The sequence below is a fragment of the Polaromonas sp. P1_A2 genome (assembly GCF_056406895.1).
Genome location: NZ_JBFTZI010000002.1, coordinates 168874 through 224323 on the forward strand (window position 1 = coordinate 168874; position 55450 = coordinate 224323).

Consider the following 55450-nt stretch of genomic DNA (forward strand, 5'->3'; position numbering starts at 1 on the left):
CCTGGTCGGTGCTCAAGCCCATGTTCCCGGACGCGGACATTCCGGTGATCCAGCTCAGCATGGACTACGGCCGCGCGCCCGAGGACCACTATGCGCTGGCCAAGCAGCTCAAGGCCTTGCGCGAGCGCGGGGTGCTGGTCGTCGCCAGCGGCAACATCGTGCACAACCTGCGCCAGATGCAGCGCGGCGCGACCGGCAGCCAAGCCTATGACTGGGCTCTGGAATTCGACCAGATCACGGGCGGCTATCTGCAGCAGGGCAACCTTGATGCGCTGCAGAACTTCCAGAAGCTGGGCCAGGTCGCCAAAATGGCGCACCCCACTTATGAACACTACCTGCCCTTGCTGTATGCGGCCGGCGCCGCCGACGGCAAGGAGGCCATGCGCTTTTTCAATACCAGCTTCCAGGCCGGTTCGATTTCGATGCGCTCCGCGGTCTGGGGCTGATCAGCCCGGATCAAGCCTGGATTTGCAGCCAGGGCCAGCGCTCCTGGTAGGCGCCGGCTTTTTTCTCAAACAGCGGCCGGTGCGGGCACAGCGGATTCGGGCTGAGCCGGCCCTGGTAGAGCGCGTCCAGGCTGTTCGGCGCGTAAAGCGTCAGGCCTGAAGCGCCGGCTTGCAAGCCCACGCAGGTGCTGGTGACCAGGAAACGGTCTATGCCGTCCCGGGAACTGCGCAGGGCAGGGTAGGGAAAGCCGAAGTAGTCCTGGTACCAGGTGTGGACGCGGGCCTGGTTTTTGGCTTCCACCGTGATGCCCAGGCCGGCAAAAGCGGACTGGACCCGCGCATGGACCCGGGCCTCGGCCGCCTCCGAAAGGTCGGCGGGGTCGAAGTAGAACAGGTCATAGTCCTTGATATGGGCTTCGGGCGGATTACCCGAACGCACATTCCAGACCGTCTGGAACAGGCAGCCCGCGACCAGCCAGGCATCCGGCAGGCCCAGGGTGGGCAATTGCTGCAGGATGCGCTGGTTGTGGCGGTTTTGCAGGGCGTCCCGGATGAAGCCATCCGGGCTGACGCGGCTAGAAGTCGCCAGGGAAATCAGACGACCTTGGCGATGGACGCGCAGACGTAGTCGATGTTCTTGCTGTTGAGTGCGGCCACGCACATGCGGCCGGTGTCGGTGCCGTAGACGCCGAACTCATTGCGCAGGCGCACCATCTGGTCCTTGCTGAGGCCGGAATAGCTGAACATGCCGATCTGGGCGGTGATGAAGCTCATGTCCTGCTTGACGCCGGCGGCCTTCAGGCCGTCCACGAGCTTTTGGCGCATGGCCTTGATGCGCACGCGCATTTCCGCCAGTTCCTGCTCCCACTGGGCGCGCAGCGCCGGCGTGTTGAGCACCGTGGCCACCACCATGCCGCCGTGGATCTGCGGGTTGCTGTAGTTGGTGCGAATGACCAGCTTGAGCTGCGACAGCACGCGGTCGGCTTCTTCCTTGGACTCGCAGAGCACCGACAGGGCACCCACGCGCTCGCCATAGAGGCTGAAGCTCTTGGAAAACGAGGTCGACACGAAAAAGCTGAGGCCGGCAGCCACAAATTTGCCGATGACGGCGCCGTCTTCGGCAATGCCGTGGCCGAAGCCCTGGTAAGCCATGTCGAGGAAGGGTGTGAGCTTGCGCGCCTTGACGGCGGCGATCACCTGGTCCCACTGGGCCGCGGTGATGTCGTAGCCGGTCGGGTTGTGGCAGCAGGCATGCAGCACGACGATGGTGCCTTCGGCTGCCGCGTTCAGGGCGGCGAGCATGCCGTCGAAGTTGACGCCGCGCTTGGCGGCATCGTAGTAAGGATAGCTTTCAACGGCAAAACCGGCCTGGCTGAACAGCGCGCGGTGGTTTTCCCAGCTCGGGTCGGAAATCAGCACCTTGGCATTGGGGCTGAGCTTTTTGAGGAAGTCGGCTCCCACCTTGAGGCCGCCCGTGCCGCCTATGCCTTGCACGGTGGCGACGCGGCCGCTCTTGACCGGTTCGCTGTCGGCGCCGAAGACCAGGCCTTTGACGGCCGCATCGTAGGCGGCGATGCCGTCAATCGGCAGGTAGCCGCGGGCCTTGGGCGATTCCATCATTTGCTTTTCGGCCGCCTGCACGCATTGCAGCAGGGGGAGCTTGCCGTTGTCGTCGTAGTACACGCCCACGCCCAGGTTGACCTTGTTGGGATTGGTGTCGGCATTGAACTGCTCATTCAGGCCCAGGATGGGGTCACGCGGGGCCATTTCGACAGCGGTAAACAAAGACATGAAATATCCTCAGAAAAAGTGAAAAAAGGCGAAAGCGACGGTACGGGGATTTAGGTCACAAGCTGACCGGAAAAAAGGCTACAAGAGGTATCAACACGGCGGTCGGAGGGCGATGGGGGATTGCAATTCCCATTTTCGGCCGAATGTCGTATTCTGTTTGGTTGCCCCGAATTTTAACGGGGCTTGATCGAGGTTTTATGCCAGAAGCTATTGAAGTCATAACCGAGGTGGCGGATCCGGCCCCGCGCGAGGGCCAGTTTGTCCGTTTCCCGGATTCGCCGTTCGAACTGTTCCAGCCCTATCCGCCGGCGGGCGACCAGCCGGTGGCGATCGAGCAACTGGTCGAGGGCGTCAGGGACGGCGAGGTGTTCCAGACCCTGCTGGGCGTGACCGGCTCCGGGAAGACTTTCACCATGGCCAATGTGATCGCCCGCCTGGGCCGCCCGGCCATCGTGTTCGCCCCCAACAAGACCCTGGCGGCACAGCTGTACAGCGAATTCCGCGAGTTTTTCCCCAAGAACGCGGTCGAGTATTTCGTCAGCTATTACGACTACTACCAACCCGAGGCCTATGTGCCGCAGCGCGACCTTTTCATTGAAAAGGACTCGGCCATCAACGAGCACATCGAGCAGATGCGGCTGTCGGCCACCAAGAGCGTGCTGGAGCGGCGCGACACCATCATCGTCGGCACGGTCAGCGCGATTTACGGCATAGGTGCGCCCGAGGATTACACGCAGATGCGTTTTATCGCCCGCATAGGCGACAAGATGGGCCAGCGCGACGTGATCGCGCGGCTGATCCGCATGCAGTACACGCGCAACGAGCAGGATTTCGCGCGCGGCACCTTCCGGGTGCGCGGCGACGTGATCGACGTCTTTCCGGCCGAGCATTCCGAGCTGGCCATACGCATAGAGCTGTTCGACGACGAGATCGAGTCGCTGCAGCTGTTCGACCCGCTGACCGGCCGCATTCGCCAGAAAATCCCGCGTTTTGTGGTCTACCCCAAGAGCCACTACGTCACGCCGCGCGACAAGGTCATGACGGCGGTGGAGACCATCAAGCTGGAGCTGTCCGAGCGGGTGGCCCAGTTCGTCGCCGACGGCAAGCTGGTGGAGGCCCAGCGCATCGAGCAGCGCACCCGCTTCGATCTGGAGATGCTCAGCGAAATCGGCCACTGCAAGGGCATCGAAAACTACACCCGCCACCTGAGCGGCTCGCCGGCGGGCTCGCCCCCCTCGACGCTGTGCGACTACCTGCCCAAGGACGCACTGATGTTCCTGGATGAAAGCCACGTCATGATCGGCCAGCTCAACGCCATGTACAACGGCGACCGGGCGCGCAAGACCACGCTGGTGGAGTACGGCTTTCGCCTGCCCAGCGCGCTGGACAACCGGCCGCTCAAGTTCGAGGAGTTCGAGTCCAAGATGCGGCAGGCCATCTTCGTGTCGGCCACGCCGGCGGCCTATGAGCAGGAGCATGCCGGCCAGGTGGTGGAGCAGGTGGTCCGGCCCACAGGCCTGGTCGACCCGCAGGTCGAGGTGCGGCCGGCCACCCACCAGGTCGACGACGTGCTGCAGGAAATCCGCATTCGGGTCGAGAAGAACGAACGGGTGCTGATCACCACGCTGACCAAGCGCATGGCCGAACAGCTGACCGACTACCTGAGCGACAACGGCGTCAAGGTGCGTTACCTGCACAGCGATGTGGACACGGTCGAGCGCGTGGAAATCCTGCGCGACCTGCGGCTGGGCGCTTTTGACGTGCTGGTGGGCATTAACTTGCTGCGCGAGGGCCTGGACATTCCCGAGGTCTCGCTGGTGGCCATCCTGGACGCCGACAAAGAGGGCTTTTTGCGCGCCGAGCGCAGCCTGATCCAGACCATAGGCCGGGCGGCCCGCAACCTCAATGGCCGCGCCATCCTGTATGCCGACCGCATCACCGACTCCATGAAAAAGGCCATGGGCGAGACCGAGCGGCGGCGCAACAAGCAGATCGCCTTCAACCTCGAGCACGGCATCACGCCGCGCAGCGTGGTCAAGCGCATCCGCGACCTGATCGACGGCGTCTACAGTGAGAAATCCGGCAAGGAAGCCGAAAAGCTCGAGATGCAAAAGGCGCTGGTCGAGGACATGAGCGAAAAAGACATTGCCCGCGAAATCAAGCGCCTGGAAAAGCAGATGATCGAACACGCCAAGAACCTGGAGTTCGAAAAAGCCGCCCGGGTGCGGGACCAGCTGCACAGCCTCAAGGAACAGGCCTTTGGCGCTCCCGGCGTCGACAATGTGCTGCCTTTGCCCGCTGCGGGCCAAGCCCGGGCTTGAGACGCTCCCCAATCCCCAAATGCACCATATCGGTGCATTTGACGGGTGAGGCTACGGGTTAGTCCTCATGTTTTTGGGGCGCCCAGCGGGAAAACCCCTGTCTGTGTTAAACTTGACGAAAACAGTCAAGAACAATACCAGAACAACAAAAAGCCCCCGCGATACCGGTTGACTGACCTGGGCGGCTGGAGGAAGAGTTCCCTGTAAGCCACAAGTTTGCAGGGTGAAAACGACAGTCAAGCCATTTAAAGGAGCTTGTTATGCGCCTCACAACCAAAGGCCGCTTTGCGGTCACAGCGATGATTGATTTGGGACTGCGCCAGAACAACGGCCCGGTCACCTTGGCCGCTATCAGCCAGCGCCAGCAGATTTCCTTGTCCTATCTCGAACAGCTGTTCGGCAAGCTGCGCCGCCATGAGCTGGTGGAGTCCACCCGTGGTCCCGGCGGCGGTTATACCCTGGGCCGCAAGGCTTCGGAGATCACCGTGGCCGACATCATTGTCTCGGTGGACGAGCCGATCGACGCGACCCAGTGCGGCGGCAAGGAAAACTGCCTGGGCGAGGGCGGGCGCTGCATGACGCACGAACTGTGGGCATCGCTGAACAGCCGCATGGTGGAGTTCCTGGATTCCGTGACCCTGCAAAAGTTGGTGGAAGACCAGCTTGCCAAGGGCGTGGTGATCGAAAACACCCCGCAGGTCAAGAAGGCCATCTTCACGGCGCCGGCCGTCAAGCCGGTACGCGTGAATGCGCCCAATTCGGTCTTCGCACTGGGCAACGCGTTCTCCAAATCCTGATGGAGCCGGGCCGGCATTTGCCCGGCCCCATCCCTTTGCGAACTGATTGCATGACCCTGGATCGCGCTGCCAGCCAGCCCGTGAATAAAAAGAGCTAGCCACATGGACACCCCACACTTTCCCATCTACATGGACTACAGCGCCACGAACCCCTGCGACCCGCGGGTGGTGGACGCCATGATCCCCTGGTTGCGCGAACATTTCGGCAACCCCGCTTCGCGCAGCCACGCCTGGGGCTGGGAGGCGGAAGCCGCGGTCGAGAAGGCGCGCGGGCAGATTGCCGACCTGATTGGCGCCGACCCGCGCGAGATCGTCTGGACCAGCGGCGCGACCGAGTCCAACAACCTGGCGCTCAAGGGGGCGGCCCATTTCTACAAGACCAAGGGCAAGCACATCATCACGGTCAAGACCGAGCACAAGGCCGTGCTGGACACCTGCCGCGAACTGGAGCGCCAGGGTTTTGAGGTGACTTATATGGACGTGCAGGCCGATGGCCTGCTGGACCTGGAAGCGCTCAGAGCCGCCATCCGCCCTGACACCATCCTGGTCAGCGTCATGTTCGTCAACAACGAAATCGGCGTGATCCAGGACATCCCGGCCATTGGCGCCCTGTGCCGTGAAAAAGGCATCATCTTCCATGTGGACGCCGCCCAGGCGACCGGCCGCATTGACATCGACCTGGCCACCTTGCCGGTCGACCTGATGAGCTTGACCTCGCACAAGACCTACGGTCCCAAGGGCATAGGCGCCCTGTACGTGCGCCGCAAGCCGCGCGTGCGGCTGGAAGCGCAGATGCACGGCGGCGGCCATGAGCGCGGCATGCGCTCGGGCACGCTGCCCACGCACCAGTGCGTGGGCATGGGTGAGGCCTACCGCATCGCCAAGGCCGAGATGCACGAAGAGAACAAGCGCATACGTGCCCTGCATGAGCGCATGCTCAACGGCCTCAAGGACGTCGAAGAGGTGTTCCTCAACGGCCACGCCGACAAGCGCGTGCCGCACAACCTGAACATGAGCTTCAATTTCGTCGAGGGCGAGTCGCTGATCATGGGCATCAAGGGCCTGGCGGTTTCCAGCGGTTCGGCATGCACCTCGGCCAGCCTGGAACCCAGCTATGTGCTGCGCGCCCTGGGCCGCAGCGACGAACTGGCGCATAGCAGCCTTCGCATGACGATTGGCCGCTGGAGCACCGAAGAAGAAATTGACTACGCGGTCGCCACCATCAAGGAAAACGTGGCGAAACTGCGCGAACTGTCTCCCCTGTGGGAGATGTTCAAGGATGGTGTCGACTTGTCCACCATCCAGTGGGCTGCACACTGAGCAGCGCGCCCGACAGCTTAAAGAGGTAAACAAAATGGCATACAGCGAAAAAGTGGTAGACCACTACGAAAACCCCCGCAACGTCGGCTCCTTTGAAAAGGGCGACGAATCGGTAGGCACCGGCATGGTCGGCGCGCCGGCTTGCGGCGACGTGATGAAGCTGCAGATCAAGGTCAACCCGGTGACGGGCGTGATCGAAGATGCGCGTTTCAAGACTTATGGCTGCGGTTCCGCGATCGCTTCCAGCTCGCTCGTGACCGAATGGGTCAAGGGCAAGACGCTGGACGAAGCGGCCAGCATCAAGAACAGCGCGATTGCCGAAGAACTGGCCTTGCCGCCGGTCAAGATTCACTGCTCCATCCTGGCGGAAGACGCCATCAAGGCCGCCGTGAACGATTACAAGCAAAAGCACGCGCATTGACCAAAACCGCCTTACCCGTCACCTGTTTCATTTCCGAGTGATTTAAATGTCCGTAACCCTCACTGATGCAGCCGCAAGGCACGTGACCCGCTACATGACCAAGCGCGGCAAAGGTGTTGGCGTGCGCCTGGGCGTCAAGACCACCGGCTGCTCCGGCCTGGCCTACAAGCTGGAGTACGCCGACGAGATCGCGCCGGAAGACATCGTGTTTGAAGACAACGGCGTCAAGGTGCTGGTCGACCCGAAAAGTATGGCTTACATCGACGGCACCAAGCTGGACTTTGTGCGTGAAGGCTTGAACGAAGGTTTCAAGTTCATCAACCCCAACGAGCGTGACCGTTGCGGCTGCGGCGAAAGTTTCCGGGTTTGACGGGCCGGCGGTCTTACGCGTGCCGCTCCCCTAACCAAGCCGCCTCCACTGATGGTGCTGGCGGCTTTTTCTCGGCATGAACCTTCAATCCACTGATTTCGAGCTTTTCGGCGTGCCCCAGCGTTTCGCGCAGGACCGCGCCGCGCTGGACGCGCGCTGGAAGGACCTGCAACGCGAGGCGCATCCCGACAAGTTCGCGGCCCAGGGCCCGGCGGCGCAGCGTGTGGCCATGCAGTGGTCGGTGCGCATCAATGAGGCCTACCAGCGCCTGAAGGACCCGCTGAAGCGGGCGAGCTATTTGTGCGAGCTCAATGGCGCACCCATCGATGCCGAGAAAAACACCGCCATGCCGCACGATTTCCTGGTGCAGCAGATGCAGTGGCGTGAAGCGCTGGATGAGGCCGAGACCGCCGAGGATTTTGAGGAAATCGCCTCGCAAGCCATGTCGAGCGGGCGCGAGAAGCTGGCAAAAATAGCGCAATCGCTGGACGTGGACAGGGACTTTCCCGCAGCCGCCCGGCAGGTCAGAAGCCTTATGTTTATTGAGCGCTTTGCCAGCGAGGTCGATGCGCGCATCGACCTGCTGGGACAATAAAGCATTACAGAAAAAGTACGACAAGCACGCATGGCACTCCTGCAAATTTCCGAACCCGGCCAGACGCCCGACCCGCACCAGCGGCGCATCGCGATCGGCATCGACCTGGGCACCACGCACTCGCTGGTCGCCAGCGTGCGCAACGGCGTGTCCGAATGCCTGCCGGACGAGCAGGGAAGGGTGCTGCTGCCCAGCGTGGTGCGCTATCTGGAGGGCGACAAGCGCCAGATCGGTTATGAGGCCCTGGCGGCGCAGGTCGAAGACCCGCGCAACACCATTTCTTCGGTCAAACGCCTGATGGGCCGCGGCATTGACGACATCGGCAGCCGCACCCAGCTGCCTTACGAGCTCAACGACAAGCCGGGCATGGTCACGCTGCAGACCGTCGCCGGCGAAAAAAGCCCGGTCGAGATCAGTGCCGAGATCCTGGCCACGCTGCGCTACCGCGCTGAAGATACCTTCAACGACGACATCTACGGCGCCGTGATCACCGTGCCGGCCTACTTCGACGACGCCCAGCGCCAGGCCACCAAGGACGCCGCGCAACTGGCGGGCCTGAATGTGCTTCGCCTGCTCAACGAACCCACGGCGGCCGCGATTGCCTACGGCCTGGACAACGCCAGCGAAGGCGTTTACGCCGTCTACGACCTGGGCGGCGGCACTTTCGACATTTCCATCCTGCGCCTGACGCAAGGCGTTTTTGAGGTGGTGGCGACCGGCGGTGATTCGGCGCTGGGCGGCGACGACTACGACCGCGCGCTGGTCGACTGGGTGCTGGCCAAGGCGGGCCTGGCGGCCGACACACTCGCGCCGACGGACAAAGCGGCCCTGCTGCGCACCGCGCGAAACTGCAAGGAAGCCCTGTCGGCCGCCGACCTCGTGCCTTTTTCGGTGCAGCTGGCCAAAGCCCTCGTCAATTTCGAGATGAAGGCCGAAGACTTCGAAACCGCGACAGCCCACCTGACCCAGCGCACGCTGGCAGCCGTTCGCAAGGCGCTGCGCGATGCCAAGCTGGCCAAGGAAGACATTCAGGGCGCGGTGCTGGTGGGGGGCTCCACGCGCATGCCGCAGGTGCGCAAGGCGGTGGCCAGTTTCTTCGGCCGTGAGCCGCTGGTCAACCTCAACCCCGACGAAGTGGTCGCGCTGGGCGCGGCCATTTCCGCCAACCAGCTGGCCGGCAACAACACCGGTGATGAGTTGCTGCTGCTGGATGTGATTCCGCTGTCGCTGGGCATAGAGACCATGGGCGGGCTGGTCGAGCGCATCGTGCCGCGCAACCAGACCATTCCCACGGCCATGGCGCAGGACTTCACCACCTACCAGGACGGCCAGACCGCCCTGGCCCTGCATGTGGTGCAGGGCGAGCGCGACCTGGTGGCCGACTGCCGCAGCCTGGCCCGCTTCGAATTGCGCGGCATTCCGCCCATGGTGGCCGGTGCCGCGCGCATCCGCGTGACTTTTACGGTCGATGCCGACGGCCTGCTCAGCGTCAACGCGAAAGAGCAGGTCAGTGGCGTCGAAGCGCGCATTGACGTGAAGCCTTCTTACGGCCTGTCCGACGAAGACATCGCGCGCATGCTGCAGGATAGCTTTTCCACCGCCCAGCAGGACATGAATGCCCGCGCCCTGGCCGAGGCCAAGGTCGATGCGGATCGCATGATCTTGGCCACGCAAAGCGCGCTGGCCGCGGACGCCGATCTGCTGAGTCCCGATGAGCGCGCACAGATCGACAGCCTGATCGCCGGCCTGGCCGACACGCGCGCGCACGGCGGCGCGGCCGCGATAGAGGCGGCCACCCAAGCCCTTGCCAAAGGCACGGAGGCCTTCGCCGCCCAGCGCATGAACCGGGGCATCAAACAGGCCCTGGCCGGTAAAAACATCGAGGCGGTTTGAGCCGACTGACTGAGACAACCATGCCCATCATCAAAATACTGCCTCACCCCGAATACTGCCCGCAGGGCGCCGAAATCAGCGCGCCGGCCGGCACCTCGATCTGCGAAGCCTTGCTCGACAACAAGATCAACATCGAGCACGCCTGCGACCTGAGTTGCGCCTGCACCACCTGCCACGTTGTCGTGCGCGAGGGCTTCAACTCGCTCAACGAGCTCGACGAAAGCGAGGAGGACCTGCTGGACCGTGCTTGGGGGCTGGAACCCAATTCGCGCCTGAGCTGCCAGGCCGTGCTGGCCCAGACCGACGTGACGGTGGAAATACCCAAATACTCCATCAACCACGCCAAGGAAAACCACTGAGTTTTCGGGAAAAACCGGGCGAAGGCGGCCCTGCGCGGAGGCGATAATCGAGCCATGCGCCAAATCGTTCTTGACACCGAGACCACCGGTCTTTCCGCCGAAAACGGCGACCGCATCATCGAAATCGGCTGTGTGGAGCTGGTGGCCCGCAAGCTCACCGGCAACAACCGCCACTTCTACCTGAACCCCGAACGCGACAGCCATGAGGACGCGCTCAAGGTCCACGGCATCAGCAACGAGTTCCTGAAAGACAAGCCCAAGTTCGCCGCCGTGGCCGACGAACTGCTGGAATACCTGCGGGACGCCGAGATCATCATCCACAACGCGCCCTTTGACGTGAGCTTCCTCAACAAGGAGCTTGAACTCATGGGCCGCCCGCCCATCAAGCACTGCGTGGCCAAGGTCACCGACAGCCTGATGATGGCCAAGGAGCTGTTCCCGGGCAAGCGCAACTCGCTGGACGCGCTGTGCGACCGGCTGGAGGTCGACAATTCAGGCCGTACCCTGCACGGCGCCTTGCTGGATGCGGAACTGCTGGCCGACGTCTATATCAACCTGACCCGCGGGCAGAACGCGCTGGTCATGGACGTTGGCGACACGGCCCAGGAGGGCGACAACAACGTACCGCAGATAGACCTGAGCGTGTTTGAACTGCCCTTGCTGGCGGCCAATGAGCAGGAAGCCGCCGAACATGAGAAATTGCTGGCCGGGATCGACAAGGCCAGCAAGGGGAAAACAGTCTGGCGCGCCCTGGCGGCCTGAACGGAAACGCAATTCCGGGCATGGGCCGGAAAATCGGCCCAAAACACCATATAATCATAGGCTGACCGATAGGGCGGTTAGCTCAGGGGTAGAGCACTGCATTCACACTGCAGGGGTCGCAAGTTCGAAACTTGCACCGCCCACCAGAATTTGACGAAGAAAAAGGCCAAGTCTTGCGACTTGGCCTTTTTTCATTGGGGCGCTGTTTTTCCTGGGCTCAGAGCACTTCGCTCGCGAAATCAGCCAGGCGCGAACGCTCGCCGCGTGCCAGCGTGATGTGCCCGCCATGCGGCCAGCCTTTGAAGCGGTCGACGGCAAAGGTCATGCCCGAGGAGCCTTCGGTCAGGTAGGGTGTGTCAATCTGCGCCAGGTTGCCCATGCAGATGATCTTGGTGCCCGGGCCGGCCCGTGTGATCAGCGTTTTCATCTGTTTGGGCGTCAGGTTTTGCGCCTCGTCGATGATGACGTACTTGTTCAGGAAGGTGCGGCCGCGCATGAAGTTCATGCTTTTGACCTTGATACGCGAACGGATCAGTTCGTTGGTGGCAGCGCGGCCCCATTCGCCGGAGCCGCTGTCGGTCTTGCCCAGCACTTCGAGGTTGTCGTCCAGCGCGCCCATCCAGGGGCCCATTTTTTCCTCTTCGGTGCCCGGCAGGAAGCCGATGTCCTCGCCAACGCTGACCGTGGCCCGCGTCATGATGATTTCGGTGTAGCGCCGGTCGTCAAGCACCTGCGTGAGGCCGCTGGCCAGCGCCATCAGCGTCTTTCCGGTGCCCGCCGTGCCCGCCAGCGTGACGAAGTCCACTTCCGGGTCCATCAGCAGGTTCATGGCGAAATTCTGCTCGCGGTTGCGCGTGGTGACGCCCCAGACGGCGTTTTTGAGGTGGTTGTAGTCCTTCAGGGTCTTGAGTACCGCGGTTTTGGCCCGGATTTCCGTCACACGGGCATACAGCGGCGGCTCGCCGGGGGCCTCAAAGAACACGAACTGGTTGATCAGCAGGCTGCCCACGATGGGGCCGGTGATGCGGTAGAAGGTGTGGCTGCCTTGTTGCCAGCTCTCGATGGTCTTGCTCTGGCGCGTCCAGAAGTCCGCCGGCAGGGCCAGCGAACCGGAATACAGCAGGTCGCCGTCTTCCAGGGTTTTGTCGTTCTGGTAGTCGTCGGTCGCCAGGCCCAGGGCACGTGCCTTGACACGCATATTGATGTCCTTGGACACCAGGACCACCTCGCGGGGCGCATATTCCTTGCGCAGGGCCTCCACCACGCCCAGGATCTGGTTGTCGGCCTTGCCCTGCGGCAGGCTCATGGGCAGCGTGTAATCCAGCGGTTTGGTCTGGAAAAACAGGCTGCCGCCCGCTTCGGGGTGGCCGGTGGTGTCCAGCTTCAGGCCCTTGCCGATATCGGCGCCCTGGGCGCCCGCCAGCGCGTCCAGCGTGCGGCTGGTCTGGCGGGCATTGCGCGCCACCTCGGTCATGCCCTTTTTGTGGCCATCGAGCTCTTCGAGCACGATCATGGGCAGGAAGATGTCATGTTCCTCGAAGCGGAACAGGCACATCGGGTCGTGCATCAGCACATTGGTGTCCAGCACGAACAGCTTGGCCGGGCCCGTGCGTTTGGGTTTTTTCGGCTTGGCCGGCTCGGGCAGGGCAATGCTCTCTTTTTTACGGCTGTTCGCGGGGGTTCTGTCCGGGTTGGAAGGTTCTTTGCCTTTGAATGCCACCGGGTGGCTGCCTTCTCCTGCCGCGCGGCTGTCAAACAGGTCCATTACCGGGGGTTTCTGGGCGGATTCGGTGCGCTCCGTTTTCCGGGCGACTTTCGAAGGCGAGCGGGCGGGCGCGTCGAGCGCATCAGGCGAGAGCAGGGCGGCACGTTTGGTCGGGGCGGGGGGGAGGGGCATAGTGCTTAAAACTCTCTAAAAAAGAGGGGTTCCAGAAGCGAAAAAGCCGCCTTGAAACCAGGGCGGCTTTTTCTTTTGGCGCAGTTGCGAAGGTCAACAGCATGAGTTCATTATGCACAACTCAAGTGACAGGGCAATCCTTTGTTGCTAACTGGCCTCAGTGGGGTTTCAGGCGGCTTTTTTGAGGGCTTTGACGGCCTTGAGCACGTCGTCCACATGGCCGGGCACTTTCAGGCCGCGCCATTCCTCTTTGAGCAGGCCGTCGGCGCCCACCAGGAAGGTGCTGCGCTCAATGCCTTTGACCTTTTTGCCGTACATGATCTTGTTCTTGACCACGCCGAACATGTGGCACATTTTTTCTTCGGTGTCCGCAATCAGCTCGAACGGCAGTTCAAGCTTGGACTTGAACTCGTCGTGGGATTTCATGTTGTCGCGGGAGACGCCGAAGACCGTCGCGCCGGCCTTCACGAAGTCCTTGTAGCGGTCACGGAACTGCATGGCTTCGGTGGTGCAGCCAGGCGTGTTGTCCTTGGGATAGAAGTACAGCACCACGACTTTGCCGAGGTGGGACTGGTTGGAAACCTTGATGCCGCCGGTGGCGATCGCTTCAAATTCGGGGAGTGGTTTATTGACGACGACTGCCATACTGAGTAGACCCTGACGAAAGTAGTTGTAATTGGCCGCGCCTTTTGACAACCGACCCGGGACGTCATCCCGGGATGTGGTGCCAAGTGCAACCCTAGATTTTACCCTGAAAGAGAGGTCATTTCAGGCTTCTGTTCCTTCTGTTTCAATCAGCAAGGCGGCAATCACCTGGCGGCCTTCACCCGCGAGGATGTTGTAGGTGCGGCAGGCGGCGAGCGTATCCATGGTTTCAACGCCTATGCGTTGCTCCATCAGGGCGCGCAGAAACGCGGGGGGCACAAAGCGCAGGCGGGCGCCGCTGCCGAAAATCACGAGTTCGGGCCGGGTTTCGGCCAGCCGGGCGAAATGCTCGGCGGTGAGCTGCTCAAAGCGTGCGCAGTTCCAGTCGAATTTCTCGCCGCGCGAGCCGATCACGACGCTGTGCTCGATTTTTTCGGCCACACCCTCGCGGCCCAGGCCCACCCAGCCGGGGCCGTAGCCGAGGATGGACTGGACATCGAGGCGGTCTGGCTGAAGTTTCATGCGGAAAGGGTCCGGGCGTTGTGAGGTGTGGCGCGGCTGTGCGCGGAGGGCTTGTGCGCGGCTGTTTTGCCAGCGAAAAGCCTCTTTTATGTGGTCAAATTATAGATTCCGCCCGAATTCCACGCCGCAATGCGCCGTATCGCCCCGGTTGGCGGCAGGGTGAGCGGCGCGGCCTCCGTCCAAAGTCTTCCTAACGTTTCATGAAACCGATCAACAAATCCGCCAAGCTTGCCAATGTGCTGTACGACATCCGCGGCCCGATCATGGACGCCGCCAAGCAGATGGAGGAAGAGGGCCAGAAGCTCATCAAGCTCAATATCGGCAACCTCGCGGTGTTCGGTTTTGACGCGCCCGAGGAAGTCCAGCAGGACATGATCCGCAACCTGCCCGCCTCGGCCGGTTATTCGGACAGCAAGGGCATTTTTGCGGCGCGCAAGGCCGTGATGCACGAAACCCAGAAACAGGGCATCAAGGGCGTCACGCTGGACGACATCTACCTGGGCAACGGCGCGAGCGAGCTGATCTCCATGGCGACCAACGCCTTGCTCGACGACGGCGACGAGCTGCTGTTGCCAGCGCCAGACTACCCGCTGTGGACCGCCTCCACCAGCCTTTCGGGCGGCACGCCGGTGCATTACCGCTGCGATGAAGGCAATGGCTGGATGCCCAACCTGGACGACATCCGCGCCAGGATCACGCCCAAGACCAAGGCCATCGTGGTCATCAACCCCAACAACCCCACGGGCGCGCTGTATTCCGACGAGCTGCTCAAGGGCATCATCGGCATCGCGCGCGAGCACGGCCTGGTCATCCTCGCCGACGAGGTCTACGACAAGGTGCTCTACGACGGCGTCAAGCACACGGCGATTGCCAGCCTGTCGACCGACGTGCTCACGCTGACCTTCAATTCGCTGTCCAAAAGCTACCGCTCCTGCGGCTACCGCGCCGGCTGGCTGGTGGTGTCCGGCCCCAAGAAGCAGGCGCAGGACTACATCGAAGGCCTGAACATGCTGGCCAACATGAAGCTGTGCTCCAACGTGCCGGGCCAGTGGGCCATACAGACCGCGCTGGGCGGCTACCAGAGCATCAACGACCTGACCTGCGAGGGCGGGCGCCTGCGCCGCCAGCGCGACATGGCCTATGAACTCATCACCGCCATTCCCGGCGTCACCTGTGTCAAACCCAGCGCCGCGCTCTACATGTTCCCGCGGCTGGATCCCGAGGTCTACCCGATCAAGGACGATCGCCAGTTCTTCCTGGAACTCCTCAAGGAGACCAAGGTCATGCTGGTGCAGGGCACGGGCTTTAACTGGGCCGAGCCTGACCACTTCCGCATCGTCTTCCTGCCGCATGAGGAAGACCTGCGCGAAGCCATAGGCCGCATTGCGAAGTTCCTCGAGAACTACCGCAACAACCGAATTTGACCCTGTATTCGGCCCCTCTCCTTTTTTCGCACCCCTTGGGGTGCGGGCATCCAAGATCAACGTAAAGCAAGACCCGAGCGACTATGAAACCGACGAATTTGAGCCCCATCCGCGTAGGCCTTCTGGGCATAGGCACCGTGGGCAGCGGCACCTACAACGTATTGCAGCGCAACCAGGAAGAAATCCGCCGCCGTGCCGGCCGGGGCATTGAAATCACCATGGTCGCCGACCTTGACGTGGCGCGCGCCAAGGCGGCCGTCGGCGCGGGTGTGCAGGTGGTGGACGACGCGCGCAAGGTCGTGGCCAGCCCCGACGTCGACATCGTGATCGAGCTCATAGGCGGCTACGGCATTGCCAAACAACTGGTGCTGGAAGCCATTGAGGCCGGCAAGCACGTGGTCACCGCCAACAAGGCGCTGCTGGCCGTGCACGGCACCGAGATTTTCGCGGCGGCCCACCGCAAGGGCGTGATGGTGGCGTTTGAGGCGGCCGTCGCCGGCGGCATCCCCATCATCAAGGCGCTGCGCGAAGGCTTGACCGCCAACAGCATCCAGTGGATCGCCGGCATCATCAACGGCACGACCAATTTCATCCTGTCCGAGATGCGCGACAAGGGCCTGGACTTCGACGCCGTGCTGAAAGAAGCGCAGCGCCTGGGCTACGCCGAGGCCGATCCCACCTTCGACATCGAAGGCGTGGACGCCGGCCACAAGGTCACCCTGATGTCGGCCATCGCCTTCGGCATCCCGGTGCAGTTCGACAAGGCTTACGTCGAAGGCATCACCGGCCTGGCCGCGCAGGACATCCGCTATGCCGAGCAGCTCGGCTACCGCATCAAGCTGCTGGGCATCACCAAGCGCGCCGCCAACGGCATCGAGCTGCGCGTGCATCCCAGCCTGGTGCCGGCCAAACGCCTGATCGCCAACGTCGAAGGCGCGATGAATGCCGTGGTGGTGCAGGGCGACGCCGTCGGCACCACGCTGTACTACGGCAAGGGCGCGGGCAGCGAGCCCACCGCCAGCGCCGTGATCGCCGACCTGGTGGACATCGCCCGCCTGCACACGGCCGACCCCGAGCACCGCGTGCCGCACCTGGCCTTCCAGCCAGACGCCATGAGCGACCTGCCCGTGGTACCCATGTCCGAGGTCGTCACCAGCTACTACCTGCGCCTGAAAGTCGCCGACGAGGCCGGCGTTCTGGCCAAGGTCACTGGCATCCTGGCGAGCGCGGGCATCAGCATAGACGCCGTGCTGCAGCGCGAAGCCGATGAAGTGGGCGGCGAGGGTTCCACCCACACCGACCTCATCATCCTCACGCACGACTGCGTGGAAGCGAAGATGAACAACGCCCTGGCGCAAATGCAGGGGCTGCCCACGGTGCTGGCGCCCATCACGCGCATCCGCAAGGAGGAGCTGGCCTGATGCAGTACCTCTCCACCCGCGGCCACGCCGACCGCAAGCGCTTTTGCGAGATCCTGCTCGAGGGCCTGGCGCCGGACGGTGGTCTCTACCTGCCTGAAAGCTACCCCCAGGTTGACGAGGCGACGCTGGCCGGATGGCGCGGCCTGGCCTATGCCGACCTGGCTTTCGAAATCCTCTCGCTGTATGTCGACGACATTCCCGCCGCCGACCTCCGGGCGATCTGCCGCAAGACCTACACCGAAGAGGTCTTCGGCACAAAAGCCATCGTCCCGCTGAAGAAGCTCGAGGGCGGCCTCTACCTTGAAGCCCTGTCCAACGGCCCCACGCTGGCCTTCAAGGACATGGCCATGCAATTGCTGGGCAACCTGTTCGAATACGAGCTGGTGCGCCGCGGCGAAGAGCTCAACATCCTGGGCGCCACCAGCGGCGATACCGGTAGCGCGGCCGAATACGCGATGCGCGGCAAAAAAGGCGTGCGCGTTTTCATGACCTCGCCGAACGGCCGCATGAGCCCCTTCCAGCAAGCGCAGATGTTCAGCCTGCAGGACGAGAACATCCACAACATCGCGATCGAAGGCGTGTTCGACGACTGCCAGGACATCGTCAAGGCCGTGTCCAACGACCTGGCCTTCAAGCGCCAGTACAAGATCGGCACCGTCAACTCCATCAACTGGGCGCGCCTCATGGCGCAGGTGGTCTACTACTTCGCCGGTTACTTCCAGGCCACGAACAGCAACACCGCCAAGGTCGATTTCACCGTCCCTTCCGGCAACTTCGGCAATGTCTGCGCCGGCCATGTGGCCCGCATGATGGGCCTGCCCATAGGCAAGCTGGTGGTGGCTACCAATGAAAACGACGTGCTCGACGAGTTCTTTCGCACCGGCGTCTACCGCGTGCGCAGCAGCGCCGACACGCACGAGACCTCCAGCCCCTCCATGGACATTTCCAAGGCCTCGAACTTCGAGCGCTTTGTGTTCGACCTGCTGGGCCGCGACGGCGCCAAGACCAGGGCCTTGTTCCACGACCAGCTCGGCAGCCAGGGCCGCTTTGACCTCGGCGCCGAGCCGGCCTTCAAGTCGGCCGCGCAGCGCTACGGCTTTGTGAGCGGCAAGAGCATCCATGCGGACCGGCTCGCGACGATTCGCGACACCCACAAGCGCTTCGCCATCACCATAGACACGCACACCGCCGACGGCGTGAAGGTGGCGCGCGAGCAGCTTCAGCCTGGCGTGCCCATGGTCGTGCTGGAGACCGCGCTGCCCATCAAGTTCGCGGCCACGATTGAAGAGGCGCTGGGCCATGTGCCCGAGCGGCCCGCCAAGTTCGAAGGCATGGAGGACCTGCCCAAGCGCGTCAAGCTGCTGCCCGCCGATGCGGCCGTGATCAAGCGCTACATCGCCGACCATGTGCATTGATCCGGGCCGCGGCCCCGCCTGGAAAGCCCGGCCATGAACGTCATCGGCTTCGCCGGCTACTCCGGTTCGGGCAAGACCACGCTGGTCGAAAAGCTGATCCCCGCGCTCAAGGCGCGCGGCCTGCGCGTGTCGGTGGTCAAGCATGCTCACCACAAATTCGACATCGACCATCCCGGCAAGGACACCTTCCGCCACCGCGTGGCCGGCGCCTTTGAGGTGGTGGTGGCTTCGCAAAATCGGATGGCGCTGATGCGCGAGTTTGAAAAGCCGGCCGAGATGACGGTACACCAGCTGATCGCCGAGCTTTACGGCGGTGTGGACTGGGTGCTGGTCGAAGGCTTCAAGAGCAGCGACCTGCTCAAGATCGAGGTCTGGCGCGGCCCTTCAGCCGAATACGCCGGCAAGCCCTGCCTCTACATGGACGACGATTTCATCGTCGCCATCGCCACCGACGCCCCCGGCCAGTTGCCCCAGGCAACCTTGCGCCCTGTGCTGGATTTGAACGATGGCGATGCCGTGGCCGAGTACCTGGTCAACAATCAGGAACGCTTTGCCTATTCCTTCGAAGACCGCTTCGGCTAGGCCTGGGTAAAGGCCAGCCCCAAGCCAGCCAGCTTTGTTCTGTTCATGCCCTTGTTCCGGACACCCCGACGATGAGTTCTGCCTCCACCGCCACGCCCGCCAACCCTGTGCCCCAGCCCGGCCGCGCGCCCCTGAAGCCGCTGGACCAGGCGCTGGCCGAGCTGCTGGCCCGCGCCGCGCCGCTGCACGGTGTTGAGGCGGTCTCCACTTTTGACGCGGACGGCCGCGTGCTGGCGCAGGACCTGCTCTCCAGCCTCGACGTGCCGGCGCACGACAACAGCTCCATGGACGGTTATGCCGTGCGCGCAGCCGACTGGGCCGAAGGCGCTGTGCTGCGGGTCGGCCAGCGCATTCCGGCCGGCAGCAGCGGCCATGCCCTGGCGCCGGCCTCGGCGGCGCGCATCTTCACCGGCGCACCCATTCCACCCGGCGCCGATGCCGTGGTCATGCAGGAAGACTGCGAGGCCGTGGATGAGGGCGTGCGCATCAAGGCCCAGCCGAAACCCGGCCAATGGATTCGCCGTCGCGGCGAAGACGTAGCCGCCGGCGCGGTGGTGCTGCGCCGCGGTGAACGCCTCTCGCCCGCCTCGCTGGGCCTGGCCGCCAGCATAGGCTTTGACAAACTGCAGGTCGCGCCCCGGGTACGTGTGGCCTTGTTCTCGACCGGCGATGAACTCGTCATGCCTGGTGAGGTTGCGCCGGCCGACATGAAGCCCGGCGCCATCTACAACTCCAACCGGTTCTTTTTGCGCGCCTTGCTGCTGCGCCTGGGCTGCACGGTGACCGACCTCGGCATCGTGCCCGACCGGCTGGACGCCACCATCGCCGCGCTCAAGGGCGCGAGCCAGGCGCACGACCTGATCCTCACCAGCGGCGGCGTGTCCGTCGGCGAGGAAGACCACATCAAGCCGGCCGTGCAGGCGCTGGGCGAACTCGCCCTCTGGCAGATCGCCATGAAGCCCGGCAAGCCCTTCGCCTACGGCAAGCTAGGCGGCGCGCATTTCATCGGCCTGCCGGGCAACCCGGTGTCCAGCTTTGTGACCTTTCTGATGCTGGTGCGGCCTTTCCTGCTCAAGCTGCAGGGCGCGGCCGAGGTGGCCCCCAGCCCCATCGCATTGCCCGCGCATTTCGACTGGCCCAAAGCCGACAAGCGCCGCGAGTTTTTGCGCGCCAGGCGCAATACCGCCGGTGGGCTGGAGCTGTTCGGCAACCAGAGCTCGGGCGTGCTGACCTCGGCAGTCTGGGGCGACGGCTTGATCGACAACCCGGCCGGCCAGGCGATTGCCCATGGCGACATGGTGCGGTTCATCCCGTTTTCGGCGCTGATGGCCTGACGCGCCGCATCAAGGCCTTCCCATGAAAGTCACCGTCAAATACTTTGCCTCCATCCGCGAAGCCATAGGGCAGGGCAGCGAGCTGCGTGATACCCGCGCCACCACGCTGGCGGCCCTGCGCGACGAGCTGCTCGCGGCCACGCCCGCGCACGCCGCCAGCCTGGCGCGCGGCAGGTCGGTGCGCATGGCGCTCAACCAGGTCATGTGCGATGAAACGGCCGCCCTCAGCGAAGGCTGCGAAGTCGCTTTCTTTCCGCCTGTGACCGGCGGCTGATCCCGCCCCTTCAGGCGGCCAGCAGCGCATCCAGCCCCTGCAGGCGCTCGGCCAGTTCGGCGGAGGCCCGTGTCATCGGGCTGCGCAGCTCATTGCGAAGCAGGCCTTGCCCGGCCAGGACGGCTTTGAGCGGCCCGGGGTTGGGCTCGGCGAACAGGCTCTCAATCAGCGGCTGCAGCGGCGCCCACAAGGCCTCGGCCCCCGCCAGGTCGCCCGCCTGGATGCGCCGCAGCACCTCCACAAAACGTTCGGTGTGCAGATGAGCCGCCGCCGCAATCGCGCCCCGGCCGCCCTGCGCAGCGGTCGCGAAAATATTCACATCCTCGCCCGCCAGCACCTGCAAGCGCCCATCGGCAATCAGCGCCCGCGTTTTGGCCGGGTCGCCGCCGCAGTCCTTGAGCGCCTGGATGCGCGGGTGATCGGCCAGCGCCAAAATGGTCTCAAGCTCCAGGCGGCTGCCCGTGCGGTAGGGAATGTCATACAGGATCACCGGCACGGCGCTCACGTCGGCCAGGGCGGTAAACCATTCGATCAGCCCGGCCTGTGAAGGCCGTATATAGCTGGGCGCCGGCAGCAGGATGCCAGCCAGGCCCAGTGTGCCCAGGGCCTTGATGCGATCGGCCGTCTTGCCCAGGTGGTAGCCCGACAGGCCCATGACCACCGGCAGGCCGGGGGCCTCGGCCATCACGGTTTGCAGCGTTGCCAGCTGCTCGTCCTCGTCCAGCGCGGCGGCTTCACCGGTGGAGCCGCAGACCACCAGCCCGGCGATGCCGCTGCCCTTGTAGTGCGCCACCAGGCGCTTGAGTGCGCTATGGTCGACCTTGTCCTGGTCAAACGGGGTGACAAGAGGGATCCAGAGACCCGAGAAATCGGTGTTGGCCTGATCGGCCGGGTTGGCACTGAGCGCTGTTTGCATAAAGACACATCCCAAAAAACTGACCGGCTTGAAAGGCCGCCATCAGAACAAGAGAAGGGTGTCCGCAAAAGACTTGAAAAGTAACCGGCGGTTCCATCGCTCATTCGACGACGGAACCGCAGCCCCGGTCAAATGAGCAACGGTTTTTTCGATTTGCTGGCGCACGCCACAAGGCCGCGGGCGCTGTCGTGCGTCCGGGTGGCGAAGCGGTGGGTGTGGCCAGTCATGCGGCAAATCTTACCGTAGGCGGCGGCTTTGCGGGTGGGCGAGTGGCAAAATTGCCACTATGGCTTCACCGCGCGTCCTGATCACCACAGCTGACTTCAACCTCGCCGAGGAGGTGGCCGCACTGCGCGCCGGCGACAAGCGGGTGGGTGCCGTCTGCACCTTCACCGGCACGGTTCGCGACCGCAATGACGGCCTGAGCGTCAGCAGCATGGAGCTGGAGCACTACCCCGGCATGACCGAAAAATCCATAGAGGCCATGATCGACGAGGCCATGGCGCGCTTTGACATCTTCGGCGCGCGTGTGATCCACCGCGTCGGCCTGCTGCAGCCGCTGGACCAAGTGGTGATGGTGGCCGTGACCTCCGCGCACCGCGGCGAAAGCTTCAGGGCCTGCGAGTTCCTGATGGACTACCTCAAGACCCAGGCGCCGTTCTGGAAAAAAGAACAAACGCCAGAGGGCGCGCGCTGGGTCGATGCGCGTGTGGCCGATGACGCGGCTCTGGCCAAATGGGGCATACGCGCATCCAACGCCTGACGCTCAGTAGCTGACCGGGTCCCGGTACGCCGCCTCGTCATGAATCGCCCAGTAGGCCTCATACAGCCGTGTCGTGATGGGGCCGGGGAACTGCGGCAGCGGCACGCCATCGAGCTTGGCGATCGGCAAAATGCCGCCGCCGGTCGAGCTTAAAAACACCTCGTCGGCACTGCGTAGCAGCGCGGCAGGCACCGGTCCGGTCTTCAGCGGGATGCCCAGGCGCGCGCACAGCTCCATCGCGGTGCGCCGCGAAATCCCCTGGAGCACGCCCTGGTCGGCCGTGTACACGGTGCCATCCTTGGCCATGAACACGTTAAAGCCCGGGCCTTCGGTGATGTTGCCGGCAGCGTCCACCACGCAGCTGGTGTCGCGCCCACGGTCGTAAGCATCGAACATGGACTGCACCATGTCCATCCAGTGGTAGTTCTTGACGGTCGGGTCCACCGAGGCCGCCGGAATGCGCTGGCGGTCGCTGATGTGCAGGTCCAGCCCGGCCAGCTGCTTTTCGCGCGAGGCGATCCAGACATAGGGCAGGGCATAGGCGTAAAACCGGTTCTGCGCCAGGCGCGGGTCGCGCGCGCCGCGCGGCGGTACGCCGCGGGTGCAGACCATGGCGACGTAGGCGTCCCGCAGGCCGCCGGCGCGCACGCAGGCGTGCAGGATGTCCCGCAGCTCGCCGCGGCTGTAGGGGATCGCCAGGTGCATTTTTTCCATGCTGTTGAAAAAGCGCTCGATATGGTCGCCCAGCCGGAAAAAAGCGCCTTGCCAGGTGCTGGCCACGTCATAGGTCACGTCCGAGCGGGTGAAACCCCAGTCAAACAGGGATATCTTGGCTTCCGACAGCGGCACAAATTCGCCTTCGACAAAGGCGCAGCCGCCCTCGAATTCACTGGTTTTGACGTCACGCATGCGGTTTTCCTTGGGTTGACTTGGGATGGAAGAGGAGTTTGCGAATTAATTGTACGAAGTTCAATATTAATTGAACACTTTTCAATAAGCCATAAAATGGCGCATTATTTCTGCTTCTGGAAACCGCCTTGCCCACCAAACCGCCTCCACCCCGCCGCGCCGGGCGCCCGCGCAAAACCGGGGACGCGGCGGGCGGCGCGGCGCTGAGCCGCGAGTCCATCCTGCAGGCCGCGCTGGCGCTGATAGACCGCCAGGGTCCGCAGGCCTTCAACATCCGCGAACTGGCCCAGGCGCTCAAGGTGTTTCCCTCGGCGATTTACTGGCATGTGCCCAGCCGCAATGAGCTGATTTCGGGGGCGGTGGCCCTGGCCATGAACGGCGTGGCCGACGACCTGGTCACGGGCCGCTGGCAGGACAGGTTGGCCGCCTTGCTGCGCCGCTACCGCGAGGTGCTCAGGCGCCACCCCAGGCTGGCCCCCCTGGTGGCCAGCGAACTGATCTACAACGCGACCTTCGACGCCACCATGCTGGACCACCTGGTGCAGTTGCTCGAAGACGCCGGTTTTGCCGGCGCCGACCTGGTCGATGCCTACAACGTGGTGTTTGCCGCCATGTGTGGTTTCGCCACCATGGAGCTGTCCACCGCGCCGGCCGAAGACGCCCAGGCCTGGGAAAGTGCCTGCCGCGCCCAGATCGCCCGCGTCGATGCCGTCCGCCAGCCCGCGCTTGCGCGGCACCTGGGCGCGATGCAGAACCGGGCGTTTGTGCTGCGCTGGTCCAGCGGAGACGGCCAGCCGCTGGACAGCGGTTTCGAGGCCTGGGTCGACGTGATCGTGCGCGGTGTCGAGTCGCGGGCCAAGGCCCTGCGCCGCGCGGCCACGGCCTAGGGCGGCCCCGGCAGGCCTTGAAAAGGCGCCCATACCCCCAATGTCTGTAGGGATCAACCATTGGGAACACTCTCCATGCGACAAGACAAACTCACGACCAAGTTCCAGGAAGCCCTGAGCGACGCGCAATCCCTCGCGCTGGGCAATGACAACGGCTACATCGAGCCGGTTCACCTGCTGGCCGCCATGCTGCGCCAGGACGATGGCCCGCGCGCGCTGCTGGAAAAGGCTGGCGTCAACGTGGGCGGCCTCACGCAGGCTGCCGACGCCGCCGTCAAAAAGCTGCCCCAGGTGCAGGGCCAGGACCAGATCCAGGTCGGCTCCGAGCTTGCCAAGCTGCTGCAGGCCACCGAAAAAGAAGCCATCAAACGCAATGACCAGTTCATCGCCGGTGAGCTCTTTTTGCTGGCCGTGGCCGACAGCAAAAGCGACGTCGGCCGCCTGGCCAAAGAGAACGGCCTGACCCGCAAAGCACTTGAGGCCGCGATTGACGCGGTACGCGGCGGCCAGGGCGTGAACAGCGCCGACGCCGAAGGCCAGCGCGAAGCCCTCAAAAAATACTGCATGGACCTGACCGAGCGCGCCCGCCTGGGCAAGCTGGATCCGGTCATAGGCCGCGACGATGAAATCCGCCGCGCCATCCAGGTGCTGCAGCGCCGCACCAAAAACAACCCCGTGCTGATCGGCGAGCCCGGCGTCGGCAAGACCGCCATCGTCGAAGGCCTGGCCCAGCGCATCGTGGCCGGCGAAGTGCCCGACTCCCTCAAGGGCAAGCGCGTGCTCTCGCTCGACATGGCCGCGCTGCTGGCCGGCGCCAAGTTTCGCGGCGAGTTTGAAGAGCGCCTGAAATCCGTGCTCAATGAACTGGCCAAGGATGAAGGCCAGACCATCGTCTTCATCGACGAGTTGCACACCATGGTGGGCGCCGGCAAGGCCGAAGGCGCGATGGACGCCGGCAATATGCTCAAGCCCGCTCTCGCGCGCGGCGAACTGCACTGCGTGGGCGCCACCACACTCGACGAATACCGCAAGTACATCGAAAAAGACGCCGCGCTGGAGCGCCGCTTCCAGAAAATCCTGGTCGGCGAGCCCACGGTGGAGGCCACCATTGCCATCCTGCGCGGCCTGCAGGAAAAATACGAAGCGCACCACGGCGTGCAGATCACCGACCCGGCCATCGTGGCCGCGGCCGAACTGAGCCACCGCTACATCACCGACCGCTTCCTGCCCGACAAGGCCATAGACCTGATCGACGAAGCCGCGGCCAAGATCAAGATCGAGATGGACTCCAAGCCCGAGGTCATGGACAAGCTCGACCGCCGCCTGATCCAGCTGCAAATCGAGCGCGAAGCCGTGCGCCGCGAAAAAGACGAGGCCTCGCAAAAACGCTTCGAGCTCATCGAAGAGGAAATCGCCAAACTGCAAAAAGAGATCTCCGACCTCGACGAAATCTGGCAGGCCGAAAAAGCCCAGGCGCTGGGTTCCAAGGACGTCATGGAGGAAATCGACCGCATCCGCTTCCAGATCGAGGAATTCACCCGCAAGGGCGACTTCAACAAGGTTGCCGAGCTGCAATACGGCAAGCTGCCCGAACTTGAAAAACGCCTGAAGGAAGCGCAGGACAGCGAAGCCAGCAAGGGCAAGTCCAACGCGCCCACGCTGCTGCGCACCCAGGTCGGCGCTGAAGAGATCGCCGAGGTCGTGGCGCGCGCCACCGGCATCCCGGTCAGCAAACTCATGCAGGGCGAGCGCGACAAGCTGCTGCAGATGGAAGGCAAGCTGCACGAACGCGTGGTCGGCCAGGACGAGGCCATCAGCGCGGTGGCCAATGCCATACGCCGCTCGCGCTCGGGCCTGAGTGACCCGAACCGCCCAACCGGCTCCTTCCTGTTCCTGGGCCCCACGGGCGTGGGCAAGACCGAGCTGTGCAAGGCGCTGGCCGGCTTCCTGTTCGACAGTGAAGACCACCTGATACGCGTCGACATGAGCGAATTCATGGAAAAGCATTCGGTGGCCCGCCTGATAGGCGCGCCTCCGGGTTACGTGGGCTATGAGGAGGGCGGCTACCTGACCGAGGCCGTGCGCCGCAAGCCATACAGCGTGCTGCTGCTCGACGAGGTCGAAAAAGCCCACCCCGACGTGTTCAATGTGCTGCTGCAGGTGCTGGACGACGGGCGCCTGACGGACGGCCAGGGCCGCACGGTGGACTTCAAGAACACCGTGATCGTCATGACCAGCAACATCGGCTCGCCCATCATCCAGTCCATGGTCGGCAAGCCGACGGAAGAGATCAAGGACGCGGTGACCGATGAGCTCAAGAACTATTTCCGGCCGGAGTTCCTGAACCGGATTGACGAGACCGTGGTGTTCCACGCGCTGGATGCGAAGAACATCGAGTCCATCGCCCGCATACAGCTCAAGGTGCTCATCGCCCGGCTGCAGAAGATGGACCTCACGCTGGACGTGTCGGAAGCGGCGATCGCCGAGCTCGCCAAGGTCGGCTTCGACCCGGTGTTCGGCGCCAGGCCGCTCAAGCGCGCCATCCAGCAGCGCATCGAGAACCCGCTGAGCAAGCTGCTGCTGGAAGGGCGTTTCCCGCCCAAGAGCACGATACCGGTGGACGTGGACCCTATCCGCGAGCCGGGTGTGTTCAGGTTTGAATCGACGGTTCACTAGAGGCCTGTTGACAGGCTCCGGGCCACCGTTTTCATGGTGAGCCTCACAACCCGCCCTGGCTCGCGCCGGGGCGGGTTTTTTTACGTCTGTGCCATGGGGGAAATGCTGGAATCGTCCTACAGCTGCGCCGCCCTGCGCGGCCTACCATGGGCGTCTACCCACTGGATACGCCATGCCCAACCGCCTTGCCCGCGCCGCGCTGCGCACCGCCTGCCTGGCGGCGGTCCTGGCTGCGGGCTCGCAGGCCGGTGCCCAGGCCACTGACACCCCGGACCCGGGGGTGCGCACCCTTCGGCCGGTGACGGTCAGCGCCAAGGCCAACAGCGACCCGGTCGAGAAGTCCTACCGGAAAATGATTCGCGGCATGGATCTCTTTGAGCGTGAAAAAAGCCTGGCGCCCAATGCCTCGCTGCGCTTCAAGCTGCTGCCGCGCCGGCGCGAGACCAATATGAACGCGATTGCCATCGAAGTGATAGGCACGACCATGGACTTTCCCGTGGCCATCGCGCCCGACCGGACTTTCAGCCTGCCGCGCGACGCCAAGGCCTTTGCCGAGGATGCGCAGGTCATTCCCAACCGCAAGGCGCAAAGCATGACCTGGCGCACCGAGATCCGCACGCCTGGCCTGCCGCCGGGCACGCGGCGCCTGGGCGATTTGCGGCTGGAATGCAGGGTGGGCATGGAGGCCGGCCTGGTCTCACGCAGCGGCGGTGTGGTGGACCGCATTGCCGGCGCGGTGTTCGACACGCCGGCCTATTGCGACAAAAAAGTGCCGCTCTACCTGTTCTTTTCCGAGCGCCCGCTGTTCAGCGTCACACTGGCGGCCGGCGCGCGCCGGGAAGTCCTGCCCCTGGCCATGCTGTACGCCGCCGCGAGCGACGACCCCAAGCTGGACAAGGACCTGCCCGACTGCGACTGCGAAGTGCTGGTGGACCGCACCTACTTCCTGCCGCTGGGCGACCGCAGCTGGCCAGACGACACGCTGGTCGAGTTTGACTACATGGAGGGCGGATGATGGTGCCGGGCAAGCTGCTGGCCTGCATCGGCCTGGCGGTGCTGGCGGGCTGCGCGGCCACGCCTGAGGAAACGCGCCCGCCTTTTCGCGACAGCCAGCTGTCCATGCAGGGCGCGCAGGCCATGGTGATCCCCGGAACCAGCAGCAAAGCCGAGGTCAGCGCCGCGCTGGGCCCCGCCACTGTGGTCCGCTTTGACAGCGGCTACGAAGTCTGGGCTTACCGGGAGAAGCCTCCCAAAAGCGAAATACCGGGCGCCGAGTTTGTGGTCCTGTTCACGCCGGCAGGCGTCGTGCAGAAAACCCGGATACGGCCCCGTTATGAGGTGCCCGCGAACTAGACGGCAGTAGCTGGTTCAGTCGCCCAGGCCCACAAAGATGTTCTGCACGTCATCGTTGGCATCGACGGCCGCCAGGAAGGCTTCGACTTCTTCGAGTTCGGCGGCGCTCAGGCTGGCCGGGCTGATGGGGTTTTTGGCCTTGTAGCCCAGCTTGGCCGACAGCACGGTAAAGCCTTGCGCGGGCAGGGCGCGGCTCACGATGTCCAGGTCGGCGTGGTCGGTCAGAAAGGTTGTCGTGCCTTCTTCATGGCCAGGCTCAAAGTCCTGGGCACCCGCTTCAATCGCGGCAAGTTCGGGGTCGGCGCCGGCAACTTGCGGCTCGGCTTCAATCATGCCGACGTGGTCGAAGTCCCAGGAGACCGAGCCCGAGGTGCCCAGGTGCCCCTTGCGGAACAGCACGCGGATTTCCGAGGCCGTGCGGTTGAGGTTGTCGGTCAGGCATTCGACCATGAGGGGCACGCGGTGCGGCGCGAAGCCTTCATAAATCACATGCTCGAAATGCACGGTGTCGCCGGTCAGGCCGGCGCCTTTCTTGATGGCCCGCTCCAGGGTGTCCTTGGGCATGGAGACCTTGCGGGCCTGCTCCACCACCAGGCGCAGGCGCGCGTTCGAGGCCGGGTCCGCGCCGTTGCGCGCCGCCACCATGATTTCCTTGGCCAGTTTGCCGAACAAGCGGCCCCTGGCATTCGCGGCCAGTTCCTTGCCTTTTGCTTTCCACTGCGCGCCCATGTCTGTTCTTCCTTGCTGTTGTTGTATCCGGGGTGGGCCCTGCGGCAAGGCGTAAATCACACGCCGCGGGACCGGGGGGGTCTCCGGTTATACACCCATACGGCGCGGCCGGGACAGTAGGACGGCACCGACGCGAATTTCAGTCGCTTTCCGCCAGAGTGCCGGTGGCGCGGCGCTAAGTTGGACACTTGTCAACATGAAAGGAGCTGACATGCCAAGAGGTGACAAATCGGCCTATACCGACAAGCAAAAGCGCAAGGCGGAGCACATCGAGGAAGGCTATGAGGACCGCGGCGTCGGCCAGGAAGAAGCCGAGAGGCGCGCCTGGGCCACGGTGAACAAGGAAACCGGCGGCGGCAAGAAGTCCGGCTCGGGTCGCGGCAAGGCGGAAAACCATGCGCCTTCGCGCAAGGGCGGGCGGCTGGGCGGCGCGGCGGCTGCGTCACGCAGCGCGGCCGAGCGCTCGGCTTCGGCCAGAAAGGCTGCGGCGACGCGCAAGCGCAACGCCGCTTCGAAATAGGCTAATAAGCCGATCAAGCGCCCGGCTTACTTGACCGGAACGGCCGCGACGCTGCTGCGCGAAGCCGTTCGGGGGGCGACCGCAGTGAGCCTCAGTAGGGCCGAAGGTGAAGAATCATCTGGCTCGGGACTATTCCGTTTGCGTCCCGCGGCATGATTGATACTTTCTGCAAGGCTCTCAATACCGCCTCATCCCACGCCTGAATCCCACTCGATGCCACCAGTTTTGTTTCCACTATGCGGCCGTCGTCGGCGAGACGCAGTTGCACCTGGGTAGTGGGATTTCCCTGGATGGGACCCGTCAGGACGATATGCGACTTGATGGCCGCCGAGATTTTTGCCCCGTAGCTTTGTGCTGCCGCCAGGTACGGCAAGCCTGCTTTCGTCGTGCCGATCTTGATTTCAACAACCCGGTCTCTGGCTCGACCATCCGCGCTGTCCGCACCGGCTTGCAGCCGCGAGCGCGTGGCGACAGGAATGCTCGGGTCAAGTCCCGCTTCCAGCAGGTAGCGATGTACAAGGTGGCCGCGCGCCTGCGCCAAGCTGTCGGACCAGGGGAGCAGGCTTTCCAGGCTGTCGGTGCCTGTGATCAGCGTGACCGAGTTCACGGCCGAGGATTTGTTGATCGCGGCAATCAGCTCGGCGAGTTTTTCGAAAGCAGTGGGCGGGGGGTAGGCGTCAAAGATGTTGAAAAATACGTCGGCCTCCAGCCTTGCGCTCAAGGCCTGGCCGGCTTCCGGCTTTTTCTGGAGTGCGATAGAGGGAACCCCAGGCAGCGGCAGTGAACTGAGCCTGGCCACGGCCGGTATATAGGTCTCCCGCACGTGTGCGCAGCGAAAGGCAATCTCCCGCAGCGTGTCGAGCGTCGCATCGGGCACACGATCGGGGCTGCAGTCGGCCGCGCTTGCGGGTACCTGTGGTGAGCTCGATGCATTGTCGCCGGCGATAAACAGGCCCCTCTGGATCTTTAGGTCCAGCAACTGGCGTACTTGCTGGTTCTCGTCAGGGAACTGCCCGTGGGCGGCCTGGCAGAAGGCCAGGCACAGCGTGGAAACCAGGATTGGGTGGGAAAGAAGTTTCACGGCTGGGGCGCAAGTCAGGCCTACTTGACCGGGATCACGGTACCGGCCGGCACCGGAACGGCCGTGACGCTGTTTTGCGGCGAGCCTTCTATGACACGGTCCGAATAGGTCAGGTAGACCAGCGTGTTGCGTTTGGTGTCTATCATGCGCACCACGCGCAGCCTCTTGAAGACCAGCGAGATGCGCTCGCTGAACATTTCTTCCTGCTTGTCCAGTGGCTTGTCGCCAAAGCTGATGACGCCGGTCTGCCGGCAGGCGATGGAGGCCTCGGCCTTGTCCTCGGCCAGGCCGAACGCGCCTTTGAGGCCGCCGGTCTTGGCGCGCGACACATAACAGGTGACGCCGGCGACCTTGGGGTCGTCATAGGCGTCGACCACGATCTTGTGGTCCGGGCCTATGAACTTGAACACGGTGTCCACCGCGCCGATTTCCTCGCCGCCCGCGCCTCCGCAGGCGGACAGGAGCAGCAGCAGGCCCAGCGTGCTGAATGCGGGGCGCAGGTGCCGTAGGTATTGGGTGCTCATGGGATATCCCTCCTGGTATGTGTTGGATGCTGTGGGCTCGCGCGGCCCGGGTTTCTAATGTACAAAACCCGCACGCCGTGCAAACCGCCCCTGTGCAAGAAGGGCAAGCAAATGTCAGCTCAAGGCTTCAAAAGCTCAAAAAAGCCGCTGGCGAGGCGCTCGCCATTGACCATGATGTCCACTTCATGGCGGCCCGCATGGTGCACGCGTGTCGTGAAGTCGCGCACCACCTGGCTGCGCGAAAGGCGCAGGCTCTGGCCCGGCGCCAGGTCCAGTTCCTTGAGCTTGAAGACCTTGGCCGAGCTGCTGCCGGCCTTTTTGACGTAGTGGATGGCGTAGTCCACCACCAGGCGCTGGCTCTGGCGCGAGGTGGACTGCAGCGTGAACGACAGCTCCAGCCGCTCGCCCAGGCTGAGTTTTTTCGGGCAGACGGAAAATCCGCTGATGCTGACGGCCGCCTTTTTGCCCGCGCCAATCACGCCCAGCGCCTGTTTGTCGCCCCGCTTGATCAGCGTGCGCAGCGCATGCCGCGCGACCCACGCGGTATGCGGGTTCTCCAGCGGCCAGCTTTTCAGGCGCCCCAGCACCCACTCGGGGTGCAGCTTGGTGATGTCGTTGAGGTGGTTGGCCACCGACTTGCGCACATAGAGGCTGCCGTCGGCCTTGAGCGCCTCCAGGATGGGCGCGGCCAGCTCAGGGTCGGCCATCAAGGCCTCCAGCCTGAAAGACCAGGGCAGGCGAGGGCGGCTGCCTTCGCTGGCCAGGCGCCGCACATGCTCGCTCTGGTCCTTGGCCCAGGTTTTCATCACGGCCAGCGTGCGCTCGGGGTCCTGGCGGATGAACTCGCGGATGGCGAACTCCGAGCTGCCGAAGGCGGTGAAAAATTTGAGCGCCTCCATGGAGGTGTCAAAGTCCTCGCGCCCGTACAGGCCCACATAGTCCGGCAGCACCAGGGTCACAAAGCCGCTGTTGATGCGCGGCGCGAGCTTGCGCAGTATGGCGATGCTTTTGCGGTAGTCGGTGGGCAGCGTGGCGTGCAGGCATTCGCTGGTGCGCCGCAGGCGCTGCATCAGCGACAGCGCGTCCAGTCCGGGCAGCGCCAGTGCCAGGAATTGCTTGCCGTCAAAACGCGGGTAAACCGCCGCGGTCTGCGCCGCGATGTGGCGGTAGCGCGCGGGATCGAAGATGTTTTTGAGGGCGGGCGCGGCGGTGTCGGGCATGGCGACCGATTCTGCCACCGCGCGCTTTTCCTGGCTTAAAGGTTTTCCAGCCGGCTTAGCTGCGCGCGCAGGCTGTCCAGTTCGTCCATCAGCTCCAGTGCCAAGGCCGCGCCGGCCGGATTCACGCCCAGGTCACGCTGCAGGCGCACGGCCACCGTGGCGCGGTGCAGGTGCACGCCGGTGAAGCGCCAGACCTCAGGCGCCGGGCCCAGGGGCGCGAGTACGCCTTCCTGCACCAGGTCCATGATGAGTTCCGACTGCGCGGCGCAAGCCCGGCAGAGGTCGTCGAGCGTGAGTTCCTCCTGCTCTTCCAAGATGAAACCGGCGAGGTAGCGAGTGGGGGTGTTCATGCCTTGCCTCCGGGGTTTTGCAGGCCGGCGCGCGGCCTGAAGGCCTTGAACGTCGCCGCCATGTTTTCATACGCTTTCTTTGCCGCCTCCGTGTCGGCGGCCGGCAGGACGACCTGCAGCACAAAATAAAAGTCCCCGGGCGTCTTGGCCGGCAGCCCACGCCCCTTGAGCCTGAGCTTGCGCCCGCTGGCCGAGCCCGGCGGGATTTTCAGCTCCACCTCGCCCGTGGGCGTGGGCGCTTCCACCTCGGCGCCCAGCGCGGCCTCCCAGGGCGCGACGGGCAGGGTCATGTAGACGTCGTGGCTTTCGGCGCGGTACAGGGCATGCGGCAGGAATTCGACGTCCAGGTAGAGGTCGCCGGCGCTGCCCTTGCCGATGCCGGGCGCACCCTGGCCCGCCAGGCGGATGTGCTGGCCGGCGCGTATGCCCTTGGGAATCACGAATTCGATGGTCCGGTCCTGCATCGTCACGCTGGTTTCGTCCTCCACCGGCATGCGCAGCTGCAGCTTGCGCGTTGCGCCGCTGTACGAGTCGCCGATGTCGATCTGGATTTTGGCGTGCTGGTCCTGGCCGTGCATGTCAAAGCCGTGGCCGCCGCGCATGCCGCCAAAGCCGCCCCGGGCTTGCGGCTCGCCGCCCATGCCGCGGAAGATGGCGTCGAAAAAATCGCTGTGGTCAAAACCTTCGGCACCGCCAAAGTGGCCGCCGGCGGCGCCGCCCGAAGCCCGCCCCGGGTTCCAGCCCGGCGGCGGACGGAAGTCCTGCCCGGCCTGGTAGTCAGCGCCCAACTGGTCGTAGGCGGCGCGCTTTTCAGGGTCGCGCAGCACCTCGTAGGCTTCGGCGATTTCCTTGAAGCGCGCCTCGGCGTTTTTTTCCTTGCTGACGTCCGGGTGGTATTTGCGCGCCAGCTTGCGATGGGCTTTTTTGATCTCATCGGGCGTGGCGTCGCGCTCCACGCCCATGACCTTGTAGTAATCCTTGAATTCCATGAAACACTTTCATCAGGGATGGGTTAGCTGCCAGCCATCTTGGCGCATAAACGCCGGCCCGGCTGTCAGTCGAATACGTCAGGTTTTATATAGGGGCGGCGGCCTCAGGGTCAACCCGCAGTCGCGCTGGAGTTGCGCCCCTACTGCGCGGGCCCGGTGCTCCCTATCATGGCCGGATGATTTCCAGCACCCCCCGGACAGCACTTCGCACCCTGTTTGACGCCCAGCACCAGGCCAGCCGCGCACAGGCCGAAGTGCCGCTGGCGCTGCGCCGGGACCGCCTGCTGCGCATACGCGCCTTGCTGGACCAGCACGGCGCCGAACTGGCGCAGGCCGTCAATGCCGACTTCGGCGTGCGCTCGCCGCAGCTCACCGAAATCGCTGACATTTTTGTGCTGCGCTCGCTGCTGTCCAGCACGCTCAGGCAGCTGTCCCGCTGGATGAAACCCGTCAAGGTGCGCACGCCGCTGTATCTGCAGCCCGCGCGCGCCTATTTGCAGCGCCAGCCGCTGGGCGTGGTGGGTGTGATCTCGCCGTGGAACTATCCGGTGCAGCTTTCGCTGGGCCCGGTCATCACCGCGCTGGCCGCGGGCAACCGCGTGATGCTCAAGCCCAGCGAACTGACGCCGCGCACCTCGGAACTGCTGGCTACGCTGCTGGGGCAATCCTTTGCACCCGACGAGCTTTGCGTGGTGCAGGGCGACGGCCAACTGGCCGCCGAATTCGCCGGCCTGCCGTTTGACCACCTGTTTTTCACAGGCTCCACCGCCGTGGGCCGCAAGGTGGCCGAGGCCGCCGCCGCCAACCTGACGCCGACCACGCTGGAGCTGGGCGGCAAGTCCCCCTGCATCATCGATGCCTCCTGCGACATCGACAAGGCCGCCATCAAGATCGCGCACGGCAAGCTGCTCAACGCCGGCCAGACCTGCATCGCGCCCGACTACGTGCTGCTGCCCCGGGGCAGCGAAACTGCGTTCGCCGAGGCTTTTGCCCGCGCCGTGGCGACCCTGTTTCCGACCATCGTCGGCAACCCCGACTACGCAGCCATCATCAGCCCGCGCCACCTGGAGCGGCTGCAGGCGCTGCTGGCGCAGGCCGAAGGCGAGGGCGCGCGGGTGCAGGCCATAGCCCCAGGTACGGCCGGCGTGGGTGCGGCGTCACGCCAGATGGCACCGGTGCTGGTGTTCGACGCCCCCGCCGGCTCGAAACTGATCAGCGAGGAAATCTTCGGCCCCATACTGCCGGTGATTCCCTACACGGCCATCGACGAAGCGATCCGCTACGTCAACGCCAGGCCGCGGCCGCTGGCGCTGTACTGGTTCGGCACCGACGCCGGCTCGCGCGACCATGTGCTGGCGCGCACCGTGAGCGGCGGCGTCACGGTGAACGACACGCTGATGCACATCGCCCATGAAAACCTGCCCTTTGGCGGCGTCGGCGACAGCGGCTGGGGCGCCTACCACGGCGAAGCCGGCTTCCTGCGCCTGTCGCAGCAAAAACCGGTGATGCTGCAGTCCAAATGGGCGCGCGGGGATTTGTTCTATCCGCCGTATGGCAAGCGGTTTGAGCAGGTGATGGGCTTGCTCAAGCGCCTGATCTAGTCAAGGCGCCGTCCCAAACACCTGCGCCCAGTAGATGCCCGCGCTGCTTTGCGGGTTCACCACAAAGGCGGCCCCCATTTCGCTGAAATCCGGCGACATGATGTTGGCGCAGTGGCCGGGGCTGTTCATCCAGCCGCGCACGGCCGCATCGGCGCTCAGCTGGCCTGCGGCGATGTTCTCGCCGATGGCATGCCAGGCGTAGCCGGCGCGCGTGGCCCGGCCGTCCACCGTGCTGCCGTCGCGGCCGGTGTGGCTGAAGTAGTCGTGGCGCGCCATGTCGCCGGCATGGGCGTTTGCAATGCCGTACAGCGTGGGGTTCAGCCGTAGCGGCGGTGCCGGTGCAAAAGCCTTGTCGCCGCAGCGCTGCGGCCGGGAGCGCGCTTCGTTGACCAGCGCCAGCACCCGACCCTGCACTTCGCCCGCCTGCGCCGCCGCGGGCGGCGAAAAGGGCGCCGCCAGCACCACCCAGGTTTGTGTGCCGCGCTGGTGGAAGCCTGCCTCCACCAGTTCAGCATGCAGGGCGGCACTGCAGGAGCTGCCGAGTGCTTTTTGTGTCAGGGCCGCGGCCCCGCCGGCGCCGCGCACCGTGATCTGCAGGGTGCTGACGGCGCGGTAGTCCACGGTTTTGAGCGCGCTGTCGAGCTTGCGGCCGTCCGCGACCAGCGCCGCGGCCTGCGACAGCGCGGCATTTTCACGCAGCGGGGCGGCCGGGCGGCTGCCTTTTGCGCAACCTTCCTGGCGCAAAGTGTTCAGCGCGTGCAGCAGCGCTGGGTGGCCCTGTGCCGCGGGCTGCGCCTGCGCCGGACCGGTGGCGGCCAGCAGAAAGGCCAGCACCGCGCAGCCAGCCGCGTATGGCCAGGCGCCCTGTGTTTTCCCCAAGCTGCTTTGGATAGGCATGGGCCATGATAGCCAGCCGTGCCACACGCGCGGCACGCGTTCCCGGCATAGCCACGGCGAGCCGATAAGATAATTTTGAAAAATCCGAACCCTTTTTGCGCCAACAGGCCTCTTTGTCAGTATTCACCACAGCCAAGGAGTTCCTGATGTTTTTCCTGCAACGAAATCTTCCCGCCTGGGAGCGGGCTCTGCGCCTGGGCGGCGCGCTGCTGCTGGCCTGCGCCGGCTTGCTGTGGCTGCCGGCAGGCTGGCCCACGGCGCTTGCCCTGGCCAGCGCGGCGGGGCTGGGCCTGACGGGTATCGCCGGCTTTTGCCCCGCTTGCGCACTCGTCGGCCGCAAGCCCGCAGCCAAGGGCAAACCATGAAAGCCAGCGCCCAACTGGTCGACGCCGCGCGCGGCGGCGACACCCAGGCCATTGCCCAGCTGCTCACGCAGTGCCAGCCCGATCTCAAGCGCTTTGCGCGCCGCACCTGTTCCAGCGCCGAGGACGCGGAAGACGCGGTGCAGGCCGCGCTGTGGCAGCTTTACCGCAAGATAGGCGCACTGCGCACCGCCGCGACCTTTGCCGTCTGGCTGTTTCGCATTGTCGAGCGCGAATGCTTTCGCCTGTTTCGCGGCCGCAAGGCCGCGCAGGGCCAGGAGGGCGTCGATGTGGAAGCTGTCGCGGCGCAGGCGCTGCCGCTGGACCTGCGGCTGGATTTGAGCCGCGCCATCGCCGCCTTGCCCGAGGCCTATCGGGAGGTGCTGATCCTGCGCGACGTCGATGAACTCACGGCGCCCGAGGTGGCGCAGCAGCTGGGCCTGGGCGTGGAGGCGGTCAAGAGCCGGCTGCACCGGGCGCGCGCCATGGTGCGCGAGCGCCTGATGGCCAGCGGCTACTGGAACAAGGATGGCGGCATCGGCGGCCAGTGATGCGCACCGGCTACCGATCATCCCCGGAACCTCCACCGGCGGTCGAAAGCATGGGGTAGCTGTCTTGGCAGCCCCTTAGAATGGCCCCCAAAATAACCTGGAGGGGTGCGCCATGCCTTTTGTCGGATTGGGATTGCATTTCATGGTGGCGGTGTTCTTCGCCGTCCACGCCCTGCGCAGCGGCCAGCAGCTGTACTGGCTGATCATCCTGTTCTCCTTCCCCCTGCTGGGCAGCATCGTCTACTTCCTGGCGGTCTACCTGCCGGACTCGCGGCTGGAACGCGGCGCGCGCAAGGTGGTGGCCGCTGCCGCGAAAACGCTCAATCCCACGCGCGAGCTCAAGGAGGCGCATGCCGCCTTCGACTACACGCCGACCGCGCAGAACCAGATGCGGCTGGCCGCCGCGCTGCTCGAAGCCGGCCAGCCCCTGGAGGCCGCCCAGAGCTACGACGCCTGCCTCAAGGGCCCGTTCGCATCCGACCTGGAGATCAGGATGGGTGCCTCGCGCGCTTATTTCGCCTGCGAGCGTTATGCGGAGGCGATTACCCACCTGGAGTTCATTCGCAAGACCGACGCTGGCTTCCGCGCGGAACAGGTTTCGCTGCTGCTGGCCCAGGCGCTGGCGGGCGCCGGCAGGGGCGTGGATGCCAGGGCGGAATTCGAGTCCGCCGTGGAGCGTTTCGGCAGTTTCGAAAGCCGCGCCGAATACGCCATCTGGGCCGCGACCACCGGCGACACCGCCACCAGCGCGCGCCTGCAAATTGAATTGCAGCGCTCCATGGACCGCTGGAACCGGCACACCCGGGAGCTCAACAAGCCCTTGCTGCGCCGGCTGAATGCGGCGTTTGACCGCCGCTGAAGGCCGCATGCCCGGGCCTTGTCGCTGACCGGCATTGCATGCGCCTGGGACGCCCTTCGCTGAAAGTCCGCCTGCTGGTAATGCTGGCGGCGGTCCCCTTGATCACCTGGTTCGCGGTCAGGCCCGTGCGGGTGGTCGCGCCAAGCCTGGTGGGCGTGAGCTGCCTGAATGCGTCGGTCTGCGTCGACGACCCCACCCGGCAGGTAGAGGCCGCCGGCCTGTACGCGGAGGCCGTGGCTTTTGTGCCGGAGCTGCTGGGTCCCTTCAAAAGCAAACCCCGCGTCATTTTTTGCGCGACGCAAGCCTGCGCCGACGCGTTCGGCCTGGGTGCGCGCGCGGCGGTCACTGTGGGCACCTGGGGCACGGTGATAGGCCCGCGCGCCTGGGAATCCTTTTTTGTGCGCCACGAACTGATCCACCATGCGCAGGCCGAGCGCCTGGGCACCTTGCGCCTGCTGTTCAAGCCGCAATGGTTTGTGGAGGGCATGGCCTATGCGCTGAGCCAGGACCCGCGGCAGCCGCTGACCGAGCCTTTTGAAAGCCAGCGCAGGCGCTTCCTGGCCTGGTATGGCGCCGTCGGCAAGCAGGGGCTGTGGCAGGCGGCCCGGGAGCTTTAGGCCCGCTGCGCTTATTTCTGGAAGTGACTGGGCGGCTGCCCCATCGCCGCCTTGAACATCGCGGTGAAGGCGCTGTCGCTGGCATAACCGCTGGCCGCCGCTACGGCGCTGACCGACAGCCCGCGCGTGAGCAGGGGCAGGGCGTGGGCCAGGATGGCTTGCTGGCGCCACTGCTGGTAGCTCAGGCCCAGCTCGTCGCGGAACAGCCTGGCGACGGTGCGCTCGCTGGCGCCGGTGTCCGCCGCCCATTCGGCCAGGGTGGCCCGCTCGGACGGCGCGCGCAGTACCGCCTCGCACAGGGCGCGCAGCCTCTTGTCGCCGGTTTGCGGATGCGGCATGGGCACGCCCAGCGCCTGGATGTCGGCATGCGTGAGTTCGTCCAGCACCAGGCCGCTGAGCAGTTGCTCGCGGGAGGGGGCCAGTGGGTTCCCTGGCGAGGCCGCGTCCAGCGCGCTGATCGACTCGCGCAGCAGCGGCGACACCACCAGCACGCGGCAGCCGCTCCAGCCCTTGGGCGTGGCGCTGGCGTCGATGTAAAGCGTGCGGAACTCGGCGGCCTCCAGCACGGTGATGTGGTGCTGCGCGCCGGGGGCGATCCACACCGCGCGCGAGGGCGGCACGATGTAGGTGATTTCGCCGCCCGCGCCGTCGCTTTCGGCCGTGACCTGCACCACGCCGGTGGCGCAGTAGGCCAGTTGCGCCCAGGCATGGGAATGCGGCTCGAAGTGGGTGTCGGCCGGCATGGAGCGGGCGCGCACGCGCACCGGCCGCTTGGGGCTGGGTGTGAAGCTGTCGGTGTCGCCTACCGGCATCAAGCGAAGGGCGGCGTTACGCGGCATGGTGGATCGCGGCTTGGGCGGCTTGAAGGGGTTTGTCTGAAATTCGATGAATCATGGCTATTTGTCGCATTTCAGCAGGCAAGGCCAATACTACGATAGCGCCATGAATACTTCAAGCACAGCGGCCACGCCCGCCGGCAACGCGATTTCACTCAAACAGGACGCCAGCGTGATCGGCCTGGTCGGCACCGCCCACCTGATCAGCCACTTCAGCCAGCTGCTGCTGGCGCCGCTGTTTCCCTGGCTCAAGGAGGCCTTCAACGTCAGCTATGCCGAGCTCGGCTTTCTGATGACCCTCTTTTTCGTCACCTCTTGCGCGGTGCAGGCCTTGTCGGGTTTTGTGGTCGACAAATTCGGCCCGCGGCCCATCCTGTTTGGCGGCCTCACTTTGCTGGGCCTGGCGGCCTTCGGTTATTCCATCAGCACCAGCTACTGGATGATGGCCGGCTTTGCCGTAATTGCCGGCATAGGCAATGGCGTGTTCCACCCGGTCGACTACACGCTGCTCAACCGCAAGGTCAGCGCGCCGCGCCTGGGCCATGCCTACAGCGTGCACGGCATCACCGGCAGCCTGGGCTGGGCGCTGGCCCCGGCCATGCTGGTGCCGCTGACCTTCGCGTTTTCCTGGCGCGTGGCGCTGGCCTGTGCAGGTGTACTAGCCTTTGTGGTGCTGGCCGTGCTGGTGGCCAACCGCGACAAGCTGACCCTGACCGTGACGGCACCGGCCAAGGGCGCGCCGGCGGCCGACAGTTCGCTGGGCTTTTTGAAGATTCCCGCGGTCTGGATGTGTTTTGCCTTTTTCTTCTGGTACGCGATCGTGCTCAGCGTGGTGCAGGCCTTTGCGCCCGAAGCCGCGCGCCACCTGCATGAGGTGCCGCTGCCGCTGGTTGCCATGTGCCTGACCATCTATATGGTGTGCAGCGCCGGCGGCATGGTGTTCGGCGGTTTTCTCGCCTCGGACCCGGCGCGCTGCGAGCGCATCGTGGGTATGGGTTTTGGCGTGGCGGCCGTGTTCGCGCTGCTGCTGGCCCTGGGCAGCTACCCGGCCTGGGTGGTGCCGGTGCTGTTCGGCGTTATGGGTTTTGCCTCGGGCATCGCCGGGCCCTCGCGCGATTTGCTGGTCAAGCGCTCCACACCTGAAAACGCCTCGGGCCGGGTCTACGGCGTGGTCTACGCGGGCCTGGACATAGGCCAGGCCGTTTCGCCGCTGGTCTTCGGCGCCATGATGGACCACGGCCAGTACCGCGGCGTGCTGCTGGGCCTGGCGCTGATGCAGGCGGTGCTGATCGCCAGCGCCTTCAATGTGCGCCGCGTGCGCCGCACGGCGCTGCCGGCGGCGGGCCGGCTGCCCACGGCCGTCTAGAAAGCCGGGGCCGGGCCGCGGCCTGTGTGCGCGGCAGCAACGGTTTTTGGGGGGAGTTGTGCGCACCCGTGGCCTGAAAAGGAGGCCAGGCCTATACTGATTTGCATGACTCTCGATAGGCATGCAACCAAGTTTTCGGCCTGCGCCTTGCTGGCCGCAGGCCTGCTTTTGCCCACGTTGGCCGCCGCACAGATCGCGCCGCTGAAGTACGAATTGACCGGCGACCTGGGCGGCGCCGTCTACGGCACGCAAAGCGTGATCCACAGCAAGGGCAGTGAAACCCGTTTGCTGCCCTACGGCTTTTTTGACTACGGCCGGCTCGCCGTGCGTGTGGACACCCTGAGCCTGAAGACCGTCAAATTCGGCTACGGCTACCTGGAGTTCGCGGGCCGCGTCAGCCAGGACGGCTGGCGCGCCGACACCGCCGCGCTGTCGGGCCTCAAAGACCGCAAGACCCCGATTCCGCTGGGCATAGGCACTTTCCAGGAAACGCCTTACGGCGCCTTGTTCCTGAACGCCTTTGTCGATGCCAACAAGTCGCACGGCAGCCTGCTGGAAGCCACGTACGCGGCGGAGTTCAAGGTGGGAAGCTGGTCCTTCTTCCCGCAGCTGGGGCTGGAGTACAGCAACGCCAAATACAACAACTACCTTTATGGCGTCAGCGCGGCGGAGTCGGCCGCCAGTGGGTTCTCGGTCTACAACGCCGGCGCCTCGACTTCCCCGGTGCTGGGGCTGGGCGTGGACGTGCCGCTGGGCGAACCCTGGACGCTGACCATGCAGGTGCGCCGCAAATGGCTGGACTCCTCGGTGCGCAACAGCCCGCTGATCAGCCGCCGCACGCAGGATACCGGCTTTATCGCGGTGTCCTACCGCTTCAGGTAAGCGGTCCCTCAAGAGCCCTTCTAAACCGCCGACTTGTGCCGGGCAATGCAGGTATCCAGCACCTCGCCGCTGTCCCGCTGCCACCAGTTGCCCGCCGAAAAAATCTCCACCTCGCTATAACCCGCGAAGCCCTGGGCTTCCACCCAGCCGCGGATTTTCGGGATGTCGATCACGCCGTCGCCCATCATGCCGCGGTCGTTGAGCAAATCGGTGGTCGGCGTCAGCCAGTCGCAGACGTGAAAGGCCAATAGCCGTTCCTTGCCGGCGCGCTGGATCTGGGCTTGAAGCTTGGGATCCCACCAGACGTGGTAGACGTCCACCGCCACGCCGAGCGCGCCGCTTCTGGCGGGGTCCAACGCATCGCAGACGTCCAGCGCATGTTCCAGGGTGTTGATGCAGGCGCGGTCCGCGGCGTACATGGGGTGCAGCGGTTCTATCGCCAGCGGCATGTTGCAGGCCCTGGCGTATTCCAGCAGGGTGGCGATGCCGTCAAACACCTGGCTGCGCGATAGCGCGATGTCCTTGTGCGCAGCCTTGCCGGCCAGCGCGCCGGGCAGGCCGCCCACCACCAGCACCAGGCAGGCGGCGTTCAGCTCGCAGGCTTCGTCGACGGCGCGGCGGTTGTCGTCGTGCGCGGCTTTGAGGCCCGCCGCATCCGCCGCGGGAAACATGCCGCCACGGCAGTAGCCCGAGAGCTGCAGCCCATGGGTTTTGACCAGCTTTGAAATGAGCGGCAGGCCGGCGGAGGACACCTGGTCGCGCCAGGGCGAGATCGCGCGTATGCCGCGCGCCGCGCAGGCTTCGAGGATGTCCGCCAGCGGCTGCTCGACACCGCGGTGCTTGCGCACGGTCGCGGTGTTGATGGAGAGCCAGCGATGGTCTTGGGAAAAGTTTCTCATGGCGAAGTTTGATTCGGATCGGTGGGAGGTGGCGCGGTCTTGCGCCGGCGCAGTTCGCGGATGATGGCCGCGTTGTCGAGTTCGCCGTCACCGGCGGCGACGGCCGCGCGCAGCAGGGCCGCATGCGTTTCGGACAGCGGCAGTTGCTGCCCGGCGGCCGCGGCGCTGTCAATCATCAAGGCAAGGTCCTTGAGGTGCTGGCGTATGCGCGACTGCGGCGCGAAGTCGCCATCCACCATCATCCGGCCCTTGGCCTGGGCCGCGCCGGACGTGGCGGGGCTGGCCAGCACCAGTGCCAGGAATTGTTCGGGCGCGATACCCAGGCTTTCGGCAAAGACCATCCCTTCGGCCAGCGCCGCGCGGTTCAGGCCCAGCACCAGGTTGGTGGCCAGCTTGGCCCTGGCCCCCATGCCGGCGCCGCCCACGTGGAAACGCTGGCCGGCCATGGCGGCCAGCACGGCTTCGTATTGCCGCAGTGCCTGGGTTTCACCGCCCAGCAGCAGCGTGGCCTCACCCGCGGCAATCTGCTGGCTGGAGCCCGAGAGCGGCGCTTCGATAAAGGCAATGCCGCGCGCGGCCAAGCGAGCGGCCAGCGCCTCAAGTTCATGCGGCATGCCGGTGGAGCAGTCGATGATGCTGCGAACGCCGGGGACGGACAGCAGGCCGGCCGGCCCTTCAACCACGCTGAGCACATCGGCGGTATCAAACACGGCCAGCACCACGCAGGAGGCCGCGCCGGCGACTTCGGCCAGAGATGCGGCGGCAAGCCCTCCCTGGCCCGCCAAAGCGGCACGGGCTTCTTCATGCAGGTCAAAGCCCGTGACCTTAAACCCGGCGGCGGCCAGGCGCCGCGCCAGTGCCGAGCCGACCAGGCCCAGGCCGACAACGCCTATGGAGTTTTCCTTTGCCATGGATTCACGCCGCGAGCGACGCGCCTCCGCAGATCTGGATGTCCTGGCCGGTGATGGCCGCCGCATCAGGCGAGAGCAGAAAAGAGACCAGCGCGGCGATCTCCGCCGGCCGTATCAGCCGGCCAAGCGGCGGCAGTTTGGGCGGGACCGCGGCGCGCGCTGGGTCGGCCAGCATGGCGGTTTCGGTGGCCGCCGGTGACACCACATTGACGGTCACGCCCGAAGCCGCGGTTTCCGCGGCCCAGCTGCGCGCCAGGGCCACCAGCGCCGCCTTGGTCGCCGCATACTGGCTGCGGCCGGCCATGCCGCGCGCCACGCGGCTGCCGACCAGCACCACGCGGCCTGCACCGGCCTGCGCCATGGCAGGGACCACCCGGTTGGCGATGCGCGTGACGGCATCGACATGAAGCTGCCACATCAGCTGTGAATCTTCGCTGGACAGCTCACCGAGCCGGCCCACGCGCAGCACGCCGGCGGCATGGACCAGGGCCTGCACGGTACCCGCCGAGCGCAGGGCGCGTTCCGTGGCTTCAACCTCGCACAGGTTGACCTCGGTGGACGAAAACGCCGGGTGCACGATGCGCGCGGGCGCGATGTCCAGGCCAATCACGTCCCAGCCCCGGTCCAGCAGGGCCTGGGCGATGGCCAGGCCTATGCCCGAGCTGCTGCCCGTCACGAGTGCGCGTTTCACCTCTTCAGCGGCCATGGCGGGAAACCTTATTCGACACGGATGTTGCCGTCCGTGATGATTTTCTGCGAACGCGCCATGTCGGTGTTCTGGAATTTCGCGAAGTCCTCCGGGGTGCCGGGCGTCAGCACCAGACCTTGCTGTATGAGTTTTTCGCGCATCTCGCCGGCCAGCGCCTTGCTGGTCTCGGCGTTGAGCTTGTGCGTGATTTCGGCCGGCAGTCTGGCCGGTGCCCACAGGCCGTACCAGCTGTAAAACTCAAAGCCCGGAATGGTTTCGGCCACCGTCGGCACATCGGGCAGGCTGGGCGCGCGCTTGTCGCCGGTGACGGCGACGACGCGCAGCATGCCGCTCTTGTGGTACTGCAGCGAGCCGAGTATGGGATCTATAAAGCCGTCGATCTGGCCGCCTATCAAGTCCTGGAAGGCGGGTGCCGTTCCCTTGTAAGGCACCACGGTGTATTCGATGCCGCCCGCGCGCTTGAGCAGCTCGGTCGAAAGATGGCCCGCCGAGCCTATGGAGCCGACCGCGAAGGTCATTTTCCCGGGATTGGCCTTGGCGTAGGCGATCAGCGATTTCACGTCGGTGACCGGCAGGTTTTTGTTGATGGCCACCGACAGCGGCGCCTTGGCAACCAGCGCGATGGGCGTGAAGTCCTTGACCACGCCATAGGGCACGGACTTCATGGTCATGGGCGCGGTCGTGAAGGTGGAGGCGTTAAAGAGCAGGGTGTAGCCGTCGGCGGGCGCCTGCGCTACCACGCCTGCGCCTATGGTGCCGTTGCCGCCCGCGCGGTTTTCCACCACAAAGGGCTGGCCCAGCTGTTCGCTGAGTTTTTGCGCGAGCTGCCGGCCCACCGCATCCAGCGTGCCGCCGGGCGGGAAGGGGATGATGACCTTGACCGGCCGGGAGGGGTAAGCCTGCGCCGCGGCGCCGAAGGCTGCGGCTGCCAGGCCGGCGGCCAGGGTGGCCTTGAGGAAAGTGCGTGTCTTCATGCTTGTCTCCAGGGTTTGTAATGAGAGGCTGGCGGAAGCTTCTGGCGGCTTCTTTGCTATGTTTCCTACTGAATTCCGTGCAGCGACAACAGCGTCTTCATGCGCTGGGTGGCGAGTTCGGGGTGTTCAAGCAGGTTGGCCGCATCGGCCAGGCGGAACAGTTCCGCAAAGTGCTGCAGCGAACGCGTGCTCTGCTGCCCGCCCACCATGGTGAAGTGGCTTTGGTGGCCGTTGAGCCAGGCCATGAAGACCACGCCGGTTTTGTAAAAACGCGTGGGCGCGGCAAAGATGTGGCGCGACAACGGCACCGTGGGGCCCAGGATGGCGTGGAACTTCTCCACATGGCCCTGCGCCAGTTCGCCGAGTGCGGCGCTGGCGGCCGGTGCGATGGCGTCGAAGATGCCCAGCAAGGCATCGCTCTGGCCGTGCGTCGCTTCGTTGCCGAAGCCGTCGCCGGCAATCAGCTCGGCGTAGTTGAAGTCGTCGCCGGTGTACATGCGCACCCCGGCCGGCAGCCTGCGGCGCATCGCGATTTCCTTGTCCTTGTCGAGCAGCGAAATCTTGATGCCGTCGACCTTGCCGGCATGGGCGTTGATGATGCCGAGCGCGGTGTCCATGGCTTTTTCCACATCGCCGCTTCCCCAATAGCCGGCCAGCGCGGGGTCGAACATGTCGCCCAGCCAGTGCAGCACCACGGGCTGCCTGGCCTGGCTGAGGATGCGGTCGTAGACACGTTCGTAGTCGGCCGGGCTTTTGGCCACGCGGGCCAGCGCGCGCGAAGCCATCACGATGAGCTTGCCGCCCAGCTTCTCAATCGCGGCCATCTGCGCTTCGTAGCCGGCGATGACCTCATCGACGGTCCTGACGTTTTCCAGCACCAGGTGGTCGGTGCCGCAACCGGAAGCGACGAACGCGCCCGGCACGTCCTTGGCGGCGTCCAGCGAGCGGCGTATCAGCTCCAGCGACGTCGGCCAGTCCAGGCCCATGCCGCGCTGGGCGGTGTCCATGGCCTCGGCCACGCCCAGGCCCAGCGACCACAGGTGGCGGCGGTAGGCGATGGTGGCGTCCCAGTCGATGGCGCAGGCCAGCCACGGGTCCACCGCCGCCAGCGGGTCGGCCACCACGTGGGCGGCGGAATAGGCGATGCGGTTGAACGTCAGCCCCGCGGCGGGTTTGACGGGCGTGCTGCCGCGCAGCGTGTAGGGCTTGAGGCCGCCGCTATCGCCGGCATGGGGCAAGGTCAGTGTCAGTGCCATGGCGTGCCCCTCACACTTTCAGCGGCGGCACGTCTATCCAGCGCCGCTCTTTCCAGCTTTGCAGGGCCGCCTCGACCAGTTGCACGCCCTTGGCGCCTTCGGGCAGCGTCCACTTGTAGGGTTCGTTCTCGACCACGTGGCGGATGAAATGCTCCCACTGGATCTTGAAACCGTTGTCGTAGGTTTGCGAGTCAGGCACTTCCTGCCATTGGTCGAAGAAATTCATCATCTGCTTCTCGTCGGGGTTCCACACCGGGCGCGGCGTGGTCACGCGCGATTGGGCGCGGCAGCTTGAGAGGCCCGCTACGGCCGAGCCGTGTGTGCCGTCCACATGGAAGGTGACCAGGTCGTCGCGGCGCACGCGGGTGGCCCAGGACATGTTCATCTGGGCGATGACCGGCTCACCGTTGTGGCCAGTGAGTTCGGCCGTGGCATAGGCCGCGTCGTCGGCGGTGGCCTTGTAGGGTTTGCCGGCTTCGTCCCAGCGTTCAGGAATATGGGTGGCACCTATGCAGGAGACGGACTTGACCTCGCCGAACAGGTTGTCCAGCACATAGCGCCAGTGGCACATCATGTCCAGGATCATGCCGCCGCCGTCTTCGCTGCGGTAGTTCCAGCTGGGGCGCTGTATGGGCTGCAGGTCGCCCTCGAACACCCAGTAACCGAACTCCAGGCGCACCGACAGCATGCGGCCGAAAAAGCCGGCGCGGCGCAGCATGTCGAGCTTGCGCAGGCCGGGCAGGAAGAGCTTATCCTGCACCGCACCGTGTTTGAGGCCGGACTTTTCAGCCAGGCGGGCGATCTCGACCGCCTCGTTGAGGTTGGTGGCGATCGGTTTTTCGCAATAGACATGTTTGCCGGCGCGTAGGGCCTTGGCCAGCAGGGTGGGGCGCATCTGCGTGGTGCCGGCATCGAAGAAGATCGTGTCGTCCTTGTTTTTCAGGGCTTCGTCGAGATCGGTTCCCCAGCGCGAGAGGCCATGGGCCTTGGCCAGGGCCTCGATCTTTTCGGCGTTGCGGCCTATCAGGATGGGGTCGGGCATGACCTTGTCGCCATTGGAGAGCGTCACGCCGCCCTGTTTGCGTATCGCGACGATGGAGCGGATCAGGTGCTGGTTCATGCCCATGCGTCCGGTGACGCCGTGCATGATGATTCCTAGTCGTTGGGTGGCCATGGGGTCCTTCTCTCTTGGGTTTGGGTAATGCGGCGGCCGCACCCTGGTCCGGCCAGGGGTGTTCAAGGGGGCGGGGAGGCTGCGGGGAAACTTGCCGGGTGTTACTGGGTGGGTTGCATGCCGGCGGCCTTGACCAGCACGGCATTGCTCTTGATTTCGTCCCTGATGTAGGCGTCGAACTGCTCGGGCGGGAGCGTCCATGCATCGGCGCCCAGGGCGGCGAAGCGCTCCTTGACTTCGGGGGTGTTCAGGGCCTTGGCCACCTCGTCGTGCAGGCGGTTGACGATGTCGCGCGGCGTCTTGCCGGGGACCATCATGCCGATCCAGAAATTGAACTCCGAACCCGGAACGCCGGCTTCCGCCGTGGTGGGAACCTGGGGCAGGGCGCTGGCGCGTTTGGGCGAGCCGACCGCAAGGGCGACGAGCTGGCCGTTCTTGATCTGGCCGATCACCGGCGCGATGGGCGAGAAGTAGTAGTCGACACGGCCGGAGATCACTTCGGTCACCGCTTCGCCGGAGCCCTTGAAGGGAATGTTGGTGGCTTCGATTTTTGCGGCGAGCTTGAATTTTTCGGCGTTCAGGTGGGTGGCGCTGCCTTGGCCGGCCGATGCGAAGTTCATGCTGCCGGGCTTGGCGCGCGCGGCGGCCAGCAGTTCCTGCAGCGTCTTGATGTTTTTGGACGGCGACATCACCAGCACATTGGGTGTGCTGGAAATCGGTGTCACGCCCGCGAAGTCGGCCGCGGTGTCAAAGGGCAGCTTGGTGAAGGTCGAGGGGCTGACCGTGTGCGAGGACGAGTGGATCATGATGGTGTAGCCGTCCGGCGCGGCCGTGGCCACGGCCTGCTGGCCTATGGTGCCGCTGGCGCCGCCGCGGTTGTCGATCACCAGCGTCTGGCCCATGCTCTGGCTCATCTTGTCGGTGATGGCGCGGGCAATGATGTCGGTGGTGCTGCCGGCGGCGAAGGGCACGATGACCCGTATCGGCTTGTTGGGATAGGCGCCCTGGGCGCCGGCCGTCAGGGGTGGCAGCGCCGCCAGGCAAGCCAGGCAGGCCAGGGCGGCGCGACGTGTGAAGTTCATGTGCTTTGTCTCCTGAAAGGGGTCATTGAAGGGCTGCCAAAGGCCTGTCCATGCCGCCGGTGTTGTTGGGATACCGGTGCGCAGTTTACGCCTAATTCACCATTAAGTGAATTACGAATTGTAAAAACAGCCTTGTCGCCGCGTCAATGACGGCCAGGATCAGCTTCTAAGGACATACCCTAGGATCACTTCGCACATGTGCGAGAGCCGCTCATGGCGGGCTTTGGGCGCCATCAGGTCGCGCCCGAAGATGGCCGACAGCGTGTGGTTGTTCGACAGGTAGAAATACGACATCCCGGCGATGGACACGTAGAGCTGCACCGGGTCGATGCCGCCGCGAAACAGCCCCTGCGCCCGCCCGCGCTCGAGGATTTCCGCCAGGGTCTGGACCAGCGGCGAGTTCATTTCCTGCACCCGGCTGGACATGGCCAGGTGCCGGCCCTGGTGCAGGTTTTCACTGTTGAGAAGCGTCAGGAATTCGGGGTGGGCGATGTAGTACTCCCAGGTGAATTCCGTGAGGCGGCGTATGGCCTGCGCCGGCTCCATGTCGCGCAGGTGCAGTTCCGTCTCCGCCGCGCGGATGTCGGCGTAGGCGTTCTCCAGCACCGCCAGGAAGAGCTCGTCCTTGCTCTTGAAGTAGTAGTAGATCAGGCGCTTGTTGATGTCCGCGCGCTCGGCGATCCGGTCCACCCGCGCGCCGCCCAGCCCGTGCTGAGCGAACTCGTCGCGGGCGGCCAGCAGGATGGCCAGTTGGGAGCGGTCGGCATCGCGCGAGCGGGGTTCGGCGGGCTTTGTTTTGAGGGGCGGCATGGCGAGAATTTAACTGTTTGGTGAATTAAGGCAAGAAATCTTCCAGCGATAGCGCCGTCGGATGTACACAGGGTGGAAGGGTACCTCCATAATTGGACAGGTACCGGCCATCCGCGCCGGCGCCCTGGGCAAAGGAGATGGCCATGAGCAATTCAGACACGCCTAAAGACGGCGACTTCGCAAACTGGATAGACCAGAAGGCCGAGGCGCTCAAATTTCAGTTGGGTGAAAAATTCCCGGTGCCGCCGCCTGAGCTGCATTCTCCCTCGGTGCATGTGGAGACCGGCCGGCAGAAGCTGGAAGAAGTGCTGCTCGAGCACGAGGAGCCCACGGAAGAGTTTCTCGAAGAGCTCCGGGCCCTGGAAGGGGCGCCGCCGCTCAGTGACGAAGAGCTGGCTCGCCAGGCCCTGGAAGCCGGTGGTGGTGACGGCGACGCGGCAACACCAGAATAAGCACAGCGACCGACCTCCTGGAGGTCTTCATCCCGGCCGGGGCCGCGGAACCGGCTTTGGCAGGCCGCAGGCGCAGCGGCCCCCTCGGGGGCGGCGACTCACACGAAGTGGTGGAGCGTGGGGGCTGTATTCAACGGCACAATAGCCTGATGACTGCACAACTTGCCGGCCATCTTTTAGTCGACTGCCTTCTGGCCCAGGGCGTCACCCACGCATTCGGCGTGCCCGGCGAAAGCTACCTGGCCGTGCTCGACGGCCTGCATGCGCGCCGGGACAAGATTCAGTTCGTCACCTGCCGGCAGGAGGGCGGCGCGGCTTTCATGGCCGAGGCCCACGGCAAGCTGACCGGCCGGCCGGGCGTCTGCATGGTCACGCGCGGCCCGGGCGCCACCAATGCCTCCATCGGCGTGCACACGGCCTTCCAGGACTCCACGCCCATGGTGCTGCTGGTGGGCGACGTGGCGAGTGACTGCCGCGACCGCGAGGCCTTCCAGGAGGTGGACTACTTCAATTTCTTCGGCCCCAGCACCAAGGGTTTTGCCAAACGCGTGGAGCGCATCGACGAAGCCGACCGCATTCCCGAATACGTGGCACGCGCTTTTGCCACCGCGATGAACGGCCGCCCCGGCCCGGTGGTGCTGGTGCTGCCCGAAGACATGCTGACGCGCATGACGGCCGCGCAGCCGCTGCCTCGGGTGGAGGCGGTGCAGGCCTGGAGCGACCCGGGCTCGCTGCGCACGCTGCGCGAGATGCTGCTCAAGTCCGAGCGCCCGCTGATCATCGCGGGCGGCGGCGGCTGGACGCCGCAGTCGGCACAGGCGCTGCAGCGCTTTGCCGAAAACTGGAAGCTGCCGGTGGGCAATGCCTTCCGCTTCCAGGACACTTTTGACAACCACCACCCGCTGTACGCCGGCGACGTGGGCATAGGCCTCAACCCCAAGCTGGCCGCGCGCGTCAAGTCCAGCGACCTGATCATCGCCATAGGCCCGCGCCTGGGCGAGATGACGACCGGCGGCTACACGCTGCTGCAGGCGCCGCGCCCCGCGCAGAAACTGGTGCACATCCACGCCAGCGCCGAGGAGCTCAACCGTGTCTACCAGGCCGACCTGGCGATCAATGCCACCATGAATGCTGCGGCGCGCTCGCTGGAGGTGTTGACGGCGCCGGTGAGCGTGGCCTGGGAGGCCTGGACGGCTTCCGCCAACGAGGACTACCTGGAGAACCTCAAGCCCACGCCTTCTGCTAACCTGCCGGGCGACATCGATATGCCGGCCATCGTCGGCCTGCTGCAAAAACATTTGCCGCCTGACGCGGTGCTGACCAACGGCGCGGGCAACTTTGCGAGCTGGGTGCATCGCTTCTTCAAACACCACGGCCTGGTCAAGGGCCACAAGACGCAGCTGGCGCCCACGGTGGGCGCCATGGGTTACGGCGTGCCGGCCGGCATCGCGGCGGCTATTACGACGGGCCGGGTGGCCTTCACCATCGCGGGTGACGGCGACTTTTTGATGAACGGCCAGGAACTGGCCACGGCCGTGCAGCACGGCGCCAAAAGCATCATCGTGCTGCTCAACAACGGCATGTACGGCACCATACGCATGCACCAGGAAAGGGAGTACCCGCGGCACGAAAGCGGCTCGCGCCTGAACAACCCGGACTTCGCGGGCCTGGCGCGCGCCTACGGTTATGCCGGCGTGCGCATCACGCGCACGGCCGAGTTCGAGGCCGAATTGCTGGCGGCGCTGGAACGCAAGCAAGGCACGGTGATCGAGGTGACGCTGGACCCGGAAGTCATCACCACGCGCGGCACGCTGTCGTCCATCACCGAAAGCGCGCTGGCCAGGGCGTTGCAGCAGTCGCAGCAGTAGCCCAGCCTGTGGACATAAAAAAAGGCCGGGGTGACCCGGCCTTTTTTATGGGCGGCGGCTTCATCGCGAAGCCGCCTTGTGCACCCAGGATTACTCCTTGATGTCCACAGCGTAGAAGTTGTGGCGGCCGAAGGGGCTGTTCTTGTAGCCGATCACGCTCTTGCGCACGGGCTTGAGCTGCACCGCGTGGGCGATGGTGAACCAGGGAGCCTGTTCCTTGAAGATGACCTGGGCCTGCTGGTAGAGCTTGTTGCGCTCCGCGGGGTTGGTCACGGTCTTGGCTTTCAGGACCAGGTCTTCATAAGGCTGGTAGCAGAACTTGGCGATGTTGGAGCCGCTGGCCGACTGGGCCGAAGCGCAGCCGAGCAGGGTGTACATGAAGTTGTCAGGATCGCCGTTGTCGCCGGTCCAGCCCAGCATGCCCATCTGGTGCTCGCCGGCCTGCAGGCGCTTGCGGTACTCGCCCCATTCGAAGCTCTTGATTTCGGCGGTCACGCCGACCTTGACCAGGTCAGCCTGCATCAGCTCGGCAATGCGCTTGGCATTCGGGTTGTAGGGGCGCTGCACGGGCATGGCCCACAGGTCGGTGGTGAAGCCGTTCGGGAAACCGGCCTGGGCCAGCAATTTCTTGGCGGCTTCGGGGTTGTACTCGTCGTCCTTGATGGCGTTGTTGTACGCGGCCATGGTCGGCGGGATCGGGTTCTTGGCGGCGACGCCGGTGCTCAGGTACACGCCCTCGACGATGGCTTTCTTGTTGATCGCCATGTTGATGGCCTTGCGCACGCGCACGTCGTCAAAAGGCTTCTTGGTCGTGTTGTAGGCGAGGTAGCCCACGTTCAGGCCGGCCTGCTCGACGATGGTCACGTTGGGATCCTTGCGGATCGCGTCCAGGTCGGCGGGGTTGGGGTAGGGCATGACATGGCATTCACCCTTTTGCAGCTTGGCCCAGCGCACCGATGCGTCAGGCGTGATCGAGTACACGAGGTCGTCGATCTTGGCCTTGCCGCCCCAGTACTGCGGGAAGGCCTTGTAGCGGATGATCGCGTCTTTCTGGTACTGCACCAGGTAGAAGGGGCCGGTGCCGACCGGGTCCTGGTCGATTTTTTCCGGCGTGCCGGCCTTGAGCATGGCGTCGGCGTATTCCTTGGACTGCACGGCCGCGTAAGGCATGGCCAGGTTGGCCAGGAAAGGCGCTTCAGGCTTGTCCAGCGTGATCTTGACGGTGAGGTCGTTGACCTTTTCCACCGACTTCAGCAGCTTGGGCATGCCCATGTCGCTGAAGTAGGAGTGGTTGGGGCTGGTGACCTTGAAGAAGGCGTTGTCTTCTTTCCACTGGCGCTCGAACATGAACAGCACATCGTCGGCGTTGAAGTCGCGCGTAGGCTTGAAGGCCTTGTTGGAGGCGTGCCATTTCACGCCCTTGCGCAGGTGGAAGGTGTAGGTCAGGCCGTCGGCGGAAATGTCCCATTTTTCGGCCAGGCCGGGGACGACCTTGGTGCCGCCGTATTCGAATTCGACGAGGCGGTTGTAGACGGGTTCGTTGGCATCGAACGAGGTACCCGTGGTGTTGACGCCAGGGTAGAAGTTCTCGGGGCTGCCTTCAGAGCAGAACACCAGCGTCTTTGCGGAGACGGGTGAAAGTGCCAGCAGCGCTGGCAGGGCGACGGCGCACAGCAATGCGCGCTTGACCGGGCGTAGCCGGCTTGCACTTGGTTTGGTCTGAATCATTTGACGATCCCTTTGGAGGTTAATGCTGCTTCGCAGCGGGGCTTGCGGCCAGATTGCGCAACATTTGTGACGTTGAGCGTTCTGGTCATTAAAAAACGTGGCCTGGAAACCATGCAGGGTGTGCACGGTTTTGGGTCACGCAGTGAGAAAGTTTTCAGCATAGTGGCATGCAACCTGCCGGTCCGCAACTTCGCGCAGCTGCGGCCTTTCGGCGCGGCAGCGGTCGGTGACATGCGGGCAGCGGGTCGAGAAGACGCAGCCGGTGGGCGGGTTCAGCGGCGAGGGCAGCTCGCCCTTGAGCACGATGCGCTGCCTGACGCCGGTGCTGCCGGCCAGGCCTGGCGTGGAGGCCAGCAAGGCCTGGGTGTAGGGATGCAGGGGCCGGTTGAACAGGGCGTTTTTCTCGCCTTGCTCGACCGCGTGGCCCAGGTACATCACCAGCACGTCGTGGGCGATGTGGCGCACCACGCCCAGGTCGTGCGAGATGAACAGGTAGGCCAGGCCCATGGACTGCTGCAGGTCGGCCAGCAGGTTGAGCACCTGGGCCTGGATGGAGACGTCCAGCGCCGAGACCGGCTCGTCGGCCACCACCACCGTGGGGTTGAGCATCAGCGCGCGCGCGATCGCGATGCGCTGGCGCTGCCCGCCCGAAAACATGTGGGGGTAGCGGTCATAGTGCTCGGGGCGCAGGCCCACCATGGCCAGCATGGCGCGGGCCTTGGCGGCGCGCTCCTCGGCATTGAGGCTGGTGTTGATTTCGAGCGGCGCTTCCAGGATGGCGCCGATTTTCTTGCGCGGGTTCAGCGAGCCGTAGGGGTTCTGGAACACCAGCTGCACGGCCTTGCGCAGGCCCTTGCGTTCGTCCTGGGCGCCGTTCACCGCATCGATGCCGGTGATGGTCAATTCGCCACCGGTCGGGGTTTCGATCAGCGAGACCATGCGGGCCAGCGTCGACTTGCCGCAGCCCGACTCGCCGACCACGGCCAGCGTCTTGCCGGCATGGACCGAGAAGGACACGCCGCCCACGGCCTGCAGGTGGTCGGACTTGCGCATGAAACCGCGGCGGATCTCATAGACCTGCCTGAGGTTTTTGGCCTCGACGACGGGGCCGGTTGGCAGCTTGGCTGGAGTGTTGATGGCGGTGGTGCTCATTGCGCGGCCTCCACCAGCGGGGTGTCGCGTTCGATGTTGGCCTGCCGGCTGGGGTCGCCCAGCGGGTAGTGGCAGCGCACCATGCCGTCCTTCCAGGCGCGCAGCAGCGGGCGCTCGTTGCGCGAATGCTCGGTGGCGTAGGCGCAGCGCGGGGCGAACAGGCAGCCCTTGGGCCGGTCGTAGAGGCCGGGCACCATGCCGGGAATGGTCGCCAGGCGCGCGCTGCCGTCGCTGCGCTCGGGCAGGGCCGACAGCAGGGCTTCGGTATAGGGGTGCTGGGGCGTGTTGAAGAGGGCGTGCGCGGCCTGCTCTTCCATGATCTGGCCGGCGTACATGACCGCGATGCGCTGTGCCATTTCGGACACCACACCCATGTTGTGGGTGATCAGCACCAGGGCCATGCCGCGCTCCTTCTGCAGGCTGCGCAGCAAATCGAGGATCTGCGCCTGGATGGTCACGTCCAGCGCCGTGGTCGGCTCGTCGGCGATCAGCAGGCGCGGGTTGCAGGCGATCGCCATGGCGATCATCACGCGCTGGTTCATGCCGCCCGAGAGCTGGTGCGGGTAGGCCTTGAGCCGGCTTTCGGGCGAATTGATGCCGACCTGCTCGAGCAGCTCTATGGCCTTGCGCGTGGCGGCTTTTTTGTCCATGCCGAGGTGCAGGCGCAGGGTCTCGGTGATCTGGAAGCCGATGGTGAAGCAGGGGTTCAGGCTGGTCGTCGGTTCCTGGAAGATCATCGCCACGTCCTTGCCGATGAGCTTGTTGCGTTCGCCTTGCGATAGCTTGAGCAGGTCGTGGCCGGCAAAGCGCAGCTTGTCGGCCTTGACCCGGCCGGGGTAGGCCACCAGGCCCATCAAGGCCATCATGGTGACGCTTTTGCCGGAGCCGGATTCACCGACGATGCCCAGGACTTCGCCTTCTTCCAGCGACAGGCTGATGCCGTCGACGGCGTGCATGA

The 55450-nt window shown here is 64.8% G+C and carries 57 protein-coding genes and 1 tRNA gene (2 of these 58 running past the window's edge); 32 read left to right on the top strand and 26 right to left on the bottom strand.

Annotated elements, in window-relative coordinates; genetic code table 11:
- Positions 1–446, top strand: the 3' portion of a protein-coding gene (gene ygiD / locus AC1D09_RS07760; RefSeq protein WP_477662984.1) for a 4,5-DOPA-extradiol-dioxygenase. The gene continues 409 nt to the left of window position 1, outside the view; 446 of the gene's 855 nt are visible here — the last part of the coding sequence; its start codon lies off the left edge, out of view; its stop codon occupies positions 444–446.
- Positions 447–456: 10 nt separating this feature from the next.
- On the opposite strand, the gene AC1D09_RS07765 is transcribed toward ygiD, so the two are convergent.
- Both AC1D09_RS07765 and AC1D09_RS07770 read right to left on the bottom strand, forming a co-directional pair.
- The gene (locus AC1D09_RS07765; protein WP_477662985.1) at positions 457–951 is read right to left on the bottom strand and encodes a nucleotidyltransferase family protein; all 495 of its coding nucleotides are present in this window, start codon (positions 949–951) and stop codon (positions 457–459) included.
- An 89-nt stretch (positions 952–1040) separates the two neighbouring features.
- Positions 1041–2237 (bottom strand): amino acid aminotransferase, encoded by a 1197-nt coding sequence (locus tag AC1D09_RS07770; RefSeq protein ID WP_477662986.1) that lies wholly within the window; start codon positions 2235–2237, stop codon positions 1041–1043.
- A gap of 197 nt (positions 2238–2434) precedes the next feature.
- On the opposite strand from AC1D09_RS07770, the gene uvrB reads away from it, so the two are divergent.
- The 10 genes from uvrB (at position 2435) to AC1D09_RS07820 (ending at position 11221) form a co-directional block, all read left to right on the top strand.
- Entirely contained in the window at positions 2435–4558 is a 2124-nt protein-coding gene (uvrB, locus tag AC1D09_RS07775) for an excinuclease ABC subunit UvrB (protein ID WP_477662987.1), read from the top strand.
- A gap of 260 nt (positions 4559–4818) precedes the next feature.
- Positions 4819–5355: a Fe-S cluster assembly transcriptional regulator IscR gene (gene iscR / locus AC1D09_RS07780; RefSeq protein ID WP_007867011.1), complete on the top strand. Its 537-nt coding sequence runs from the start codon at positions 4819–4821 to the stop codon at positions 5353–5355.
- A 102-nt stretch (positions 5356–5457) separates the two neighbouring features.
- Positions 5458–6675: an IscS subfamily cysteine desulfurase gene (locus AC1D09_RS07785; protein ID WP_477662988.1), complete on the top strand. Its 1218-nt coding sequence runs from the start codon at positions 5458–5460 to the stop codon at positions 6673–6675.
- A 34-nt stretch (positions 6676–6709) separates the two neighbouring features.
- A complete protein-coding gene (gene iscU / locus AC1D09_RS07790; RefSeq protein WP_007867013.1) occupies positions 6710–7096 on the top strand; it encodes a Fe-S cluster assembly scaffold IscU in 387 nt (128 codons plus the stop codon).
- A gap of 46 nt (positions 7097–7142) precedes the next feature.
- Complete coding sequence (gene iscA / locus AC1D09_RS07795) at positions 7143–7466, top strand: iron-sulfur cluster assembly protein IscA (RefSeq protein WP_413328515.1); 324 nt, start codon at positions 7143–7145, stop codon at positions 7464–7466.
- 76 nt (positions 7467–7542) lie between these two features.
- Complete coding sequence (gene hscB / locus AC1D09_RS07800) at positions 7543–8061, top strand: Fe-S protein assembly co-chaperone HscB (protein ID WP_477662989.1); 519 nt, start codon at positions 7543–7545, stop codon at positions 8059–8061.
- A 30-nt stretch (positions 8062–8091) separates the two neighbouring features.
- On the top strand, positions 8092–9954 hold the full coding sequence (gene hscA / locus AC1D09_RS07805) for a Fe-S protein assembly chaperone HscA (protein ID WP_477662990.1): 1863 nt from the start codon (positions 8092–8094) through the stop codon (positions 9952–9954).
- 20 nt (positions 9955–9974) lie between these two features.
- A complete protein-coding gene (gene fdx / locus AC1D09_RS07810) occupies positions 9975–10313 on the top strand; it encodes an ISC system 2Fe-2S type ferredoxin (protein WP_007867024.1) in 339 nt (112 codons plus the stop codon).
- Between the two features lie 54 nt (positions 10314–10367).
- A complete protein-coding gene (gene dnaQ, locus AC1D09_RS07815; RefSeq protein WP_477662991.1) occupies positions 10368–11075 on the top strand; it encodes a DNA polymerase III subunit epsilon in 708 nt (235 codons plus the stop codon).
- A gap of 71 nt (positions 11076–11146) precedes the next feature.
- Positions 11147–11221, top strand: a tRNA-Val gene (locus AC1D09_RS07820).
- A gap of 71 nt (positions 11222–11292) precedes the next feature.
- Here AC1D09_RS07820 and AC1D09_RS07825 read toward each other — a convergent pair.
- The 3 genes from AC1D09_RS07825 to AC1D09_RS07835 all read right to left on the bottom strand — a co-directional run bounded on the left by AC1D09_RS07825 (position 11293) and on the right by AC1D09_RS07835 (position 14139).
- Positions 11293–12972, bottom strand: a complete 1680-nt coding sequence (locus AC1D09_RS07825; protein WP_477662992.1) for a PhoH family protein — start codon at positions 12970–12972, stop codon at positions 11293–11295.
- A gap of 168 nt (positions 12973–13140) precedes the next feature.
- Positions 13141–13617, bottom strand: a complete 477-nt coding sequence (locus AC1D09_RS07830) for a peroxiredoxin (RefSeq protein ID WP_007867029.1) — start codon at positions 13615–13617, stop codon at positions 13141–13143.
- Between the two features lie 123 nt (positions 13618–13740).
- Positions 13741–14139, bottom strand: a complete 399-nt coding sequence (locus tag AC1D09_RS07835) for an Mth938-like domain-containing protein (protein WP_477662993.1) — start codon at positions 14137–14139, stop codon at positions 13741–13743.
- A gap of 200 nt (positions 14140–14339) precedes the next feature.
- Here AC1D09_RS07835 and AC1D09_RS07840 point away from each other — a divergent pair, with 200 nt between their 5' ends.
- The 6 genes from AC1D09_RS07840 (at position 14340) to AC1D09_RS07865 (ending at position 20589) form a co-directional block, all read left to right on the top strand.
- A complete protein-coding gene (locus tag AC1D09_RS07840) occupies positions 14340–15563 on the top strand; it encodes a pyridoxal phosphate-dependent aminotransferase (protein WP_477662994.1) in 1224 nt (407 codons plus the stop codon).
- 98 nt (positions 15564–15661) lie between these two features.
- Positions 15662–16984, top strand: coding sequence for a homoserine dehydrogenase (locus tag AC1D09_RS07845; protein ID WP_477663017.1), 1323 nt, complete (start codon positions 15662–15664; stop codon positions 16982–16984).
- A complete protein-coding gene (gene thrC, locus AC1D09_RS07850; RefSeq protein ID WP_477662995.1) occupies positions 16984–18399 on the top strand; it encodes a threonine synthase in 1416 nt (471 codons plus the stop codon). Before AC1D09_RS07845 ends, thrC begins: the two co-directional genes overlap by 1 nt.
- Before the next feature lie 33 nt (positions 18400–18432).
- Positions 18433–18981, top strand: a complete 549-nt coding sequence (mobB, locus tag AC1D09_RS07855) for a molybdopterin-guanine dinucleotide biosynthesis protein B (RefSeq protein ID WP_477662996.1) — start codon at positions 18433–18435, stop codon at positions 18979–18981.
- 71 nt (positions 18982–19052) lie between these two features.
- Positions 19053–20315: a molybdopterin molybdotransferase MoeA gene (locus AC1D09_RS07860; RefSeq protein WP_477662997.1), complete on the top strand. Its 1263-nt coding sequence runs from the start codon at positions 19053–19055 to the stop codon at positions 20313–20315.
- Between the two features lie 22 nt (positions 20316–20337).
- Positions 20338–20589, top strand: a complete 252-nt coding sequence (locus AC1D09_RS07865) for a MoaD/ThiS family protein (protein WP_074575242.1) — start codon at positions 20338–20340, stop codon at positions 20587–20589.
- 10 nt (positions 20590–20599) lie between these two features.
- On the opposite strand, the gene dapA is transcribed toward AC1D09_RS07865, so the two are convergent.
- On the bottom strand, positions 20600–21505 hold the full coding sequence (dapA, locus tag AC1D09_RS07870) for a 4-hydroxy-tetrahydrodipicolinate synthase (protein WP_477662998.1): 906 nt from the start codon (positions 21503–21505) through the stop codon (positions 20600–20602).
- 286 nt (positions 21506–21791) lie between these two features.
- On the opposite strand from dapA, the gene AC1D09_RS07875 reads away from it, so the two are divergent.
- A complete protein-coding gene (locus AC1D09_RS07875) occupies positions 21792–22268 on the top strand; it encodes a molybdenum cofactor biosynthesis protein MoaE (RefSeq protein ID WP_477662999.1) in 477 nt (158 codons plus the stop codon).
- Positions 22269–22271: 3 nt separating this feature from the next.
- Here AC1D09_RS07875 and AC1D09_RS07880 read toward each other — a convergent pair whose 3' ends face one another.
- Positions 22272–23177, bottom strand: a complete 906-nt coding sequence (locus AC1D09_RS07880) for an aminotransferase class IV (RefSeq protein ID WP_477663000.1) — start codon at positions 23175–23177, stop codon at positions 22272–22274.
- Between the two features lie 128 nt (positions 23178–23305).
- On the opposite strand from AC1D09_RS07880, the gene AC1D09_RS07885 reads away from it, so the two are divergent.
- From AC1D09_RS07885 to AC1D09_RS07900, 4 genes are all read left to right on the top strand, one after another.
- Positions 23306–24064 carry a TetR/AcrR family transcriptional regulator gene (locus AC1D09_RS07885; protein ID WP_477663001.1) on the top strand — a complete coding sequence of 253 codons (759 nt, stop codon included), beginning with the start codon at positions 23306–23308 and terminating at the stop codon, positions 24062–24064.
- A gap of 75 nt (positions 24065–24139) precedes the next feature.
- Positions 24140–26740, top strand: a complete 2601-nt coding sequence (gene clpB, locus AC1D09_RS07890) for an ATP-dependent chaperone ClpB (RefSeq protein ID WP_477663002.1) — start codon at positions 24140–24142, stop codon at positions 26738–26740.
- A gap of 172 nt (positions 26741–26912) precedes the next feature.
- On the top strand, positions 26913–27755 hold the full coding sequence (locus tag AC1D09_RS07895; RefSeq protein WP_477663003.1) for a hypothetical protein: 843 nt from the start codon (positions 26913–26915) through the stop codon (positions 27753–27755).
- A complete protein-coding gene (locus AC1D09_RS07900; RefSeq protein ID WP_477663004.1) occupies positions 27752–28093 on the top strand; it encodes a hypothetical protein in 342 nt (113 codons plus the stop codon). The genes AC1D09_RS07895 and AC1D09_RS07900 overlap by 4 nt, the downstream gene beginning before the upstream one ends.
- 15 nt (positions 28094–28108) lie before the next feature.
- Here AC1D09_RS07900 and AC1D09_RS07905 read toward each other — a convergent pair whose 3' ends face one another.
- The gene (locus tag AC1D09_RS07905; RefSeq protein WP_074575234.1) at positions 28109–28822 is read right to left on the bottom strand and encodes a YebC/PmpR family DNA-binding transcriptional regulator; all 714 of its coding nucleotides are present in this window, start codon (positions 28820–28822) and stop codon (positions 28109–28111) included.
- A 211-nt stretch (positions 28823–29033) separates the two neighbouring features.
- On the opposite strand from AC1D09_RS07905, the gene AC1D09_RS07910 reads away from it, so the two are divergent.
- Positions 29034–29342 carry a plasmid stabilization protein gene (locus AC1D09_RS07910; RefSeq protein WP_477663005.1) on the top strand — a complete coding sequence of 103 codons (309 nt, stop codon included), beginning with the start codon at positions 29034–29036 and terminating at the stop codon, positions 29340–29342.
- A gap of 91 nt (positions 29343–29433) precedes the next feature.
- Here AC1D09_RS07910 and AC1D09_RS07915 read toward each other — a convergent pair whose 3' ends face one another.
- The 5 genes from AC1D09_RS07915 to AC1D09_RS07935 form a co-directional block, all read right to left on the bottom strand.
- On the bottom strand, positions 29434–30423 hold the full coding sequence (locus tag AC1D09_RS07915; RefSeq protein WP_477663006.1) for an energy transducer TonB: 990 nt from the start codon (positions 30421–30423) through the stop codon (positions 29434–29436).
- A 20-nt stretch (positions 30424–30443) separates the two neighbouring features.
- Complete coding sequence (locus AC1D09_RS07920) at positions 30444–30947, bottom strand: CreA family protein (RefSeq protein ID WP_477663007.1); 504 nt, start codon at positions 30945–30947, stop codon at positions 30444–30446.
- A gap of 119 nt (positions 30948–31066) precedes the next feature.
- Positions 31067–32167: a DNA alkylation repair protein gene (locus AC1D09_RS07925; protein WP_477663008.1), complete on the bottom strand. Its 1101-nt coding sequence runs from the start codon at positions 32165–32167 to the stop codon at positions 31067–31069.
- 35 nt (positions 32168–32202) lie between these two features.
- Positions 32203–32517 carry a chaperone modulator CbpM gene (locus tag AC1D09_RS07930; RefSeq protein WP_477663009.1) on the bottom strand — a complete coding sequence of 105 codons (315 nt, stop codon included), beginning with the start codon at positions 32515–32517 and terminating at the stop codon, positions 32203–32205.
- Positions 32514–33506 (bottom strand): DnaJ C-terminal domain-containing protein, encoded by a 993-nt coding sequence (locus tag AC1D09_RS07935; RefSeq protein WP_477663010.1) that lies wholly within the window; start codon positions 33504–33506, stop codon positions 32514–32516. The genes AC1D09_RS07930 and AC1D09_RS07935 overlap by 4 nt, the downstream gene beginning before the upstream one ends.
- A gap of 143 nt (positions 33507–33649) precedes the next feature.
- Between AC1D09_RS07935 and AC1D09_RS07940 the strand changes: the two genes are divergently transcribed.
- The gene (locus AC1D09_RS07940) at positions 33650–35107 is read left to right on the top strand and encodes a coniferyl aldehyde dehydrogenase (RefSeq protein ID WP_477663018.1); all 1458 of its coding nucleotides are present in this window, start codon (positions 33650–33652) and stop codon (positions 35105–35107) included.
- Here AC1D09_RS07940 and AC1D09_RS07945 read toward each other — a convergent pair whose 3' ends face one another.
- Positions 35108–35986, bottom strand: a complete 879-nt coding sequence (locus AC1D09_RS07945) for a CAP domain-containing protein (protein ID WP_477701004.1) — start codon at positions 35984–35986, stop codon at positions 35108–35110.
- Positions 35987–36150: 164 nt separating this feature from the next.
- On the opposite strand from AC1D09_RS07945, the gene AC1D09_RS07950 reads away from it, so the two are divergent.
- The 4 genes from AC1D09_RS07950 to AC1D09_RS07965 all read left to right on the top strand — a co-directional run bounded on the left by AC1D09_RS07950 (position 36151) and on the right by AC1D09_RS07965 (position 38393).
- Complete coding sequence (locus AC1D09_RS07950; RefSeq protein WP_477663207.1) at positions 36151–36369, top strand: YgaP-like transmembrane domain; 219 nt, start codon at positions 36151–36153, stop codon at positions 36367–36369.
- Positions 36366–36917, top strand: a complete 552-nt coding sequence (locus tag AC1D09_RS07955) for an RNA polymerase sigma factor (RefSeq protein WP_477663206.1) — start codon at positions 36366–36368, stop codon at positions 36915–36917. The genes AC1D09_RS07950 and AC1D09_RS07955 overlap by 4 nt, the downstream gene beginning before the upstream one ends.
- Before the next feature lie 112 nt (positions 36918–37029).
- Positions 37030–37776 (top strand): hypothetical protein, encoded by a 747-nt coding sequence (locus AC1D09_RS07960; RefSeq protein ID WP_477663205.1) that lies wholly within the window; start codon positions 37030–37032, stop codon positions 37774–37776.
- A 38-nt stretch (positions 37777–37814) separates the two neighbouring features.
- Positions 37815–38393: a hypothetical protein gene (locus AC1D09_RS07965; protein WP_477663204.1), complete on the top strand. Its 579-nt coding sequence runs from the start codon at positions 37815–37817 to the stop codon at positions 38391–38393.
- An 11-nt stretch (positions 38394–38404) separates the two neighbouring features.
- Here the strand turns inward: AC1D09_RS07965 and AC1D09_RS07970 are convergent, their stop codons facing one another.
- Positions 38405–39232, bottom strand: coding sequence for an AraC family transcriptional regulator (locus AC1D09_RS07970; RefSeq protein WP_477663203.1), 828 nt, complete (start codon positions 39230–39232; stop codon positions 38405–38407).
- Positions 39233–39335: 103 nt separating this feature from the next.
- Here AC1D09_RS07970 and AC1D09_RS07975 point away from each other — a divergent pair, with 103 nt between their 5' ends.
- Positions 39336–40595 (top strand): MFS transporter, encoded by a 1260-nt coding sequence (locus tag AC1D09_RS07975; protein WP_477663202.1) that lies wholly within the window; start codon positions 39336–39338, stop codon positions 40593–40595.
- Between the two features lie 105 nt (positions 40596–40700).
- Entirely contained in the window at positions 40701–41477 is a 777-nt protein-coding gene (locus AC1D09_RS07980) for a MipA/OmpV family protein (protein WP_477663201.1), read from the top strand.
- Positions 41478–41497: 20 nt separating this feature from the next.
- Here the strand turns inward: AC1D09_RS07980 and AC1D09_RS07985 are convergent, their stop codons facing one another.
- From AC1D09_RS07985 to AC1D09_RS08020, 8 genes are all read right to left on the bottom strand, one after another.
- Positions 41498–42376 carry a sugar phosphate isomerase/epimerase family protein gene (locus AC1D09_RS07985; protein WP_477663200.1) on the bottom strand — a complete coding sequence of 293 codons (879 nt, stop codon included), beginning with the start codon at positions 42374–42376 and terminating at the stop codon, positions 41498–41500.
- Positions 42373–43287, bottom strand: coding sequence for an NAD(P)-dependent oxidoreductase (locus AC1D09_RS07990; protein ID WP_477663199.1), 915 nt, complete (start codon positions 43285–43287; stop codon positions 42373–42375). Before AC1D09_RS07990 ends, AC1D09_RS07985 begins: the two co-directional genes overlap by 4 nt.
- A gap of 4 nt (positions 43288–43291) precedes the next feature.
- Positions 43292–43993 (bottom strand): SDR family NAD(P)-dependent oxidoreductase, encoded by a 702-nt coding sequence (locus AC1D09_RS07995; RefSeq protein ID WP_477663198.1) that lies wholly within the window; start codon positions 43991–43993, stop codon positions 43292–43294.
- A gap of 11 nt (positions 43994–44004) precedes the next feature.
- Positions 44005–44970 carry a Bug family tripartite tricarboxylate transporter substrate binding protein gene (locus AC1D09_RS08000; protein ID WP_477663197.1) on the bottom strand — a complete coding sequence of 322 codons (966 nt, stop codon included), beginning with the start codon at positions 44968–44970 and terminating at the stop codon, positions 44005–44007.
- A gap of 65 nt (positions 44971–45035) precedes the next feature.
- Positions 45036–46226 (bottom strand): dihydrodipicolinate synthase family protein, encoded by a 1191-nt coding sequence (locus tag AC1D09_RS08005; protein ID WP_477663196.1) that lies wholly within the window; start codon positions 46224–46226, stop codon positions 45036–45038.
- A 10-nt stretch (positions 46227–46236) separates the two neighbouring features.
- Complete coding sequence (locus tag AC1D09_RS08010) at positions 46237–47400, bottom strand: Gfo/Idh/MocA family protein (RefSeq protein ID WP_477663195.1); 1164 nt, start codon at positions 47398–47400, stop codon at positions 46237–46239.
- Positions 47401–47501: 101 nt separating this feature from the next.
- Positions 47502–48482 carry a tripartite tricarboxylate transporter substrate binding protein gene (locus AC1D09_RS08015; RefSeq protein ID WP_477663194.1) on the bottom strand — a complete coding sequence of 327 codons (981 nt, stop codon included), beginning with the start codon at positions 48480–48482 and terminating at the stop codon, positions 47502–47504.
- A gap of 159 nt (positions 48483–48641) precedes the next feature.
- On the bottom strand, positions 48642–49292 hold the full coding sequence (locus tag AC1D09_RS08020; protein WP_477663193.1) for a TetR/AcrR family transcriptional regulator: 651 nt from the start codon (positions 49290–49292) through the stop codon (positions 48642–48644).
- A 143-nt stretch (positions 49293–49435) separates the two neighbouring features.
- Here AC1D09_RS08020 and AC1D09_RS08025 point away from each other — a divergent pair, with 143 nt between their 5' ends.
- The gene (locus tag AC1D09_RS08025; protein ID WP_074575817.1) at positions 49436–49744 is read left to right on the top strand and encodes a hypothetical protein; all 309 of its coding nucleotides are present in this window, start codon (positions 49436–49438) and stop codon (positions 49742–49744) included.
- 149 nt (positions 49745–49893) lie between these two features.
- Entirely contained in the window at positions 49894–51612 is a 1719-nt protein-coding gene (locus AC1D09_RS08030) for a thiamine pyrophosphate-binding protein (RefSeq protein ID WP_477663192.1), read from the top strand.
- A gap of 90 nt (positions 51613–51702) precedes the next feature.
- Here AC1D09_RS08030 and AC1D09_RS08035 read toward each other — a convergent pair whose 3' ends face one another.
- The 3 genes from AC1D09_RS08035 to AC1D09_RS08045 form a co-directional block, all read right to left on the bottom strand.
- On the bottom strand, positions 51703–53340 hold the full coding sequence (locus AC1D09_RS08035; RefSeq protein ID WP_477663191.1) for an ABC transporter substrate-binding protein: 1638 nt from the start codon (positions 53338–53340) through the stop codon (positions 51703–51705).
- A 135-nt stretch (positions 53341–53475) separates the two neighbouring features.
- Positions 53476–54492, bottom strand: a complete 1017-nt coding sequence (locus tag AC1D09_RS08040; RefSeq protein WP_477663190.1) for a peptide ABC transporter ATP-binding protein — start codon at positions 54490–54492, stop codon at positions 53476–53478.
- Positions 54489–55450 carry the 3' portion of an ABC transporter ATP-binding protein gene (locus tag AC1D09_RS08045; RefSeq protein ID WP_477663189.1) on the bottom strand. The gene runs 55 nt beyond the window's last position, so only the last 962 of its 1017 coding nucleotides appear in the window; the start codon falls outside the window, past its right edge; it ends in the stop codon at positions 54489–54491. The genes AC1D09_RS08040 and AC1D09_RS08045 overlap by 4 nt, the downstream gene beginning before the upstream one ends.

Coding starts and splice junctions, on each gene's coding strand:
- thrC (WP_477662995.1), top strand. CDS start 16,984: ATGCAGTACCTCTCCACCCGCGGCCACGCCGACCGCAAGCGCTTTTGC.
- AC1D09_RS07770 (WP_477662986.1), bottom strand. CDS start 2,237: ATGTCTTTGTTTACCGCTGTCGAAATGGCCCCGCGTGACCCCATCCTG.
- AC1D09_RS08020 (WP_477663193.1), bottom strand. CDS start 49,292: ATGCCGCCCCTCAAAACAAAGCCCGCCGAACCCCGCTCGCGCGATGCC.
- iscA (WP_413328515.1), top strand. CDS start 7,143: ATGTCCGTAACCCTCACTGATGCAGCCGCAAGGCACGTGACCCGCTAC.
- AC1D09_RS08000 (WP_477663197.1), bottom strand. CDS start 44,970: ATGAAGACACGCACTTTCCTCAAGGCCACCCTGGCCGCCGGCCTGGCA.
- dapA (WP_477662998.1), bottom strand. CDS start 21,505: ATGCAAACAGCGCTCAGTGCCAACCCGGCCGATCAGGCCAACACCGAT.
- AC1D09_RS07860 (WP_477662997.1), top strand. CDS start 19,053: ATGAGTTCTGCCTCCACCGCCACGCCCGCCAACCCTGTGCCCCAGCCC.
- clpB (WP_477663002.1), top strand. CDS start 24,140: ATGCGACAAGACAAACTCACGACCAAGTTCCAGGAAGCCCTGAGCGAC.
- AC1D09_RS08005 (WP_477663196.1), bottom strand. CDS start 46,226: ATGGCACTGACACTGACCTTGCCCCATGCCGGCGATAGCGGCGGCCTC.
- AC1D09_RS08040 (WP_477663190.1), bottom strand. CDS start 54,492: ATGAGCACCACCGCCATCAACACTCCAGCCAAGCTGCCAACCGGCCCC.
- AC1D09_RS07875 (WP_477662999.1), top strand. CDS start 21,792: ATGGCTTCACCGCGCGTCCTGATCACCACAGCTGACTTCAACCTCGCC.
- hscA (WP_477662990.1), top strand. CDS start 8,092: ATGGCACTCCTGCAAATTTCCGAACCCGGCCAGACGCCCGACCCGCAC.
- AC1D09_RS07830 (WP_007867029.1), bottom strand. CDS start 13,617: ATGGCAGTCGTCGTCAATAAACCACTCCCCGAATTTGAAGCGATCGCC.
- AC1D09_RS07970 (WP_477663203.1), bottom strand. CDS start 39,232: ATGCCGCGTAACGCCGCCCTTCGCTTGATGCCGGTAGGCGACACCGAC.
- AC1D09_RS07965 (WP_477663204.1), top strand. CDS start 37,815: ATGCGCCTGGGACGCCCTTCGCTGAAAGTCCGCCTGCTGGTAATGCTG.
- AC1D09_RS07910 (WP_477663005.1), top strand. CDS start 29,034: ATGCCAAGAGGTGACAAATCGGCCTATACCGACAAGCAAAAGCGCAAG.
- AC1D09_RS07880 (WP_477663000.1), bottom strand. CDS start 23,177: ATGCGTGACGTCAAAACCAGTGAATTCGAGGGCGGCTGCGCCTTTGTC.
- hscB (WP_477662989.1), top strand. CDS start 7,543: ATGAACCTTCAATCCACTGATTTCGAGCTTTTCGGCGTGCCCCAGCGT.
- AC1D09_RS07960 (WP_477663205.1), top strand. CDS start 37,030: ATGCCTTTTGTCGGATTGGGATTGCATTTCATGGTGGCGGTGTTCTTC.
- AC1D09_RS07975 (WP_477663202.1), top strand. CDS start 39,336: ATGAATACTTCAAGCACAGCGGCCACGCCCGCCGGCAACGCGATTTCA.
- AC1D09_RS07895 (WP_477663003.1), top strand. CDS start 26,913: ATGCCCAACCGCCTTGCCCGCGCCGCGCTGCGCACCGCCTGCCTGGCG.
- AC1D09_RS07825 (WP_477662992.1), bottom strand. CDS start 12,972: ATGCCCCTCCCCCCCGCCCCGACCAAACGTGCCGCCCTGCTCTCGCCT.
- fdx (WP_007867024.1), top strand. CDS start 9,975: ATGCCCATCATCAAAATACTGCCTCACCCCGAATACTGCCCGCAGGGC.
- AC1D09_RS08030 (WP_477663192.1), top strand. CDS start 49,894: ATGACTGCACAACTTGCCGGCCATCTTTTAGTCGACTGCCTTCTGGCC.
- AC1D09_RS07905 (WP_074575234.1), bottom strand. CDS start 28,822: ATGGGCGCGCAGTGGAAAGCAAAAGGCAAGGAACTGGCCGCGAATGCC.
- iscR (WP_007867011.1), top strand. CDS start 4,819: ATGCGCCTCACAACCAAAGGCCGCTTTGCGGTCACAGCGATGATTGAT.
- AC1D09_RS07950 (WP_477663207.1), top strand. CDS start 36,151: ATGTTTTTCCTGCAACGAAATCTTCCCGCCTGGGAGCGGGCTCTGCGC.
- AC1D09_RS07865 (WP_074575242.1), top strand. CDS start 20,338: ATGAAAGTCACCGTCAAATACTTTGCCTCCATCCGCGAAGCCATAGGG.
- dnaQ (WP_477662991.1), top strand. CDS start 10,368: ATGCGCCAAATCGTTCTTGACACCGAGACCACCGGTCTTTCCGCCGAA.
- mobB (WP_477662996.1), top strand. CDS start 18,433: ATGAACGTCATCGGCTTCGCCGGCTACTCCGGTTCGGGCAAGACCACG.
- AC1D09_RS07785 (WP_477662988.1), top strand. CDS start 5,458: ATGGACACCCCACACTTTCCCATCTACATGGACTACAGCGCCACGAAC.
- AC1D09_RS08035 (WP_477663191.1), bottom strand. CDS start 53,340: ATGATTCAGACCAAACCAAGTGCAAGCCGGCTACGCCCGGTCAAGCGC.
- AC1D09_RS08010 (WP_477663195.1), bottom strand. CDS start 47,400: ATGGCCACCCAACGACTAGGAATCATCATGCACGGCGTCACCGGACGC.
- AC1D09_RS07840 (WP_477662994.1), top strand. CDS start 14,340: ATGAAACCGATCAACAAATCCGCCAAGCTTGCCAATGTGCTGTACGAC.
- AC1D09_RS08025 (WP_074575817.1), top strand. CDS start 49,436: ATGAGCAATTCAGACACGCCTAAAGACGGCGACTTCGCAAACTGGATA.
- AC1D09_RS08015 (WP_477663194.1), bottom strand. CDS start 48,482: ATGAACTTCACACGTCGCGCCGCCCTGGCCTGCCTGGCTTGCCTGGCG.
- iscU (WP_007867013.1), top strand. CDS start 6,710: ATGGCATACAGCGAAAAAGTGGTAGACCACTACGAAAACCCCCGCAAC.
- AC1D09_RS07900 (WP_477663004.1), top strand. CDS start 27,752: ATGATGGTGCCGGGCAAGCTGCTGGCCTGCATCGGCCTGGCGGTGCTG.
- uvrB (WP_477662987.1), top strand. CDS start 2,435: ATGCCAGAAGCTATTGAAGTCATAACCGAGGTGGCGGATCCGGCCCCG.
- AC1D09_RS07935 (WP_477663010.1), bottom strand. CDS start 33,506: ATGGAATTCAAGGATTACTACAAGGTCATGGGCGTGGAGCGCGACGCC.
- AC1D09_RS07995 (WP_477663198.1), bottom strand. CDS start 43,993: ATGGCCGCTGAAGAGGTGAAACGCGCACTCGTGACGGGCAGCAGCTCG.
- AC1D09_RS07835 (WP_477662993.1), bottom strand. CDS start 14,139: ATGAAACTTCAGCCAGACCGCCTCGATGTCCAGTCCATCCTCGGCTAC.
- AC1D09_RS07990 (WP_477663199.1), bottom strand. CDS start 43,287: ATGGCAAAGGAAAACTCCATAGGCGTTGTCGGCCTGGGCCTGGTCGGC.
- AC1D09_RS07920 (WP_477663007.1), bottom strand. CDS start 30,947: ATGAGCACCCAATACCTACGGCACCTGCGCCCCGCATTCAGCACGCTG.
- AC1D09_RS07930 (WP_477663009.1), bottom strand. CDS start 32,517: ATGAACACCCCCACTCGCTACCTCGCCGGTTTCATCTTGGAAGAGCAG.
- AC1D09_RS07925 (WP_477663008.1), bottom strand. CDS start 32,167: ATGCCCGACACCGCCGCGCCCGCCCTCAAAAACATCTTCGATCCCGCG.
- AC1D09_RS07955 (WP_477663206.1), top strand. CDS start 36,366: ATGAAAGCCAGCGCCCAACTGGTCGACGCCGCGCGCGGCGGCGACACC.
- AC1D09_RS07980 (WP_477663201.1), top strand. CDS start 40,701: ATGACTCTCGATAGGCATGCAACCAAGTTTTCGGCCTGCGCCTTGCTG.
- AC1D09_RS07985 (WP_477663200.1), bottom strand. CDS start 42,376: ATGAGAAACTTTTCCCAAGACCATCGCTGGCTCTCCATCAACACCGCG.